The sequence below is a fragment of the Magnetospirillum molischianum DSM 120 genome (assembly GCF_000294655.1).
GTDB lineage: Bacteria > Pseudomonadota > Alphaproteobacteria > Rhodospirillales > Magnetospirillaceae > Phaeospirillum > Phaeospirillum molischianum.
Genome location: NZ_CAHP01000028.1, coordinates 112,160 through 159,840, shown reverse-complemented (window position 1 = coordinate 159,840; position 47,681 = coordinate 112,160). Strand labels below are relative to the sequence as shown.

The following is a 47,681-nucleotide window of genomic DNA, read 5'->3' as shown; positions in this document are numbered from 1 at the left end:
TCCCCCCTGGAAATAAGGGGATGCGGACGTAGAATTTTCTCGGTTTTGCGAACGAGGAGATTCGGATGAAGAAGAGTCGGTTCACGGACGCCCAGATCATGGGGATCCTGCGTCAGGCGGAGGAGGGTATCCCGGTCCTGACGCTGTGCCGCGAGCACCAGATGAGCAGCGCGACGTTCTACAAATGGCGGGCGAAATACGGCGGCATGGACGCCTCGATGATCTCGGAGATGAAGGGGCTGGAGGACGAGAACCGGCGGCTGAAGAAGATGTTCGCCGAGCTCAGCATGCAAAACGAATTGCTGAAGGAGGCTCTCGGAAAAAATAACCCGGCCATCCCAGCGCCGGGAGATGGCCGAGACAGCTGTGGCGCGACGAGGGATCAGTATTGCGTTGGCGTGCCGGACGTTTGGGCTCAGCGAGACGTGCTATCGCTATAGCCCGAGGCTCTCCGACGAGAACGAGCAGATCGCCGACCTTTTGATCGGGCTGACCCAGGCCAGAAAGACCTGGGGGTTCGGCCTCTGCTTCCTGTATCTGCGCAATATCCAGGGGCATGACTGGAACCACAAACGGGTCTATCGGATTTATCGCGCGTTGGAACTGAACCTGCGCATCAAGCCCCGGAAGCGGCTCAAACGCGACAAGCCCGACGAACTGGTGGTACCAGACGCCCCCAACCAGGTCTGGTCGATGGATTTCATGGCGGATCGTCTGGAGGATGGCAGGGCTTTCCGGCTTCTCAACGTGCTGGATGATTTCAATCGGGAGGGGCTCGGCATTGAAGTCGATTTTTCGCTGCCCGCAGAACGGGTTGTCCGGATGCTGAACCAAATTATCGAATGGCGCGGCAAGCCAGCGACAATTCGGGTCGACAACGGTCCCGAATATATCAGCGGCACGCTGATGAAATGGGCCGAGACGCGCGGCATCGGCCTCCAACACATCCAGCCCGGCAAGCCGCAGCAGAACGCCTATGTCGAGCGTTACAACCGGACGGTCCGGCATGAATGGCTGGGCCAGTTCCTCTTCGAAACCATCGCGGAGGTGCAGGATCAAGCGACAGAATGGCTCTGGACCTACAACAACGACCGCCCCAATATGGGCATCGGCGGCATCACACCCGCCCAGAAACTGAAATTGGCCGCCTGAGTTCTATGTCCAACCCCCGCTAAAAATGGGGGGATTACCGGATTACCACGCCTAGAAGGGAGGATAGTTCAGACTTCTCAACCACTCTCGATCTTGGTTTGCTGGGGGGAGGCATTGGGACGTCAACGCAGGGCGAGGGGAAATCAATCAACATTTCCCGCCTAGCCCATCTATATAGACGATGGATAATTTGGAGCTCATCACGGCAGGTAGTAGGAGATACCTGACCTAACCTCATGAGACGATAGCGGTTGATGTCAAATTTCGTTATCGCCGTCACATCTTCGGGTAGATGAGGGGTGATACGTTCAATTCGATAAAGGGTGATAGACCTAGAAGGTCGCCCCTTCAATATCGTATCGCAGTAGAGCGTTCCCAGGGAGAGGAACGTTAACGCAGGGGCTTGAGGATGAGGGGGCTTTCCCTCTAACTGAACCTCTTGTTCCCTCCCCCAACGTTCCGCCTCCTCCTTCGTATCGAACGAACGAGAAAGGGGCTTCTCATTTTTCCTCCTGATTTGGACGTTGAAACGACCGGACGGAAGTTGCCTCAGGCTTGCCATTCACACCACCTATTTGTGAATGGTGAAATCAAACCTTTGATAAGACGAAGCTTTTCCTCACGTTGACATCGTAGGGGTCACTGGTTCAATCCCAGTACCGCCCACCATGAAAGCCTCAAGGGAAACCTTGAGGCTTTCGCCATTTCAGACCCCCTTCGGATTTTTACGCGAAACCGGCTTTTGCGCTAAACTCAAAATCCGCTCCGTGCGCAGCCTTTCGACGTGACTGCGCACATGGCGCCATTCAAAACAGCAATGCGACCGCCCGATTTCGGTCCGGGGCGGACAGAGACCGGTTCCCGGCCAGGTAATGCAGCGCAGTCAATCCTCGCCCATCCGCGCGCAGAGGGTCAGAACCGCTCATCAAAGCCGCCTCGATCTCGGCAAGGCTACCGCTCGCAGCAGCCTTGATGAGTGGCGTCGATAGCCCTCCGGGCCGGAGCGGCGTTACTCTTGTCACTGTAGCCATGCCCCGCACGGGATCGCGGGCAAAACGTTCTAACGTCGCGAAATCAGCAGCACGGGCGGCGGGAACGGGGCAATCCGTCAACGGCCCGGCCAATTGTCGCAACGATTTCGCCGCAGCCTCTAATCGGGAACGCTGAGTCGCCGCCAGCCGACAGGGGAACCGCAGCCCTCGCCCATCGAACGCCGATGGCCCCACCGCAGCGCGACGCGCCACCAGATCGTAGCCGGTCAGATGCGGCAGCATCCCAGCCAGTAGAACGGCGTCCACCTTGCGCAGCACCGATGCCAGACGCACGAAGGCGGCGGTAACGGCGGCATCGCCGCTTTTACGGGGTGAAACCGGCAAAAGTTCGAAGTAACTAACCAGCCATTCCTGCAACTCCACCTGGGCCGGGTCAGCCGCCATTTTCGCCTCGGAAGGAACCCGCGCCGCAACCGCTGCCTCGACGACATCAAGAGCACGGTTGGCGGCGACGGCATCGCCGGCAAGGATCAGACGTAGCGCGTCGGCAACCTTTTCCAGCCGATCCGTGGTTGGGTCGGAAACGGCTGGCTCCCGTCCGGCGGCCGCGCGGTTCAGTTCAGTCTGGATACGGGCAAAGATCGCTTGCGGAGAGTTAGACGGCGGCAGATCCGGCACAGCTTCAACAAGGGGAGAGTCCTGCGGCGCCTCGGCCTCCACCGGAACGGGTGGGGATTCGGGTTCGACCACCGCCGAAATTGGTGGTGGTGGTGGCTCTGTCTCCGACTTGGAAAACAACAGCCAGCCACCACCAAACCCGGCGATTGTCACCAGCAGGCCCAGACCAATTCGTACCAACCAAGGAGCCAAAAGACGCCCTCCCCCTTCCTCACTCGACAGATGGCGGAACAGCCTTTGGTGGATCACGACGGCGCAGAAAACGGCGCAACATATTCAGAATCTCGGTCGGGCTTTGGAACAACAGCGGGAGACGCGGCCGATCAACCGATGTCGGCTCAACCGCCAGACCGATTTCGGCGATGGTATCATCCCAATCGAGCGAGCGGACAATCAGTTCAACCTCGCCTAACGCCACTCGATCACCGACTCCGGGGGTGTGGCCCAATTGGCGGATCATCCATTCCGCCGCTGTCTGGTTCTGTACTTCGGGAGGAATGGTCAGGCCATAGGACACCGCAAGTTCCTTCATCTGTATCCTCGGTGCCAGCCCGAAATCGCCGAAGAAGCGGTGATCGGCCTCGGCCGCCGGAGCGGCGCTGGCAAACATTCGATCGAGATGGGGAACCCGTTCAGGGCGGGCAAACAGGTAGGCGGTATCGCCGGGACGCAACGCGCCAACCGCGAACGCACCGAACGAACGGCCATCGCGCAGAACCAGCGAAGGCTCAGCCCAGCGGGGCAGACGTTGCCCGCGCGCCACCAGAGAATCCGCGACGACACGATAGGCGACCAATTCGTGACGAGCGCCGGGAATCTCCAGTTCCATGCGCTCGACCGGACCGATCCGGCGCGGCACCACCTGACCGAGAAACCGCGCCACGGGAGCAATGGTCCAGCCCTGCAACGTCAGACTGACCAGGACGACCAGAAAGGTAACGATGAAATAATCGCGACCATGGTTCAGACCGGCAACCATCGGAACGATCGAGAGCAGGACCGACACCGAGCCGCGCAATCCAACCCAGGCAATGAACGAGGTGTCGTTGCGTTTAAACCCGAACGGCAGCAAGCATAGCCATGCTGCAAACGGACGGGCAATGAACATCAGCACCACAGCAACCGACAGCGCCCCCAGAATGTAAGGCGGAAATTGCGAGGGGGTCGCCAAAAGCCCCAACGTCAGGAACATCACGATCTGGGCCAGCCAGGTCAGTCCTTCCTGGAACCGCCGCATTGTCTCGGGGGCAGCGATGTGGGCATTCCCCGCGATCAGCCCGGCGATATAGACCGCCAGAAAACCACTGCCCTGCATTACGCCGGTAGCGGCAAACACTACCATCGCCAAACTGATCGCGGCCAGAGGTTGCAGTCCGCGCTCAAACCCCATTCGGTTCACCGCGAAGACGATCAGGCCACCTCCGGCCATTCCGGCAAGGGCACCGACGCCGAACTGGGTGAAGAACTCCGACAGGATACTGAAACCGGCGACGGCTCCCGCCTCGCCATGATGTCCAGCCAATAGCCCGACCAGGGATAGGGTAAGGAAGATCGCCATCGGATCATTGCTGCCCGATTCGACTTCCAGAGTCGAGCGGACGCGATCGCGCAGGTTCAACCCGCCTACCCGCAGCAAGAAGAAAACCGCCGCCGCGTCGGTCGAGCTGACGATGGATCCCAACAGAGCCGATTCGATCCAGCCCATTCCCAACACGTAATGGACTGGAACAGCCACTATTGAGGTGGTGATCAAAACTCCCAGACTGGCAAGGGTCAGAGCGGGAAAGGCAGCGGAACGGAATGCCTTGATGCCGGTATGAAACCCGGAATCGAACAAAATCACGGCCAGGGCGACGCTGCCGATCAGATAGGCGGCACGAACATCGTCAAAACGAAGGTGGCCGAGGCCATCTTCACCGGCCAGCAGGCCGACCGTCAGAAACACCAGCAGTAAAGGAGCCCCGATGCGGGTACTGAGAAGGCTAGAGAAGATGCTGAGCGACACCAGCCCCGCAACAATGAGGATGGCGACGTTCATAGACTCGATCATTGGGGGGCGCGCCCTTCGGATGGGGGGTCGAGGGGAGCCGAGGCTGGGTATGGGCGGCATCGCCCAAACCCGAATTCCCCTGCACATCCAAACTTATGCCATGCACCGTTGTGGCTGCAATGGTCAAGACCACACCCATTGTCTCTTTTCTGTACGCCCGGTCACTCTATTGTCACGGTACGATGCCAAAACCGATCAACACTTGCTCGCCAAACGCCCGACGAGGCAGAGCAGCGGGAAACAGCCGGGCCAGTCCGGGCGGCACCAAAACCGCCATCCGTCGTTGGGATAAAAAGGTTTCAAGGCTAACGGGAATATTGATTACAGGGCGGTCGTTTCCGAGCCGCACCAGCCCCACCGGCTCGGACGATAAGGATTCGCCTCGGCCAAGAGTATGGACCAGTTCAACGATCACCGCCTCACGCAGGGCAGCCTCGCGCTCCAGATCGGGATCGGCCGAAACAAATCTGGGCGGAGCCAGGAACGGCGACTTCCCCGCAGCAAAATTGGCGGCAGAATGAACCTCCAACGCTCCAGGCAACGCCGCCGCCTTCAGATCAACCACCTGATACGCCAAGTTGTCGTACAGCGCCACCAGGGGGAAATCCGGTAGCGGAGCCAGTGCTTCCCAAGCGGCCCAGGTAGATTCGTTCGCGAAAACTCCAGCGCTCCACCTGGAGGAATGACCGAAAGCAATCCGGTCGATCCAAACCGGCGACGCCAATTCGGTGCCGCTACGGACCAACAGCATAAGAAGAAGAACCGGAACAAGGGTCGAAGCCGGAGCCAGTCGGACCCCGATCCCACACCCCAGCTTCTCGCGGACCAGCAGCAGAAAACGGGCGAACAGCGCCAGCGCGACCGCAAATCCAACCGCGACCGGACTAGGGGTCAATACCAGCAAAGCGGTGAATAAAAGCAGCTTCTCCAGCCCGGCCAGCCGGGTTGACACCGCAATCCGCGCAACTGCTACGGTAAGAATCAACCATGTCGGATAGGCGCTGGCAAGCGGAAGCGACAACACGGACACCAGCGGTATCGGAGGCAGCGATGGAATGAACGACAAAACCAACAGCACAGTACCGGCGACCAGGGTCAACCCGGCAAGCACCCAGAACCAAGCGCGCAGGGTGGGATCTCCATCGGGCTTTCGCCCCTGGCGAATCACCCAGACACAAGCCAAAATCAGCAGGATCGCGGCTAGAGGCGTCTGACCCGCCATCGCCACTCCTCCGCCGAATCCCTGGGGCGGCAACGCGGCGACAACACGCAGCATCAGCGCAACCGCTCCCAACGGCAGCAGCCCCCACAGCACGGAATAACGCGGCAACGAACGGTCAAGCGCCAACCAAAGCGGAGCGGCCAGAGCGATCAGAATATTGCCCTCGGGCGAGGCTGTGACGCACAGGGCGGCGGCCAAGGCGGCCAAGGCAGGACGGCGATCGAGACCAGCCAGAAGCGCGGCCATCCCGAACAGATGGGCAATCCCTTCTGGCGTCGGTGCGTGGAGCGGAATCGGCGCGGCATGCACCCCGGCAAGCAGTTTGGCGGAAAAAAAGCAGCCGATCAGAACTGTCAGCAGCGCGGCGGCATCGTCGCCGCCGGTCAAGCGCCGTCGCACCACCACGACTGCCGCGGACAAAATCAAGGCTCCGGCCGTCAGGTGCAGAGTCAGACCGAAAATATCGTTGCCGAGTGGCAGCCCAATCAGACGGACGAGCGGATAAAACAGCGAGGGGCCAAAGGCCCCCGGATCGTTTAGGAACGGATCGGCAGGAAACAGGTTGGGATCGCGCGCCTTGGCCAGCAATTCAAAGACATGGTGATACGGCGGCGCGAAGCCGAAATACGTGAACGCAACAAACAGGCAGAGCCCCCCAATCATCAGTATCCGCCCGAGATCCGAAGACCGGTTCATGCCATTTCCTTCCATCCGACCATGAAAAAAACGCGGCAAGGCGGGGGTTGCGAAGGCTGCCTGCCGCGATCGAATCGTCGCGTATATCTCATTTTATGTATATCAGCAGGGTTTGAATCGTACCAACCCAAACATCCGCTGGATGTGGCGCAATTCCCCCCTTTGGGCCGCCCCACCCGCACGCTATACTCGATCTGTTGCGTTGCAACATCGTCCAAAAAAGGGAGGCACAACCATGAGCGCTGAATCCTTGCACGGTCTGTATTTCGAGGATCTCTCGGTCGGACAGACGGCCAGCTTTGCGAAAACCGTCACCGAGGCCGATGTCGTCGCGTTCGCTGGAATTTCGGGCGATTTCAACCCCGTCCATATCAATGAAGAATTCGCCCAAAGCACCCCGTTCAAGGGTCGCATCGCCCATGGCATGTTATCGGCGGCGTTCATCTCGACGGTATTCGGAACACGGCTGCCGGGACCGGGCAGCATTTATGTCGCCCAGTCTCTGAAATTCAAGGCGCCGGTGCGGATTGGCGACACCGTGACCGCTCAGGTTGAACTGATCGCCTTGGTACCGGAACGAAAGTTCGCGACTTTCAAGACCACGGCCACTGTCGACGGCAAGGTCGTGTTGGAAGGCGAAGCCACCTTGCGGGTCGAACGGCGGGAATAAAGACGGAAAAGGATACCGGGAGGCACCCGAAACGGGATTTGGGGCGGATGCCCCAAATCCCGGTGGAAGACACAGCCTCCCAATACGAACAGAACTTACTTATCAGTCTGCGCCACCTTGCGCTTGCCCCGTCGTCCTGTAGCCGACCCGCCTGTACGCAAAGGCGGTTCGACCAGGGCACTCCCCCGCCCCGACAACGACGGATTGGTCATGAAGTAATCGTGGGCGCTGAATGGCGTTTCACCGGGATCGACCCGATGATAAAGCCCCTCGGCGTCAAGCATCCAGCATTGGGCCGTATCACGCAGATTAGCGACCATGATTTCGTCAAGGATCTGGGCGTGGACCGTCGGGTTCTCGATCGGAACAAAGGTCTCCACCCGTCGGTCCATGTTGCGCCCCATCCAATCCGCCGACGAAATAAACACCTTGGCCTCACGTGACGGCAACGGCTTGCCGTTTCCGAAGCAGACGATACGGGCGTGTTCGAGGAAACGACCAACAATGCTGCGGACCCGAATCGTTTCGGACAGACCGGGAATGCCGGGACGCAGGCAGCAGATGCCACGAATCACCAACTCGATCGTCACCCCTGCCTGCGAAGCCCGATACAGAGCGTCAATCAATTGCGGATCGACAAGCGAATTGAGCTTCGCCCAAATCGTTGCGGGACGACCGGCACGGGCATGGACGTTTTCCGCTTCGATCAGGTCCAACAAGCGCGACCGCAGAAACAGCGGGGCGATCGCCAGCTTCTCCAGACCATCGGGCACGGCATAGCCGGTCATGAAGTTGAACGCCTGCGCCGCATCGCGACAGAGCAGCGGATCGCAGGTGAAGAATGACAAATCGGTGTAAATCTTCGCGGTGATCGGATGATAGTTGCCGGTACCGAAATGGACATAGGAGACCAACCGCCCCTCTTCGCGCCGCACCACCAGCGACATTTTGGCGTGGGTTTTCAATTCCATGAAGCCAAACACCACCTGGGCTCCGGCCCGTTCCAAGCTACGAGCAAGGTGGATGTTGGCCTCTTCATCAAAACGGGCCTTCAATTCGACCATGCAGGTCACCGACTTGCCCGCCTCGGCCGCCTCGACCAGCGCCTTGACGATCGGACTATCAGCGCTGGTGCGATATAGCGTCTGTTTGATCGCGACGACCTGGGGATCGCGCGCCGCCTGACGGATGAACTGAACCACCACGTCGAAGCTTTCAAACGGATGGTGGACCACGATATCCTTCTGACGGATCGCGGCAAAGCAATCGCCGCCGAAATCGCGCACTCGTTCGGGAAAACGAGCGTTATAGGGCAGGAACAGCAAATCGTGCCGCTGATCGGTGATGATCTGACGAGCATCAACCAGCCCCAGACGCCCCTCGAACTCGAATACATCGTGTTCATCGACGTTCATTTCGGCGACGATCAGCGATTTCAAAGATTCGGGAATACCGAGCTTGAAGGTCAACAGAATCACCCGACCCAGACGCCGCCGTTTCAGCGCGGATTCGAACACCCGGACCAGATCTTCTGCCTCTTCATCGATTTCCATTTCGGAATCGCGAATGACCCGAAACATCCCGGCGCTCTCGACCTGAAAACCAGGGAACAAACGGTCAAGGAATAGGGTGATCGCGTCTTCGAGAGGATAGAAGCGAATCCCCTCCCCCGGCAGCCGGAGGAAGCGACGCAATTGCGGCGGCACTGGAACTAACGCCCGCAGCGCCTCACCGTCCGAACGACGAGTCAACAGCACCACCAGCGCTATACCGAGATTGGGGATAAACGGAAATGGATGGGCTGGATCGATCGCCAGCGGAGTCAGCGCCGGAAATATCTGCTCGTCGAAGGTCTGTCCCATCCAGACAGTGTCTTCGATGGTCAGATGATCGGTCTTGACCACGGTAATACCGACCGCCTGAAGCTCGCTTTTCAATTCGCGCCAGCCGCGATATTGGGTCGCCATCAATTCGGCGGCATAGCGGCTGATCGCTTCCAACTGCTCGGCAGGGGTCAGCCCGTCCTGACTGGGCGCAGAGACTCCGGCCTCGACCTGCCCTTTCAGACCGGCGACTCGAACCATATAGAACTCGTCGAGATTGGACGCCGAGATCGACAGAAAGCGCAATCGCTCCAGCAGTGGATGACGGGGGTTGAACGCCTCCTCAATCACCCTCGTATTGAACGCCAACCACGATAATTCGCGATTAAAAAAACGGTCAACGGGCAATGTCGCCACCGTCTCGGTCATCGCGGTCATTCCCGTCCTCCATCATCCGAACAATTATCGCGTCGCATCTGTCCAACACGCCCGTACCGCCCGAAGGAAATCCCGTACCGCAATATCAGCGCGGTCAGAACGGCCGTCACGGCGATCAGCACGCTGGCCAGCAGGGTTCCGTAGGGATTTTCCAAACCAAATGGTAAACCACCGGTATTCATCCCAAAATAGCCAGCGATAAATGTCATCGGCAGCATGATGACCGTTACCACCGAGAGAGTATAAAGGTTACTGTTGGTCTGTTCCGCAACGACGGCTGCCAACTCTTCCTGAAGAATAGAGGCGCGTTGACGGATCTCATCCAGATCTTCGAGATGACGGATTAGCCGGTCGCTGATCTCGCGCAGATGTGTTTTCGCCATATCGGTCAACCACGTCGCATCGTCGGAGCGCAACCGATACAGCGCATCGCGCTGCGGTGCCAGATAGCGCCGAACCTGCACCACGCTGCGGCGACTGTCGGCTATCGCGGCGCGCAGATCGGGACCGGCATCGGCATCGCTCAGACGATCCTCCAGCAACGAGACGTTCTCTTCCAACTCGTCAACCAGATCGCCAACATGATCGGTAACTTTCTCGGCGATTCGGGCCATCAGCCCACCAGCGGAGCGCGGCCCCTTGCCGTTCAGCATCGAAAGACGAAGATCACGCAAGGCGTTCAGACTGTGATCCTTATCGCGCAAGGATATACAGCGGCCAGCTTCCATCCAGATATGAATCGGCACCAGTTCGGAATCGACGGTTCCGGGACGGTCTTCACCGGGGCGGGGTTTGTTGACGCCACGCAGCACCACCAGCAGAGCGTCGTCCACATCCTCGACCCGAGGGCGGGATTCGTCGGCGAGCAAAGCCATTGCCACCAAAGGATCGAGTCCAGCGCGGGTCCGCACCCATTCCTGAGCAACGGGGTCGTCTCGTTCCAGATGGATCCACAGGAATCCGTCGATAGGAGTCCAGGCCTCGACCCCGGCCCAGGTCAGATCCACAAAACCGCCGCTGGCGGTGGCGAGCATGGCAAAGCGAAGACCGGGCTCAAGCCCGGCGGCCAATTCCTTGTCGACTCCCATAACACCTCATCCTCGTCACATCGAACCAGGATAACCGAACCAGGAGGATCGGGAAGTGACAAAAGGAAGATCGAGGTTTGGTTGCCGAGATTGAGGCGATTTACCCCGAAGGGAAGCCGGTCAGGCCCCCTTATCGGCGTAAGGATTGCGCCCGCCGCGCACGAACAACCGGATCGGCACCCCTTTGAGATCGAATGCTTCGCGCAGGCCGTTAACCAGATAGCGGACATAGGATTCGGGCAATTCGTCCGGCTTGGTGGCAAAGAGTGCAAAAGTCGGCGGACGAGCCTTGACCTGGGTGATATAGCGGATCTTGTAGCGACGACCGCCCGGCAGCGCGGGCGGCGGATGCCGTTCGATCACCTCGGCCAGCCAGCGATTGAGCTGCGCGGTCGGAATACGGCGGTTCCACACCGTCCAACTGTCGATCACCGCATCCATCAACTGAGGGATGCCGCGCCCGTTCAGTGCCGACATCGTTACCGTGCGCACGCCCTTAACCTGGGGAGCCGATGTCTCCAGCCGGTCGCGGAGGCGTCCCAACGCCACCTGGGGATTCTCAACAACGTCCCATTTGTTGACGGCGACGACCAGCGCCCGGCCTTCGTCGGCGATCAGGCGCAGGATGGTCAGATCCTGTTTGTCGAGAATCTGAGCGGCATCCATCACCAGCACCACCACTTCGGCACGGCGGATCGATTCCAGGGTATTGGCGACAGACAGCTTCTCTACCGCGTCATAAATATTGGCCTTGCGGCGCAGGCCGGCGGTATCGACCAGCTTGACCGCCCGCCCCCCATGGATCCACTCGACACCGATGGCATCGCGGGTCAGGCCCGCTTCCGGGCCGGTCAGCAACCGTTCTTCGCCCAGCAACTGGTTGCCCAGCGTCGATTTACCGACGTTGGGACGGCCGACGATCACCATCGTCAAGGGACGACCGGGATCAGACTCGACCTCGGCCTCGGCCGCCTCGGCGGTTTCATCGGGGAATGGCGGGAATTCGTCCTCGTCCTCGTCGTCGAGCACCACGCCAGCCTTCTGGGCATGCGGCATCAGCGCCTCGAACAGCTCGTACATTCCTTCGCCATGCTCGGCCGATACCGGCACCGGCTCGCCCATACCCAGGCCATAAGCTTCGTAAAGACCGGGGGCGCCGGCCTTGCCTTCGCACTTGTTAGCGACCAGAATCACCGGGGTCTTCGCCTTGCGCAGATGGTCGGCGAAGTGGCGGTCGAGCGGAGTTACTCCGGCACGGGCATCGATCAGCAACAGCGCAACGTCGGCTTCTTCAACCGCACGGTCCGTTTGAAAGCGCATCCGCGCCTCGATGCTGTCGCCGCCCAGTTCCTCAAAACCGGCGGTATCGACAACCTGGAAATCGACCCCCATCAGGCTGGCGCGACCTTCGCGGCGGTCACGGGTGATGCCAGGCAGATCGTGCACGATCGCCAGCTTGCGCCCGACGAGGCGGTTGAACAGGGTGGACTTGCCGACATTAGGGCGTCCGACAATGGCGACGGTGAAGGGCATGCGCTCTCAGTTTTCAGCGATAGGCGACGAGATCGGCCTCGTCGGTGAGGAAATACAAGGTGCCGTTGGCCACGACCGGAGCAATACTAACCCCATCGGGGGCTTTCTCCCAGCCGAGCATGTCGCCGGTATAGGGCGACAGCGACACCAGCTTGCCGTCGGAACTGCCGAGGATCAGGCGATCCGAGACCAGAACTGGTCCCGACCACAAGATACGGCCTTCCTTTGCCTTAGGGTCTTCCCAGCTTTGCATCTGGGTAACCCAAACAATGCGGCCGGTTTTGGCTTCGACCGCGACTGCTTCGTTGTTGTTGGTCAACAGAAAAAGGAAATCGCCAGCGACCCATGGGCTTTCGACCCCGCCGATTTCCTTTTCCCACAGACGGCGACCAGTCTTCTGATCGAGACAGACCAGCATATCGCCGTTGCTGATGGCATAGACCCGGCCGCGATCGATCGCCGGACGGCCGCGAATATCCATCAACGCACCGATGATTTCGGTGCGGCGGATCGTCACCAGCGAATCCTGCCAGATCGGCACCCCGGTATCGACCCGGAGCGCGAACAACTCGCCCGAAGAATAGGGGACCAGAACCATATTGCCATCAACCGCCGGGCTGTTGCCCGCCAGCAGGCCGGTGGCTTCGGTGATGCCGGAATGAGTCCACAGCACAGTACCATCTTCGGCAGCCAGAGCATGAGTCTGGTTATCGACGGTCACCGCGAAAACACGCCCGCCCCGTACCGTGGGTGCACCGCGCATCGGCCCGGATACCGTCTGACGCCAAACGATTTGCCCCGAGGCGGCATCGAGCGCCACCACCTGGGCAAAGCCGGTGGCGACGAATATCCGCCCCTCGTCATAGGCAACGCCGCCGCTGGTGTAGACGTTCGACGTGTCACTGGGAGTCGTATCCGCTTGCCACAACCGCTTGCCGGTCTTCGCGTTGAAGGCGCAGACCTGCGAAGACGCATCGACAGTAAACACCGTGCCATTGGCGACCACGGGCTGACCGAGCAGACGGCGCCGCTTACTCGACCCGCTCCCCGCGTTGGCCGACCACAGTTCCTGAAGATCGCCGTCTGCCACCATGTGCTGCATCGCATGGTTGGAATACCCCCCGGCCTGGGGCCAATCCTCGTTCGGCTCGGGCGGCGGCAGGATAACGCGGGAGACCGGACCCGCAATTTCCGGTTCGATCTGCTTTTCACGCGACAGCACCGAGATGCGCTTGCCCGGCAAAGGCGGCGCCGCCTTTTCTCCCAACCAGCCGGTATCGCAGCCGGACAGGGCGACCGAAGCCGCAAGGGCTCCGGCAAAGACAAGACGCGGGGCGCGGGGCGCGGTCATCGCTGTCAGCCCCGGTCAGCCTGGCCAGTGACGGCCAGCATTTCGGCGGCGCGGGTGCGCATTCCCTCGGGAGCGGCGGCATCCTCGGCCAAGCGCGAGAACAATTCGGCCGCGCGCACCTTGTCGCCGCGCCGCAATGCCGTCAACGCCTGGATTTCGCGGGCAGAATGGCGCCAGGAGCTGGATTCGACCGCCAGCGGCTCCATTGCCTTGTCCAACTGAGCGGGATCGGTGACATCAAGAGTCAGGTATGCGGCCCGGATCGATGCCATATCGCGATAGACCGCCGCAACCGAACCATCGGCGGCCACAGCGCGATAGATCGAGGCCGCGGCGGCCGGATCACCCTGCTGCTGGCGCAGATCCGCAAGACGCAGATTGGCGAGCAGGCGGTAGCCGCTGGCACCCTCGCTGGCCAGACGGGTCAGATCGTCAACCGCCTCATCGCGCTTCCCCTGTTCGAGCAGAGAAGCGATCTCGTGGAAGCGTTGCGAAGAATCTTTGCGCTGCTGTCCGTCCCAAGCCCGCCAGCCTTGCCAGCCAGCAACGGCAAGAATGGCGGCAACGCCAAATCCAACGACCAGAATTCCATGGCGTTTCCATAGATTCGCCAGTTGCTCGTGCCTCAGATCCTCGTCAACCTCCTTGATAAGAAGGTCGGCGGCGGCATCATGCTGCTGCTTCTCGTTCAAGAAAGACTCTCCATGGGGGGAAGGCGGCGCACGGATAGGCCGCGCCGTAACATAGTCCGCACCGGCGGTCTTGGCAAACCCCGGTTAACATGTTTATGGCCTTAATCGCCAGAGTTCGTTCCGCGTCTCGTCGTCGGGGGCCTACTCCGCCCGCCATTTGATCGAGCAACCGATGCTGGGGATCTGCCCGTCTGGAGTTTTGCCGGTATCGGCGATCTCGCGCATCGCTTCGACCAGTTCCCGGCGCGCATCAGCCGGCCCCGGTTGCCGCTCCGAAGCATCAAGGCGGCCACGATAACGCAGCACCCCCTCGGCGTCGAAGCCGAAAAAGTCCGGCGTACACACCGCGCCATAGGCACGAGCGATCTGTTGCGATTCGTCGTGCAGGTAAGGAAAACCCAACTCATGCCGCTGGGCAAACGTAACCATGTTGTCGAATGAATCGTCGGGATAGGTTTCGGCATCGTTGGCGTTGATCCCCACCACCCCGATCCCCAGCCGTTTCAGTTCGGCGGCGTCGCGGTTCAGACGGTCGATGATCGCCAGGACATAGGGGCAATGGTTACACATGAACACGACCAGAGTGCCACGTGGACCAGAGATATCGGCCAAAGACCAGACTCGTCCGTCAGTACCGGGCAACGTGAAATCCGTAGCCACCGCCCCCAGGCTGCCTGTCGGAGTTTCTACCGCCATCGTTCTGCCCTCCTGTCGTTTCCGTGTCGGGTCCGGCCGCCGCCATCGGCAGAAACTGCCCATTGATTCGGCACCGATCCGCCATCACAATACACGGGATTATTTTGGATGGGATCAGGGAAATGGTGTCAAGAAGCGTTCCCCTGGCGATGCTGGCTTTGCTCCTCCCTTTGGGGGGGTGTTATTACTTGACTCCAACCGGAATAGGAACGGCACCAAAACCTCTCCCCAATGTCTTCACCATCATGCATTTCGAAGCGCTCAGCCTGATGGGAACGCACAAATCCATTGTCGATCACATCTATGGCTGGATCACCGACAAAGATTGCTCAAGCCCGCGGGCCGAACGCGGAGAGGTTTATTGTCGCGACTGGATCGGCAAGCCGCCTCCGCCGCCGCAAATCTATTGCTACAGCTCACTGGCCCGCCCGACCTGCTATGCGCAACCCTACAACGAGGGTAACGACCGTCTGATCGGCTTCGTCCCCCCCTCGACGCCGATCCGCTGAACACGGGTAATATAGGGGTGGGTGGGGATCCGCTCCCGTCTCCATCGCCTTGCGGCATTGAGGTCGATCACATCGGCTTGATATCGTTCCGCCTGCGAGACGGATGAGTCGCCGCAGGCAGGGTAAAGCCGAAGGTTGTTCCCTCCTGCCCCGGAACCAGATCGACCCAGATCTTGCCGCCCATTCCTTCGACCAGACGCCGCACCGCCGACAGCCCCGCGCCAATGGTTTCTCCACTTACCCCGGATTGGCGGAAGATTTCGAACAGTCGGGCGGCCCGAGCGGGTTCAATGCCCAAACCGTTATCACGAATACGAAAGGCAATCATCGCTCCGTCACGAAGGGCGGAGATATGAACCACCGGACGCCTGGACGGCACACGAAAGCGCACGGCATTTCCGATCAAACGACTGAAAATCTCGGTCAGCGCCTCCGGCTCGGCGATGATGTCCGGCAACGGATCGATGATCAGGGCGACATCGGCTTCGCCCATAACATCCGAAAGACGATGGCGCGCACTCCCAATAGCTTGTAACGGCGATGTGGGCACGACACGACCGGACATCGCACTATTCAACCGGCGCACCCCATTTATCGCTTGAGCAAGACGGAAACGATCATCATCGTCTAGTCCGCTAAGATCGACGGCGCGATGGTGCGGATGCCCTGCCCCTAACTCGTACTCCCGGCCTCGCAACAATGTTTCCAGGCGGTGCTGACGACAACGCAGACTGGTCACGACCATTCCCATTCCTGCTATGCCGACAATAAGCACCGTGATCGAAAGCACATGCGAGAAATCGGCCTGGTTCATCAACGGCCCCATTACAGAAAACAGCCGGAACAGGCCGTCAGCACGGGCCAATCCGTCGTCGCCACCGTACCAGACCAGCACGACCGTAAGCGCACCCACAATAGGAAACAGCCGCACCAGGGTTTGTCTGCTTGCATGTCCCGATGAATGAGTGTTCATGATATCACCGCTAACAATCAATGGTTGTAGACTCGGTTTAGCCCTGCCTTCCAGCGATTAGATATCAACCGTTATATGACATCATTCTTAATGAAATTAGGTCAAGGATTGAATTAATCGGCAATAGCATGTAAATGAGTCGTGAATGCTTTTGAGGGAGACTTAAGCCGTGCAGGCCAAAGCTCACGTCCTGATCGTCGAAGACGACCCGGTAACCCGAAGCAAGCTGGCGGCCTATATGCAAGCCGAAGGTTTTCAGGTCAGCGAAGCCAGTGATGCGCGCGACATGAAGGCAATGGTCGCCCGCGCAATTCCCGATGTGGTGCTGCTCGATATCAATCTGCCAGATGAAAGCGGGCTGATCCTGGCCCGAGAATTACGAGCAAAATCGTCGGTCGGAATCATCCTCGTCACCTCGCGCCAGGACGAAACCGACCGGATCGTCGGGCTGGAGATCGGTGCCGACGACTACATTACCAAGCCGTTCAACCCGCGTGAACTGGCCGTGCGGGTGCGCAACCTGCAACGCCGCGTTGCGCCGTCGATGGCTGCCGAACGATCCGCCTCGGGCGTTTATTCTTTTTCCGGCTGGAAGCTCGATTGCGATTCCCGCCAGTTGTTTTGCCCGAAAGGAGAGAACGTCCGCCTGACACGGGGGGAATTCGACGTGATGGCCGCCCTGGCTCGCAATGCCGGTCGGGCGCTGACTCGCGACCAGCTCCTTGATCTTACCCAGCACGATGGCGAAGCGGTGATCGACCGCACTATCGACGTCCTGGTCGGACGATTGCGGCGCAAGATCGAAGCGGACTCGCGCCATCCGGCGATCATCCTCACCGTCCACGGCGTCGGCTATCGACTGGTCGGGAACTGACCCGCTTCCCACCGGCATCGCTCCGCATCAGCTGCCGACCATGGAGAAGGCTGACCAGATGTACGGATTGCTCCATTGAGACGTTCCGAGCATTTCCAACTGAGCCTCGTGGAGCGCGTCATGGGGAGTTTTGCCAGCAAGCAGCCGTTTATAAAGAGCCGTCATCAGAGTCTGAGTCCCAGCATCGCTGACGTCCCACAGCGAGGACACAACCGACTGGACTCCGGCCTCCTGAAAGGCACGGCGCAGGCCATACACCCCCTCGCCCTCGTGCACCTCTCCCAAACCGGTTTCGCACGCCGACAGGATGGCAAGGCGGGTACCGCTAAGGTCCAGTCCCAGCACCTCCAGCGCGGTCAGAATCCCGTCATTGTCCGTGTCGATCTCGCCCAGCACCTGGGCGTTGGAATTGATTCCGGCAAAGGCTAAACCGGACCGTAACAAAGGATTATCGCCAGGCGGCGGCACCTGAAAATCACTGGAGCGCTGGAGCTTGAGTAGACGTTTACGTAAAGAATCGTCTGGCTTCAGGAAAAAGCCGTGGGTCGCGATGTGCAACACCTCGGGCGGTTGTTCCAGTCCGCGCAGAGTCTTTTCCTGAGCATCGGCACCGGAATAAACCGTGGCTGGCTTGCCCTGCCCCTCGACGGCTCGCTGGATCAGTTTTCCCTCGCGCTCGGCCCCTGGTAGTGGATCGAAACGGAGGTTGCGCAGGCCCGACAGCCCCCGTACCGACGCCTGAAGATCGGCAGCGCCAGTTGAACGCGAGCGAGCCTGATCGAGGATGTCGCGCCCCACCACAGCGTCGGTGTTGTAATCGGGACCGGCATCGATCAGATACCCCTTCGTCGTTCCGGTGGGCATCGGCAACAGATCGCGGCTGGAGGTCAGCATATGCAGATCGACCGATTCGATCAGATATTTCCGGTTCTTCTGAACCAGGGCGGTGAAAGGAAGGATATTGAGAAGCCCGTCCGGCACCACGTAAACCTGTTTGCGCCCGCCCAACGCAGATTCAAGCGGTTGCCAAACTAGACGTGCAACGGCCTCGCCCGCGTCCTGAAGGTCGTCGATCTCGGCATCCTCGTCCTGGATCACGGCACGGTATTTGGTCACCGCCGCATCGATGAGAACGGGATCCTCGAAACGAACCAGCGTGAAAACCGGGCTATCCCCCTCTTTGCGTAGGACAGCAGCCGCCATCTTCTGCCGTCCCGCTTCGCCGTAGATCACAAAATCCACCAGCGCAGCGTCGTTGGGCAGCGCCTGTCTCAGATCTTCGGACGAAATCTCCGCGACGGAACGACGAAATTTCTGGCTGGCTCGGCCCAGCGCGCCCTGGAGTTGATTGACGCGATTTTCCAAACCATTGACGATCTCGATATGATTCTCGCGGGTCTCAGCCGTTGGGCCAGACAAGGTTAGCGCCGCCAGACGCTTGCGCACGTCCGTTAGCTCGGCCGCCAGACGGGTCAATTCCGGATCGCGGGCCAGCCGGGCGATCTGCTGGCTTTCCGACGCGACCTTCAGCAGCAGTCCTTTGCGGTTCAGGCTGGCTTCCAGCAGCAACCGGGCCGCAGCGGCATCGTTCTGCCGAGCCAGCAACGCGACATAGGCAGAATATTCCGGGGCATGCAGACGGACATACCCCTCACGTGCATTGTCTCCGGTAACGGGTAACACCCGGCCGAAGAATTCGGTTCGGCGCAGAAAGGTCAGATGGCGCGTCTCAACCGCCGCAGCCTTCTCGTCGCGATCCTCCTGCACCATCGCCAAAGTATTCATTGTCTCAAAGGTATAGGGATGATTTGGCCCCAGCGCTGCCTCGTCACCGGCCAAGGTCTTCTTCAGCAGGATCTCGGCCTCGGACAACCGCTGGGTCGTGCGGTAAAGCGCGGCCAAGTCGTGCATCGAACGCAACGTGTCGATATGTCGGTCGCCCAAGGTGGCACGCCGCCCGGCCAGAGCCTTGTCAAAGGTGGCCTCGGCTTCCTTCAGTTTGCCCTGGGCGTGTTGAGCGCGGGCCAGATTGTTCAGCGCCTTCAGGGTGTTTTGGTGGCGAGGACCATAGGTATCTGCCCAGGACTCGTAAACCTCACGAAACATCGCCGCCGCCCGCTCAGGCTCGCCCTTCAGCATGTACAGATAGGCAAGATTGTTGATGCTGGCGATAGTGTCGGGATGTTTGGGGCCAATCGTGCGGGAAAACACCGCGATCACACCCTGATAAAGCGGCTCGGCCTTATCGAACACCCCCTGACTTTCATAAAGCAGAGCCAGATTGTTCATCGTCGCCATCGTGGTGGGATGGTTCTCGCCGAACGCCAGACGACTAGACTCAAGCGCTGTGCGCAAAACTGGCTCGGCGCGGTCGTAATGCCCTTCCTTTTCAAGGATCTCGCCAAGATTATTAACAGCAACCACCGTCGCGGGATGGTCATCACCCAGCGTATTGCGATAACGCTGCAAAACGCTGTCGAACAACATTTCCGCTTCGAGAAGATGCCCCTGACGACGCAGAATGCTGGCCAACGACGATAGCGCGGCCAGGGTAGAGGGATGGCCTGGACCCAGCCGCACCGTCTGCCGATCAAGCACCTCACGGGCGGTCGCCTCGGCGGCGGCGTATTCGCCCAGATCGTTGAGGATATCGGCCAGATCGCCCTTTGCCGCGAGCAGGCTCTCCAGATCTCCGGCGGCACTATCGCGGATCACGCTTTCCTGGGACGTCCGCGCATCGGACAACCGCCCCTGACGGTGATACGCCGCAGCAGCCTGGAGCCTCGTCGCCAGCGCTAGAGGGTCGGATACGGGAAGAGCCGCCGCCTGTATCGCAATCGCCCGCTCGAACAACGTGCTGGCAGCGGCAAACTCGCCCCGCCGATATTTCACAGCCCCCTGCAAGGCCAGACAATGGGCGAAATTGGGGTGGACATCGCCGTAAGTGCGGGCGGCAACGACGCAAAGCTCGTCAAGCCCAGCCCCGGCCTCGGTCGTTTTGCCCCGGTCGATCCGGGCGTTGGCCAAAGCAAAGGCCAGCGATAGAGTCTGCGGATGGCCAGCTCCCAGTGCTTCGGTCGAGGCGGCGACTGCCTCGGTCAAAAGTGAAGCCACCGATTCCAGGCGAAGCTGATCGCGGTATAGACGGGACAGCCCTAGATACAGCTTCAGTGTCTCTGGATGGCCAGCCCCCAACGATGCCCGCGACAAAACAATCGCCTGACGATAAGACGTCTCAGCAGCTTCGACTTCACCCCCCAAATGCTGCAACGCGGCCAGATCGCTCAGACTGACGATCGTGGCGAAATGGCCGTCGCCCAGATTGTCGCGGGACAGCGATACAGCCTGACGCGCAGCCTCAACCGCGTTGGCCAGATCGCCCGCGCCAGCCGCAATGATCGCTTTCTGGTGAACCCGTTTCCACAGCGCCGCCGCCCGCTGCTTGGCCGCCGGAACCTCCGAGACCGCCGCCTGCGTCTCGGCGACCCAGGCGGGAAAAACCTCGCGCAGGCGGGAAATCTCGTCGTCCAGCCTTACCACGTCGGCGACGCGACCGGCTGCAAACGCCTGCCGAGCCTCGACAATCGCCTCATCCACCCCAACAGCCCAAGCCGACGCGGCCCACAGAACAGACGCCAGGACAGCGCCCCCCCAAGCCGAACCGATCGCACCACGCCGCATCGCGGTCTTCCCTCCCCCGACCCTACTTCTCTTGATGGGTATACACCCCATCCCACCCATCCGCGGGAGGGGTGTGTTTGAAATAGGCAATGCGGTCGAGATGAATGCGATAAATCAGCCGTCCCGGTTCGAGCGCGGCCAGCCTCTCGAAAGCCGACTCCGCCGCATCCCACTTCCCGGCGCGATACAGGGCCAATGCATCGAGATGGCGCGACAGCCGGTCTCGGGTCTCGTCGTCGATGTCCTCTTCAAAGCCCAACGGCTCGAACAGCCGCACCGGCATGTCCTTCCCCTTGACCCGAACCAAGTCGATCTCGCGACTAATCAGACCGGGAACCGCGTTCTGGGTGTATTCCGTGACCATCAGATCGACGCCGTATTTCTTGGTCAGGCTTTCAACGCGCGAACCAAGATTTACCGCATCCCCCAGCACGGTATAGGCCACACGGAAATCCGATCCCATGTTGCCCACATTCATCGTCCCGGTGTTCAGGCCGATCCCGACTTTGATCGGCCTCCAACCGCGAGCGACGAAATCGTCGCGCAGCGCCTCCACCTTGCGCACCATCGCCAACGCAGCTTCGACGGCATGACGGGCATGATCGGAATCGTGCAGCGGCGCCCCCCAAAACGCCATGACTGCATCACCCATATATTTATCAATTGTCCCGCGATGTTCGTGGATCACGCTGGTCATCGGGCTAAGGAACGCATTCATCAGCATCACCAGATCTTGTGGTGCCAACCCTTCCGAGATCGTGGTGAAGCCGCGTACGTCAGAGAACAGCACCGTCATCTCGCGGCTTTCGCCACCGATCTCGACATCGAGGTCGCTGCGGCTCATCTCCGCAACCAGTTCGGGCGGAATATACTGACCGAAGGTGCGGGCGATCCTCTGCCTTTGCGCCCGTTCGACCGCATACTGGCGGAACTCAATCAGCAGATAACTAAGAACGATTGCCACGACGACATAGGAAACCGGCAACACCATCCCCTGGCGGACATACAGCACCGTCGCGAGCACGACATAGCCAGATCCCAACCCCACCACACAGAGTCCACGCCCCAGCGGTCGGGGCAGCAGCGACAGAGCGATCATCGCCAGCAGCAAGACGACGGGAATGATGGCGGCGATTTCGGGCGATACCGCCTGTAATCGCCCCCCCTTCAAGATGGTGCTGAGGGTATCGGCAATGATCTCGACCCCGTAGACCATGCCAACCGGCGTATCGAACCAGTCATGCGACACTTCTGAGGTATCGCCGATCAGAACGACCCGATCCTTGACCCAGGCTTCCAGTTCAGCCCGTTCGGATTCGTCCAAGGCCGAAATATCTAGGAATTCAAGCGCACTGATCCCCGCTGATTGACTGAGAAAGCGGATTCCGGTTGGCAGGGGGGGGAAATCGATCAGCAGATTGTTGCGGTGATCAAGCGGCACCCGCAACTCGCCCAGGCTGAGAATCCGGTTCTCCAACTTAGGTTCGACACCCAGATACATCGCCGCCGCCGCCACCGCGAACGGCCAGCCACCACGTTCGCCGGTCAATTCGGGATGAACCGTCAGCCGGGACAGGGTGGTAACAAGCCGATTGGTTGACTGGATATTGGTGTAGCCACTGACAGAAGCTTCGTCGAGTAACGACGTCGGCAAGTTTATCCCGGAAAAACGGCCGTTCTTGAACTCGGCTTGGGCGACCAGCAGGGTGTTTCCGGCCGCGTCTAGCGCCTTGGCCAGGATCGTATCCTCGCCATATGAACTGGGGAAATCCATCAGCATATCGACCGCGATCACTCGCGCGCCCAACGCCTTAAGATTGGTGACAATGGCGGCGATATCGCTGCGACGCAGAGGGAAGCTCTTGTAAGCCTTGAAGAAGGTTTCATCGACATTCACCAGAACGATATCGTGCGACAAAACCTGTCCACGGCCCTCGCCATAGACCAGTCGAATCTGGTGGCGGAAAGAGAGAGTCTGATCCTCCAGCAGGGCAAACCATTCATGATATTGGGCTGGAATGGCGAGCAGAAATAACAGCGCCGTCAAAAGGATATCGTACCGCCGCGTAATTCTGCCCATCACAGCCCTCCGCCCCGGACCCCATACTCTGAAGGTATGTTAACCCGAGAGGTCTCTTCACCCCAGTGAAGAAAAAAGCGCACACCAACGCGTGGCCGACGTGCGCTTCGCGGAATCAGTTGGCCGGGAGACGGTCGTTATAAACCTGTGCCTCGCGCTGCTTCAGATCGATCAGCTTCAGTTCGTTATAGGCTCGGATCAACAACGGTCGCATCTCGTTGTCGTCCTTGTTCTCGTCGAAATACTTGCGGTACAGGTCCATCGCCGCGACGATCACCCCTTTCTCGTCCAACTGATTGGCGACAGAAAAATCGTCCTTGGGGTTGATGGCACGGATGCGGGCGATCTGATCGGCCAGCACCTTGTCCTCGGCCGCCGACAACCAGACGATTCCACCATCCTTGTCAGACTCGGCGATTTTCTGTCCGCCATCCAGCACCGCGACCGAAAAAACGTGATGACCGGGGGACAGATCGGGAACGCGGAACCGAACCATTTCGTCATCGGCACCGGGAACGGGGTGCACGACGCCATCAATGGTAGCGACATAACTATATTGCCGTCCGAAGCTCTGCCAAGCCAGCTCGGGATAAGTCGCGCTAAGGGTTATCTGCTGCACAACTCGCAATTTGATGGCCTGAACGTCCTTTTGGACGCTACGGCGCACGGCGGTATAGCGCTGGGCCTCGGCAAAGCGATTGCCCAGCCCGGCAACCAGATCGCCTGATGCCGGCTCGGGTACCGACAGCTTGCCCGCGACCACCCTCAGCGCCGCTCCAGCCACCTCGATCTGACTGTTGGCGGAAATAGACTGGGCGGTATTGCTCGCCTGATCGACCAGCTTGGCCGATCCATCGGCACCTGTACGAATGATGTCGCCAGCAAAAAGGTATTTATTGCGGGTCACCGGCTTCCAGGTGGTGCCGTCTCGACTGTGCTCAACCGAACCAGAAACCTGCATCAGCAAGGACACTGGCGGATCGGCGGCAAGCAGTGGCATCGGCAAACAGGCAAGAGCGAGCCCGACGGCCAAAGCCAGGGCTGCGAATAGTCTGGACTTCATCGAACCCTCCAAACACCCCTCGCAGATAAATCTATCACAGATGACACTGCGGTATAATCGGGCAGGAACATTAGTTTCCGCACGTTCTGTGCATCAGACGAAATCCGGCGGAATTAGATCTTTACTGGAAACTCCACGATTGCCGGAGAGAGTCGCACCGAAAACACACGGATCTCGGTATCCACATGCGTTGATGCTGAAGGGGTTATTGCCATGAAATCGTGTCGTCCGCATCCACACTGGCTACGGATTGACCAGAGACCTTAAGGTCCAGAGCCATTCTGTCGCGTGATCCTGCACCTCCGCGATGGCTTCAAAGAGGATTTACCCCAGCCATTCATGCCGCCGGATCGTCCGGTTGTAACGCTCGACATAGGCGTTCTGCTGCGGCTTGCCGGGCTGGATGTGTTGGAGGCCGATGCCGTGCATCTCGGCCCATTTCATCAGCGTGCCGCTGATATATTCGGGGCCGTTATCGACCCGAATAGCCCCCGGCTTGCCGCACCATTCGATGATCTGGTACCCATCCCTCCAGGACCCAAGGAGAGCCTTTTGACGGCGATCAGGGAAGGCGGTAGCGACACTTTCATCCAGGATGAGTGCGTCACAACTCTTTCGTCACAGCCGGATGCAACTCCGATTAATCGAAAAATCACGGCTTTGTTTGATTTTATCGAAAAATACGGTCTACCTACAGCAGCTTTACACGCCCCGTAGGTAGACCAGAACAGAAACGTCTAACGTGACTGAGCGTAGTCGTAGGCGTCTTCAGCGGCGCGAACCAAAGCGCGAGCTTTGTTCATGCATTCCTCATGCTCGGTCAGGGGCACCGAGTCGGCAACAATCCCAGCTCCAGCCTGAACATACATCGTGCCATCCTTGATCAGGGTGGTGCGCAGGGCGATGCAGGTGTCCATATTCCCGTTGCAATCAAAATAGCCGATGGTTCCGGCATAGAACGAGCGCCGCTCGCTTTCCAGTTCATCAATGATCGACATCGCCCGAATTTTGGGCGCGCCTGACGTCGTTCCCGCAGGGAAGCCAGCCATCAATGCGTCCATTGCATCACAACCGTCGCGCAACTGCCCTTCGACATTGGAAACAATGTGCATGACATGGGAATAGTATTCGACGACCATCTTGCGGGTAACGGTGACCGAACCGATCGAGGCAACACGACCAACATCATTGCGGCCAAGATCGAGCAACATCAGATGCTCGGCCAATTCTTTGGGATCGGCCAGTAGATCGGAGGCCAGGGCTTCGTCCTCAACCAAGGTCGCGCCACGCCGACGGGTTCCGGCCAGCGGGCGGATAGTGACCTTGCCATCGCGCAAACGAACCAAAATTTCGGGGCTGGACCCTACCAGTTGGAAATCGCCGAAATTGAGGAAAAACAAGAATGGGCTGGGATTGAGCCGCCGCAACGAACGGTATAGCGAGAATGGCGGAAGATGGAAAGGAACAGCCAAACGCTGCGACAGAACCACCTGGAATATATCACCAGCAGCGATATATTCCTTTGCCTTCTCGACCATAGAACAATATTGGTCAGGAGTAATACGAGGCTCGGGAATCGGCTGATGTTCCTCCCGTCCCCCAACGGTATACGCCAGTGGCAGAGGCCGTTCCAGCGCCTCGACCACATTGGAAAGGCGTTCGCAGGCGAGATCCCAGGCGGCCTGGGCATCGACCCCTGAGCGCGGCCATACCGGCGCGACGGCTGTCAGGGTACCATTGACGTTATCGAACACCGCCATCATCGACGGACGCATGTAAATACCGTCGGGAATCCCGATCGGATCGGGGTTGGTATCGGGCAGGCGCTCGGCCAACCGAACCATGTCGTAGCTCATATACCCAAACAGCCCCGCCGACATCGGCGGCAGATGAGGCGGAATGTCGATACGGCTCTCGGCGACCAAAGCTCGCAAGCTATCGAGCGCACCCGATTTCTCCGCAACAGGACAGGGCAGAAACCCGTCCTGGCCCGAACGGACATTGCGGTTGATCCAGGCGCGATTGCCCTCGCAACGCCAGAGTAAATCGGGCTTCATCCCCAGGAACGAGTAACGCCCCTTAATCGCCCCTCCCTCAACCGATTCAAGCAGAAAGGCGTTAGGCTGACCGTTGGCTAGCTTGAGAAAGGCGGAAACGGGTGTTTCGAGATCGGCGACCAAGACCCGCCAAACCACCTGCGGCCGACCGGAATTATAGGTCTGAGCAAAGGCGGAAAAGGCGGGCTGGATCGTCATGATTACTCTTCGTTGCTGAGTTGCTGCTTATCCACCTTGACGCCAATCGAAGCATTCAAGGAGGCGATGAACTGGTCGGCGATATCGTTGGCAACGCCTTGTGAGACACGGCGGCGACCGGACTCGACAACCGGGGAAGAAGGATCGGCGGTAAAAGGAATCACCTCGGCAAGACGGGCGACCAGAGTGGCACCAGGCAGATCGCCGGTAACCACCTCGCCAGACTTTGCAGCGAACAGGCCGGTGATCAAAGCGGGGGGCAACGTCACACCCTCACTGTTTTCCCGCAGAAACGGCTTGGTCTTTTCGGCGCGTAGACCTGAGGACTGAGCCACCGTAGCGATGCTCTCGCCGGATTTCAGCCGTTCAACCAGACGCTGGGCCTTGTCACGAGCTGCCTCGTGACGGCGTTCTGCCTGCCAACGTGACACGACTTCGGCCTTGATGTCGGCCAGCGGACGCGGCGCGGGCGGAGTGGCCTGATCGACGCGAAGCAGGAAATACCCATTCTCCGGCACTTCGGTCAGCGGGCTTTCCGTCCCGATATCGGTATGGAAGCCAACGTCGAGGAACTGGTCCGATTTGGGTAAATCGGCAACAGGCTTGCCGTTGGGGCCACGCCCCTGGGCATCGACGGCCGCAATCTTGACCACTTTCAGGGAGAAACGGGACGCAGCTTCCTCAAGAGTGGCACCGCCACCCAAGGCATCCTCAACTTTGTTCGACAGTTCAGAAAGTCCGTCGAGAGATTTCTCGCGCCGCAAATCCTGCTCGACCTTGGCACGGACATCGGCGAAAGGCTGGACCCGACCGGGCTGAACCGCACCGACGCGAACGACATGCCACCCCAGGGCAGTCTTTACGGGCTGTCCGGTTGCCCCCGCATCAAGACGGAACACCGCTTCAGCAAGCCCCTCGGGGAGATCACGACGCTCGACCCAACCGAGGTCGATGATGTCGCGACCCAACGCCTTGGCGATGGCGGGCAGATCCCTGCCCTGCCCCTGCAATTCATATGCACGCGCCACATCGGACTGGCCATCGACAACGATCTGAGTGACCTGACGGCGTTCGGGGGTCGAGAATTCTTCAGAGCGCTGCTGATAGGACTCGCGGACCATCATCTCGTCGATATCGATTCCGGCGGCGATATCGGCCGGACGCAACAGCAGGACGGTCAAAGCACGGAATTCGGGAGCCATGAACCGGGTCGCGTTAGCATGGTAATAAGCGTCAAGCGTGGCCGCGTCAGGAGCGGCGGGCAAAGGCACGCTCTCGTCGGCGACCTGAATGGTCTCTGCCACACGACGCTCTTCGCGCCAACGCAGGAGCGGATCGGCCATAGACACGGGGGCCTGGATACCGCCAGCCAGGGACTCGGCCATCTGATTGCGGATCATGTTGCCGCGTTCGGCCCGGAGGAACATCTCTTCGCTCATGCTGGCGCGAGACAGACGCGAGCGGAACAGATCGCGGTCGAACTGCCCGGTGGGACCACGAAAAGCAGGGTTAGCGGTAACCCGGCGCAGGATCACATCGTCAACGGCGACAAGCCCCAGACCGCGCCCGGCTTCATCGATCAGCGAACGGGTAATGACGGTATCGATGGTGCGATCCATGATACCGAGCTTGCGGGCTTCCTCGGCCGTCAGTTTTCCACCGAACAGGGGCTGGAGACGCTCGACCTCGCGCTTGAACTCGGATTGAACTTCGGTCACCGATACGGCGGTGTGGCCGACCTCGATCGCGGGACCGCGGCTGGCACCGCCGCGAATGACATCGCCAACCCCCCAGACCACGAAACTGAGAGCAAGCAGGGCGAACAGCAGCCTGACCACCCATGTCTTCGAGAATTTGCGAAAAACGTCGAGCATCGGCGTTGAATGTGTCCCGGTTGGGGGGAAAGGGACGGCGGCGCGACCCGTTCGGGAGGCGTCATTCGCCAGGGAAACCGCATCATAAGGAGAGGAAAGAGCCCCCGCAACATGGAATTGACGCGGGAGGTTTGCCCTACCCCAGAGGGAATAAGGCCGGAGAGGTTACCCTCTCCGGCCCCGTTCTCTTGGGAATTAACGGCGGCGGATCGCCGTTCCGGCGAAGCGGGCGGCGGTTCCCAGCTGTTCCTCGATGCGGATAAGCTGGTTGTACTTCGCGATACGGTCGGAGCGCGACAACGAACCGGTCTTGATCTGGCCACAATTGGTGGCGACGGCAAGATCGGCGATGGTCGAATCCTCGGTCTCGCCCGAACGATGGCTCATCACCGCAGTGTAACCGGCCTTGTGCGCCAGTTCGACCGCTTCCAGGGTCTCGGACAAGGTGCCGATCTGGTTGACCTTGATCAGAATCGAGTTGGCCAGTCCCTTCTCAATGCCCATCGCAAGGCGTTCGGGATTGGTGACGAACAGATCGTCGCCGACCAGCTGAACCTTCTCGCCCAGAGCCTCGGTCAGGAGCGCCCAGCCCTCAAGGTCGTCCTCGGCACAGCCATCTTCAATCGAGATGATCGGATAGGCGTTGACCAATTTGCTATAGAACTTCACCAACCCTTTTTGATCGAAGGTCTTCTTCGCGCCTTCCATCACATAAGCGCCGTCCTTGTAAAACTCAGACGAAGCCGCGTCCAGCGCCAGCATCACGTCCTCGCCCGCCTTGAAACCGGCAGCCTCGATCGCGCTCATGATGAAGTCGAGGGCCTGCTCGGCGCTCTTCAGGTTGGGAGCAAAACCGCCCTCGTCACCGACATTGGTGTTGTGCCCCGCCGCCTTCAGAGTCTTCTTCAGGGCGTGGAACACCTCGGAACCGATCCGGATCGACTCGGCGGCGCTGGCGGCACCAACCGGCATGATCATGAATTCCTGAATGTCGATCGCGTTGTCGGCATGAGCACCGCCGTTGATGATGTTCATCATCGGCACCGGCAGAGTCGAGGCAAACGCACCGCCGACATAGCGATAGAGCGGCAGGCCGGATTCGTCAGCGGCGGCCTTAGCGGCAGCCAGCGACACGCCGAGGATAGCGTTGGCGCCCAGCCGGGCCTTATTCGGGGTGCCGTCCAAATCGATCATGGTATTGTCGAGCAACAACTGCTCTTCGACATCCATGCCAGCCAGGGCGTCATAGATTTCGCCATTGACTGACTCGACGGCTTTTTGCACCCCTTTGCCGAGATAACGGGACTTATCGCCGTCGCGCAGCTCAACCGCTTCGTGAACTCCGGTCGAGGCTCCCGAGGGCACGGCGGCGCGGCCCAAAATGCCGGATTCGAGAACAACGTCAACTTCGACAGTAGGATTGCCACGCGAATCGAGAATTTCACGAGCATGAATATCGACAATGGCGGTCATCAGACCTCTCCCCCTTGCAGATTTAATCGATGGAAAGCGGATGGCACTTGGCCGTGGCGTCGAGCATCATCAACATCTCGATCAACGCGGGCATCGCCGACAACGGAATCATGTTCGGCCCGTCCGAGGGCGCTCGGTCGGGATCGGGATGCGTCTCAATAAACAGGCCAGCGACACCGACGGCGACAGCGGCACGGGCCAGAACCGGCGCGAAACGGCGGTCGCCACCCGAAGATCCCCCCTGCCCGCCCGGAGCCTGCACCGCATGGGTCGCATCCATAATCACCGGCCACCCAGTACGGGCCATGATCGGTAAAGCCCGCATGTCTGTGACCAGGGTGTTGTAGCCGAACGAGACACCCCGCTCAGTCAACATGACCCGCGAATTACCGGTACTTTCGATCTTGGCGGCAACATTGCCCATGTCCCACGGAGCCAGAAACTGGCCTTTTTTGACATTGACCACCACACCGGAACGACCGGCCGCGATCAACAGATCAGTCTGACGGCACAGAAACGCGGGAATTTGAATCACATCGACCGCGGGAGCAACGGCCAGAACCTGCTCTTCGGTATGGACGTCGGTTAGAACCGGCAAGCCCAACCGCCCACGAATCTCGGCGAAAATCGGTAAGGCTTTGTCCAGCCCGATTCCGCGCTGCCCGGCCAAGCTGGTGCGGTTGGCCTTGTCGAACGAGGATTTGTAGACAAGGCCAATCCCGGCAGCGGCGGCGATCTCCTTCAGCGCCTCGGCGCATTCAATCGCATGGTCTCGGCTTTCGATCTGACACGGCCCCGCGATGAGGACCAGTGGCAGATCGTTACCGAAAACGATAGAGGGCGTAACGGCAACGTGATGGCAGCTCATACGCCCCAACCCCTTATGCTAGACCAAACGCGACTGCCGCACCGCCGCGGCGATGAAGCTGGTGAACAGCGGATGCGGATCGAACGGCTTCGACTTCAATTCCGGGTGGAACTGAACGCCGACGAACCAGGGATGATCCGGCAGTTCGACGATTTCCGGCAAGATACCGTCGGGCGACAGGCCGCTAAACGACAGTCCGGTCTTTTCGAGATCGGCCTGATAGTCAAGATTGACCTCGTAGCGGTGACGATGCCGCTCACTGATCCGGTCAGCCCCATAGATCTCGCGGACACGCGATCCTGGCTTCAACTGGCACTCATACGCCCCAAGGCGCATTGAACCGCCGAGATCGCCGCCATGATCACGCTTTTCGACGCTGTTGCCCCGTGTCCATTCCGTCATCAGACCGACAACCGGAATCTGACAGGGACCAAACTCTGTCGAACTGGCGTCGGTCATTCCGGCCAAGTGGCGGGCGACTTCGATCACTGCCATTTGCATGCCAAAACAAATGCCGAAATAGGGAACGCGCCGTTCGCGAGCGAACCGCACCGCCTCGACCTTGCCCTCGGCCCCACGCTCGCCGAATCCACCCGGCACCAAGATGCCGTGACAGGGTTCGAGGTGACTGACAACATCCTCGCGCTCAAAAATCTGGCTGTCGATCCAGTTGAGACGGACCCGGACATTGTTGGCGATGCCGCCGTGATACAGCGCTTCCGCCAGCGACTTATAGCTGTCGAGCAGGCTGATATACTTACCGACGACGGCAATGGTGACTTCGCCTTCGGGCTGACGGATCCGCTCGGCGATGGTGCTCCATCGCTTCAAATCGGGCAACGGGGCGTCAACACCGAAATGACGGCACACCACATCGTCCATTCCCTGCTGGTGATAGCTGATCGGAACCTGATAGATCGAATCGACATCAAGCGCCGGGATCACCGCATCGGTGGGGACGTTACAGAACAGAGCGATCTTGCGCCGTTCGCTTTCGGGAATTTCCCGGTCGCAGCGGCACATCAGCATGTCGGGCTGAATACCGACCGACAACAATTCCTTCACCGAATGCTGGGTCGGCTTAGTCTTCAATTCGCCCGCCGACGGGATGTAGGGCACCAGGGTCAGGTGCACGAACATCACCTGCTGACCGCCCAGCTCGTTGGCCATCTGACGAATCGCTTCAAGGAACGGCAAGCTTTCAATGTCGCCGACCGTGCCGCCAATCTCGCACAGACAGAAATCCTCGTCGGTGAGATCGCTGCGGATGAATTCTTTGATTGCGTCAGTAACGTGAGGAATCACCTGGACCGTCGCGCCCAGATAATCGCCCCGCCGCTCCCGCGCAATAACGTTAGAGTAGATTCGACCAGTGGTGATGTTATCGCTTTTACGCGACGCCACACCGGTAAAGCGCTCGTAATGGCCCAAATCGAGATCGGTCTCGCCACCGTCGTCGGTGACATAGACTTCGCCATGCTGATAGGGGCTCATCGTGCCGGGATCGACGTTGAGATAAGGATCGAGCTTGCGCAGCCGAACCTTGAATCCACGTGCCTGCAACAACGCACCCAGCGCCGCCGAGGCCAATCCCTTGCCGAGCGAGGAGACCACGCCACCGGTGATGAAGATGAAACGGGTCATCGGCCTTCCGTCCTCGCATTACCCAAGTCAAGAATCGCCCTGGCAACGGCCTCTAGAGCCGAAACGTTCACTCAGAACGCCGGAAATAAGTCCGACCAAAGACGTTTCACACATCGAACGACCCCGTGGACGCTCCGCGCCCTCGGGACCACAGCCACGGTCAGCGTGCCAAAGGCGCGCTGGGAACGGCAGGTTCGGCGGGAGCCGCCGGAGCAACCGGAGCCTGAACCTGCACCTTATCGAAAGGCGACCCTTCGCCGGAACGATGGCTGGCGATCAGCGCAAGAATCATGCTGGTCGAAAAGAACAGAGCGGCGATGATCGCGGTGGTCCGGGTCAGCAGATTGCCAGCAGACCGGCCGGACATCAGTCCGCCGCCACTGCTGCCGCCGATACCCAACGCGCCCCCCTCGCTCCGCTGAAGCAGGATCACCCCAACCAGGGCGAGCGCGAGGAGGATGTGGATGACCAGAATGATCGGAAAAAAGTCCATGTATCGACCACCAGGGAATTTGCACCGGGAATCCGTCCGACCGGGAGCCGGGTCCATTCGAACACTGCTCCCGGTCGGGGATGGAATTGCATCGGGCGTTTTTAGACCCGGTCGCAAAGGAAGGCTAGTGCAAAGTTATCCCCAGCGCCATTCAGCAGGCGGCGGCGATCGCCCAAAAATCCGCAGCCTTCAAGCTGGCCCCGCCGATCAGCCCCCCATCGACATCGGCGAGGGACAGAAGTTCGGCGGCATTATCAGGCTTCATCGAACCGCCATAGAGAATGCGAGTGGCGGCGGCCAGCTCTTCACCCAGCAGCAAAGCCAGTTCAGTTCGCAGCACGGCGTGAACTTCCTGGGCCTGGGCGGGCGTGGCGACCCGGCCGGTACCGATCGCCCAAACCGGTTCATAGGCAATCACGATATTGGCGGCAGTTGCCCCGACAGGCAGGGACCCGCGCAATTGGCTGCGGTTGACCTCTAACGTGCGGCCAGCCTCGCGCTGCTCCAGCGTCTCGCCAACGCAGACAATCGCAATCAGGCCAGCGGACAGCGCGGCCTCGGCCTTCGCCTTGACTATCGCGTCGGTCTCGCCATGGTCGGCGCGGCGCTCGGAATGACCAACGATCACCGCACGGCAGCCGAGATCGCTCAATAACGGTGCGGCTACATCGCCAGTATGAGCCCCAGCCGGTTTAGCATGGCAATCCTGAGCTCCAACCGCGACCTCGGTTCCGGCCAGGGCAGCGACAACCGGCACAATCAGAGGAAACGGCGGACAGACCAGCAGATCGCAGTCCGGGCGAGGGCCTTTCATCCATCGGTCCGCGAGAGCGCCCGCCAAATCGGCAGAATCAGCCATCGTGCCGTTCATCTTCCAATTCCCGGCAATCAGCTTGCGACGGATACTCATCTAATGATCTCCTCCCCTTTCTTCGGGATATACCATCCCAACAGACCCGCCCCAAACAAAACCACAAAACTCGCATGGACTTGGGTCACTGTCCCTGCCTTTCTTTCGTTTCAGCCAGCCGGAGCTTCAGGTCGCTGACGTCTTGTTGGCGTCGCCACATCTGAGCATAACGGCCATCGGCGGCCACCAATACGTCGTGGCGGCCGCGTTCGACCACCAATCCACGGTCGAGCACCAAAATTTCGTCAGCATCGACCACGGTCGAGAGACGATGCGCGATGATCAAGGTGGTTCGGTTACGTGAGACCTCACGCAGCGACACCTGAATTTCCTTTTCGGTCTGAGTGTCGAGCGCGCTGGTCGCTTCGTCAAAAATCAGGATCGCCGGACGTTTCAGGATCGTGCGGGCAATAGCGACACGCTGCTTCTCGCCACCGGACAGCTTCAATCCGCGTTCACCGACCCTGGTATCGTATCCCTGAGGCAACGAAACGACGAAATCGTGAATACGAGCTAGGCGCGCCGCCTCCTCAATCTCGTCGGGACCGGCGGCGGGACGGCCATAGGCGATGTTGTAACGGATGGTGTCGTTGAACAGCACTGTGTCCTGAGGCACGATTCCGATCGAGGCACGCAGAGAATCCTGGGTTACCTCGCGAATATCCTGACCATCGATACGAATTGCGCCGGAACCGACCTCATAGAAGCGGAACAGCAGCCGCGAAATCGTGCTTTTTCCCGCCCCCGATGCGCCGACGATGGCAACGGTACGCCCGGCGGGAACAACGAAGCTCACCCCGCCCAGAATTTGGCGATCCGCGTCGTATCCGAAACGAACGTCTTCGAAGCGGATTTCGCCGCCATAGACCTCCAACTCTTGGGCATCTGAAGCGTCCTTGATCTCGGCAGGCTCTCGCAGCAGACGGAACATCGATTCCAGATCGGTCAGCGACTGGCGTATTTCTCGATAGACCGCGCCCAGGAAGTTCAGCGGCAAATACAACTGAACCAGATAGGAATTCACCAGAACGAAATCGCCGACCGTCATCCGTCCCTCGGCAACACCCTGCGCCGCCTGAATCATCACCAGCGTCAGGCCGACAGCAATGATCGCGCCCTGACCTATATTGAGCAGCGACAGCGAGACCTTGGATTTTATGGCTGCGGCTTCGTAGATATGCAGCGATGAATCGTAACGCCCAGCCTCGTGCTTTTCGTTGCAGAAATACTTGACCGTCTCAAAGTTCAGCAGCGAATCAATGGCCTTGGCTGCCGCCTCCGACTCCGTTTCATTCATCCGGCGGCGGAATTTGGTGCGCCATTCCGTCACGGCGAAGGTAAACGCGATATAGACGGCGATGGTGCCGACCGTGATCAAGGCGAAACCGGAATCGTAAAGCCCCCAGAGAACCGCCGTCACCATCGCGATTTCCAGCAGCGTCGGCAGGATACTGAACAACAGGAAGTGAAGCAGGAACTCGATCGCTTTTGTGCCGCGCTCGATCGCCCGCGTGACACCGCCGGTCTGACGGTCGAGGTGAAAGCGCAGGCCCAATTGGTGAAGGTGCCGGAAGACATCAAGCCCAGTGGTCCGAATCGCCCTTTGAGCAACTTTGACAAAGACGATATCGCGTAACTCGCCAAACGTGCCCGCCAGCACGCGCGCCACACCATAAGCCAGCAGCAACCCCAGCGGCACAGCCACCACCGCGCCACTGCCGGGATGCTGCGACAGAGCATCGACCGCGTGTTTATAGATCAGCGGAACCGTCACGGTGACCCCCTTGGCTAACGCCAGGAGGAACATCGCCACCACCACCCGTAGACGGAGGCCGGGTTCGCCCTCGGGCCAGAGACTGGGGAGCAGGGCGCGGATGGTGGACCAATCGGCGGCGGCACCATGCCCGCGCGCCCGGTCCCAGGTCGAGGGAGATCGCTTGCTTCGCATCGCTGCATCATGGCGACCCATCCCGCGCGCCGCAACAGGACAAGGTGGCGCACCAGACATTTGATCCAGACAATTGCAGTTCGACGAAAGTATGCCTATCTGTACGCACAGGCAGAAGAAAGGCGCTCGATCATGCGACATCCCAGCCACGCCGATGGCGGGCGCCGTACCGATTGGAAAAACGTTCGCCTTATGGTGTTCAGCACGGATGAACAATTCCGTTTCCTGGTACGCCAGACATTTAAGAAGCTCGCTACACGCGAGATCATCGCCTATGGCGGCGTCGCCGAGACGATTGATCTGTTCCAGCGCGGTGCCGATCTGGCGATCGTCGATCTGACCGGGACGCCCGACGACGGGCTTACGGTGATTGAGCGCTTGCGCAGTCACGCCACAGGCCCACTCCCCATTCTGGCGGTCGCATCCTCGGCCCTGAAAGGCACGGTCGATCACGCCCGCGCCCTGGGGATCGAGGGAATGGTGCCAAAGCCAGTATCGGGCCACGAACTGACGCTACGGGTCGCCGATACCCTGGCCGATCCCATCCGGATGCCCGCCCCCACGGCCAGCCATGACCGGGCGAGACCAAGCCACGTCCGCGCCGTTCCCGCGTCCTCCGTGACCACTGTCGCCGATGCCGCCCCGCCCCCGGCTCCTCCGTCCCCCTCCGCTCCAACGACGTTTTCACCCCAGGCAGAGCCTGCCCCAATCCGACGGATTTCCGGTGGAACCCTGGGCGACGACGATCTGGCCGCGCTATCCGTCCGTCCGACGAGCCGTCTTGGCGACGACGACCTTGCCCCGCCCCCGTTCGATGCCGAGGCCGAAAGAAAACGGCGTAAGCAGGCTTGGCTGGACGCCATGGCCGCATCTGGACACGTCGCCCGTATTGGTGGCGATGTCGCTCGTTTCGATTTGTCGGCGATTATTGCCGAGCACGGCAAATGGCTTGAGACCAGCGCAGCAGAGGGGCAACGCGCCAACGTCGCCAGCCGCGATCTGGCCGGAGCTGATCTGACCGAAGCGGTTTTGCCTCAGGCATCGTTTCGCGAGGCGGACCTGTCCGACGCCTGTCTGGCCCGCGCCCGGCTGGATGGATCGGATTTCCGCCGCGCCATCCTGTCCGCCGCCGATCTGGGCGGAGCCGATCTGGGCGTCGCGACGCTACGCCATGCCCGTCTTGACCTTAGTAATCTGGAAGGCGCGGCCCTGCGCGGCTGCGACCTGTCCGGCGCGGTCCTGTCGCGCGCCCGACTGGCTGGAGCCGATATGAAAGGCGCTATCCTGGTCGGGGCCGACCTGCGCGCCGCCGATCTGTCGAAGGTCGAGAATCTGACTCAGACCCAGGTCGAGAAAACTCTGTGCGATCTCGACACCCGCCTCCCTCCCGGCCTCAACCGTCCGCCGGGGCAGGAGTAACCTCCTCCCCGGATGGCTCTGCGGTGGAAGGAGACTTTGCCGCCCGTGCCAACGCATCGAGCACCGTCTGCTCGCTTAGTAATTCAGGCAACGCGATCCCTTCCGGCGCGCCTGGACCATAGACCGCATTAAAGGGAATCCCGTAGCGCCCAAACGATGCGAGATAGTCTGTCACGACCACATCTGGACGGGTCCAGTCGGCACGCATCGCGACATAACCCGGCGCGGACAATCGGCGAGCAGTCTCTCCCCGACCCAAAACGGCAAACGCGTTAACCTTGCAGGTAATGCACCAGTCGGCTGTTACATCGACGAAGACGATCTTGCCCTCGGCCACCAAGCCGGGAATCGCGCCGGGATCGAACCGACTCCAGGGAATCGCGCCGGTCGATACCGCTTTATCTTGCGGCGGCGAAGGCATCTGAATCTGCTCAATCAAAACCAGCAGCAGCCACAACGCCGTCCCGGCCAGGGCCATTCCCATCACCACACGAACACGGATCATCCACCGCCCTGGCCGAGGCAGACGCAAAACCGCATCGGGCCAGACCGCCACCAGCAGGAACGGCGCGGCCATGCCGAGTCCCAGCGCGGCAAAAATCAAGACAATCTCAACCGGCCCCCGTGCCAGGGCGAAACCGATCGCAGTGCCTAAAAACGGAGCGGAACAGGGAGTCGCCAGCAGAGTAGCTAACGCTCCCGACAGAAAGTGTCCACGTAGAGAGGGCTGCGACTCGCCTGCTGGAGTACGATCAAGCAGCCAGCGAGGCAGGCCAATCTCGAATCCACCCCACAGATTGGCAGCGAACAGCAGCAGGACCAGCACCATCACTGCCAGGAACCCTGGTTGCTGGAACTGGATTCCCCAGCCAACCGACAGCCCGGCCTGACGCAGGGCGATGGCGAGACCGGCCAGGGCTAGAAACGAAGCGACGATTCCAGCGGCCGAGGCGAGAAAGCTCAACCGTGCATGGGCGCGTTCGCCACCGCCATGGCCGAGAATTCCAAGCAGCTTGATCGATAGCACCGGCAGAACGCAGGGCATCAGGTTGAGGATCAGCCCCCCCAACAGCGCGATCAATAACATCCCAACCAGTGGAGTAGCATCGGCGGCGGCGGCAACCGGCTGAACCGTCGCTTCGAGCGAACGCTGGCCATCTACGACGGTGACGGTCAGCGAGGCCCCGATCAAGGAGCGCGATGGAGGAGACGATGGCGCGATCTCGAACGTCGCCTCATGGCGGTCGGGCGACAGGATCACCAGTGGCTGCGCGAAAGCGGGGATATCGGCGGACTCGACAAACAGATCAGGATCGGTGAACGGCTCGTCCGCATTCACCACCAGCCGCAAACGGCCAGACTCCCCCGTCCCTGCGGCTTCTGCCCGATTCAGGAACAGACCGTGGCGCTCTCCCTCGCCGGGAACCAGCGAGTCGAAACGGGCAATATTGTGGGCATAGATCGAGGCAACGCCATCTCCCGCCGCCAGATCGAGCGACAGATCAGCCTGTTGCGGCACGCACAATTGGGCGCAGGCAAGGAATTCGACCTTGGCTTTCAGCGATACCGCCCGGCCAGGAGCCGACAGGATGGCGTCGATCGGCAGCACCACTTCGCCCTGGTAGCCATAATTTTGCAATCCGGCGAGAACAAAGCGATGCGGCGCAGGCCAGCGGATCACGACATCGCCCAACCCGCGCGAACCAGACCAATCGATCCGGGGGGGGTAGCCGGCATCGCCGGGCGTCCGCCAATAAATCTTCCAGTTTGGAGCTAGATCGAATTGAAGACCGAGACGCACTGTTTTCGAATCGGACAGCGAGGCGCGAGCGGCGACCAGCCGCACCCGTCCCGCCTCGGACAGCGCCCAATCCGACGCTCCAGGCTCGGGCGCAGCGGCGGCCAACGGTACAGCGGAAAAGAACAGCACTACCGCCAGAATCATCGACGCCCACCGGAACCCGACCATCCTGCTCTCCCCTTGTGTTGCACACCATCCGAACAACAACACTGGCGGCCAGCCGGAGTCAACGTCCGGCCCCGCTCGGCCACACCGCCGCATGGACAACATTTAATGTTGTGTTAAATGTTTCAATATGACAAATTGATATTGTTATTTTTTAAGGAGCCATTGCCATGAGTTCATCAACCGCCAGCTCCCTGACCTATGCTGGCGAAATCTCTCCGACCGAGGCTTGGCAGCGCTTGGCCCAAAACCCCCGAGCCTGGCTGGTAGATGTCCGTACCCAGGCGGAATGGGCCTTCGTCGGTCAGCCCGATTTGTCCTCGTTGGGGCGGAGTCTGGTGCGGGTGTCGTGGCAGATTTTCCCCAGCATGACCCACAATGACGATTTCGCGGCATTGCTTGAGTCCGAGGGAGTCGGCCGCAACGATCCGATATTCCTGCTATGCCGCTCCGGTGCGCGCTCGCGAGCCGCGGCCGAGTATCTGACCGAGATCGGATTCAGCGATTGCTGGAACGTAACCGACGGATTCGAAGGCGGTTTCGACGACAAAAAACATCGCGGCACTGTGTCGGGATGGAAGGCCAGCGCGCTACCTTGGCAACAGGGTTAGAGAAACAGACTCTTTAGACGTGACGAATAGCGGTTGGGCGTTGACACTCCCGCCGATTGGATCGATATCGAGTCGGATAACCCGTCGATCCTCGGCGGGAGTCCCGTTTCGTCCGTCAGCGCTCCGCTACCGGGGCCAGAGGTCGCACTTGTCATTCGCCCGCCCCTTTTACGTTTCGCTTACCCTCGGCCTTGCCACACTGGGGGGTAACACACTGGCTTGGGCCGAATCGGCACCGACGATGCAGCGGCGGATCGATACCGTGATCGCCTCGGTTCCGTCCGCCGACCCCGACAGAAATGGTCGGACCTTGCGCGAATTTTATCGCGCCAGAGGCTACCATCTGGCATGGACAGGGCCGAAGGCTGCGGCCGGAGCCCGCTTGCTTGATGAAATGCCGGGGCGAGCCATCGCCGAAGGACTTGACCGGTCGCCCTATGCCCTTCCGGCTTCCCCCTCCACCGAGATCGAAGCCGACGTCCTGCAAAGCAGCGCGCTGCTACGCCTTGGCCGCGACATCGCCATCGGTCGGCTAGACCCGGACCGATCGTTCGGCGGGTTCGGCGGCAAAAATCGCAACGGATTCGACGGAGTTCGCTTCCTGCGCGGCCTAGCCGATGGAAAACCGCTGGCGGATCAGGCGGCCGCATACCAACCACCCTTCGTCGGCTATCTGCGTCTGAAGGAAGGGCTGGAAAAAACCCAGGCAATCGCTCGTGCCGGTGGTTGGCCCACGATTCCCGACGGGCCGAAACTGATCCCGCTCGAGTCGATCGACGACCGCCTGCCAATCCTGCGCCGCCGTCTGATCGCGACCGGCGATCTCGATCCGGCCCTGGCCGACGGCACCACCTACGATTCCCAAGTGGTCGAAGCGGTCAAGCGCTTTCAGCGGCGCCACGGATTGGACCCGGACGGCACCATCGGTGCCCGCAGTCTAGCCGCCCTCAACGTCCCGGTTGAGGCACGGTTGCGCCAAATCGCCGCCAATCTCGAACGCTGGCGCTGGATGCCGCACCAGCTCGGACGACTACATGTCAGCGTCAATATCCCAGCCGCATCCCTCGATCTGGTCGAAGATGGGGCGGTGGCGATCTCAATGCGTGTCGTGGTCGGTGACACCCGCCACCCCACGCCCAGCATGGACACCTCGATGAGTTCAGTGGTTCTGAACCCACCGTGGTCGGTGCCGACCAGCATCGTCAACAACGAGATTCTACCCAAATTACGGCGTGACCCCAATTATCTCGCCAACCGCAACCTCCAGATCGCCGATTATCCCGAAGACAGTCCCGAAGCCGCCGGCGATGGGATCGACTGGAACGCAATCGGCAAGAAATTCCCTTATCGGCTGCGCCAAGCCCCTGGGCCGGACAATGCGCTGGGGCAGTTGAAGTTCAACCTGCGCAACGCAGACGATATCTATCTGCACGACACCCCCAATCATCGGGCGTTCTCGCGTGCGTACCGCGCCCTGTCGCATGGCTGCATCCGGCTGGAAGAACCCGTCGAGTTGGGAGAGATCCTGCTGGGCAAAAGTTGGCGCGGTCGCTTGGGCGAAAACCTGAATGCGGATAAGAGAACCCGCACATTGAAGCTGGAACGCAATATTCCAGTCTATCTCGTTTACTTCACTGCCTGGGTCGATCCTGCGGGCGAGATCAATTTCCGCGAAGACATTTACGGTCATGATCGCCGCCTCGGTCAGGCATTGCGTCAGTCACGCGCCCCGTCCCGTCCACGTCCTGCTCCCCCTCCAACCTGAATTTCGAACAAAACCGCTATGTAAGAGAGGTTCTATTTTCCCCCTCAACTATACGCAAATGGGCAATTTTCTTCCCTTATCCGGCTGACGTCGAATCAGGAAAGCACCGTTAGGGTTGACACCCGGCCCGCCGTGGGTGCTAAGAAAGGTCCGCGCCCATCCAAGGGCGATCCGTAAGGAGGGGGGGATGATCGACGAGGTTAAGAACCGGCGAGGCTTCCTAACCTTGGGTCTGAGTGCCGCCGCCGCGATGGTGGTGGCATCTCCGGTCGAGGCTGCTGTTCGTCGCTTACCCGAGCGTTCGCTCAATTTGTACAACACCCATACGGGCGAATCTCTGAGAACCGTCTATTGGGGCGAGGGCCGCTATCAGGCGCGTGCGATCGCCCAGATTTCCAGATTTCTACGCGATCACCGCACTGGGGCGATCCACCCAATCGATCCACACCTGCTCGATCTGCTGGTTTCCGTCCAACGCAAGCTCGGAACCAAGGAATCGGTCCATGTCGTCAGCGGCTATCGCTCGCCCGCGACCAATGCGATCCTGGCCAGCTATAGCGATGGCGTCGCCACCCACAGCTTGCACACCGAAGGCAAGGCGATCGACATCCGCGTTCCCGGACACGCCACCAGGATGATCGGACGCGCCGCCCGCTCGCTTCGTGCCGGAGGTGTCGGCACCTATCCCGAATCCGACTTCGTTCACATCGACACCGGGCGGGTCCGGGTCTGGTAAACCGCCTGCGTCAGTGAGAACCGCGCTTATCCAGCATCGGCTTCATTCCCTCGATCGCCTGAACGACCCGGTCTGCTGGCAATTTACGCAGATCAAGGCTGAACCAGCCTTCGGGAACCTCCAGCATCTGCGGATCAACCGTCCCCACTTTCAACCGCGACAAGGTCATTTCAACCGGCGAACGATTCCCGCCCGGAGCGGCAACGGTCCCCACCGCCTTGAGCACGATACCGTCCCGGCTGGTCCATATCTCGCCCTCGAAGCCGCCTTTCGGGCCGGTTGCCTGAGCGTTCCAGCGCGTGGCCCGCACCCCGGCAACATTTTCTTCGCCGATGCGGGTCCGCGTAATCTCCCACGACTGAAGCCCGCCGATCAGTGTGCTGGCCGCCTCCATCGACAAGCTGACATACCACTTGCCGCCAATTCCCAGGAAATAAGCGGTTCCTGTGTCGCGGTGAATCAGCACCCCCTGCCCGCCCCCTTGGGTCGCAACCTCGCGGCGTTCGCTCCCGGGAGCATGCCAGACACGGCCGGTATAAGCCCCGCGAGGCCCTGTCATGGTGAAATCGGCGCTATAGGACACCTGAGCATCGAGCACATCGAGCGCCTGTTCAGCCGCACGGGCGTCAGATCCCCCCACCAGCGCACAGATCAGGATCAAGGCCCCAAGCAATCTCGGCATCGTTTTACGTCCTCGTTCAACCGTGGTACCGATCCGAGAAGATCATGAGAACGGGATAGGCTCAAGCTCTGGACGCTTTTATCCATAGGAAATATATGGAACCGGTCTGATTCAGAACCTATCATCCTCTCTGGACAATCCCGCTTAAGGAATTGTGATGATGGCTGCGTCATCCGATAGCGACGACATAGTATCGCCCGAATCTGACGAAGATGATTCTCGCCTGCTGATCGATCTCATTCCCGATGCCGTGATCGTTACCACAAAGGCAAGCATTGTCTTCGCCAACCCGGCGGCCCTGAATCTCTTCGAAGCTGGGACAGAGCACGAACTGATTGAGCGCCACATTCTTAATCTGGTCGATGACAGTTCGCTTGGTCTGGCGATGATCCGTCTGGCCGACCCTCCAGCTATCGAACACGTGTTTCCGTACCGCCTTCGCCGCCGCAACGGCGATCCTTTCGATGCCGAATTGACTGGTCGCAACATCGTTTTTCGCGGCCGGCCATCACGACTTCTGGTCATTCGCGATATCACAGAACGTAACCGTTTGCACGAACACGCGCTTCAGGCCAGCCGACGGGATGCCCTGAGTGAAATGACGACAGAGCTGATGCACGACCTGTCACAGCCTCTCAATGTGATCCGCCTCGCCGCGGAAGGTGCCGTGCTGATGATCGAACGGGGCAAGCCCTCGATCGAATGGCTAGAAAGCCAGTTCGCCTTGATCGCCGAGCAATCCGAACGGACGGCTCAGAGTCTCGAAGACATAAGGATGCTCATTCACCGCGAGACAGACACGGCTCTACCAACCGCAGATCCCGCACCGATCGCCGATCGCCATGCAGAGGCTCACATCCTGGTCGTCGAGAGCGACTCGGCCGCCACCGCCACTCTAGTGGATTATCTCGATGGATTGGGGTGCCGGGTCAGCATCGCCAGAAGCGGGAAAGACGCCTGGAACCGCTTCCATCACGATCCCGCCGATGTGGTTATCATCGATCCGCACACGACCGCAGACGATGGCGAGGATCTGGTCTCTTGCCTCCGCGATTTCGACCCTTTGCTGCCGATCATTGTCACCTCCAATCAGTTTTATGGGCGAGAATGGGTGAGTGATCGCTACCATGACGGACGTTATATTTTATTAAACAAACCGTTGGACTTACCTGAAATCGGCAGATTGATCGCCGCGTTTCTACTCCCTCCCCCGGAAGACCCCCTCACCTCAATCTGATATGCCTTATTTCCCAATGATTAAGCGACCGGGTTGTCGGCGCGGGCGGGGGCGCTTATACTTTCGGGCGGGGCGGTTTTAGCCCACGCTGTTTCTGGGAGTAACCGAAGTGCGTATTCTTGTGGCCGATGACCACAAGCTGGTGCGGGACGGATTACGACCGTTCCTCAGAGAGCTTGATTCCGAGGCCGAAATCATCGACGCGGCCTCGTTGGAAGAGGCGGTTGCTGCCATCGAAGGTGCGCCCCGGCCCGATTTGGTTCTGCTTGACCTGATGATGCCGGGCATGACCGGCCTTGATGGACTGACCCGGATCAAGACCCTGGCACCTGGGATTCCGGTGGTGATTGTGTCGGGCTATTCCTCTCGCGACCATGTTCAGGCTGCGGTCCAGGCTGGTGCAGCTGGCTTCATCCCCAAGACCGTTGGCGGCAATGCCATGGTCAACGCTCTGCGATTGGTTCTGTCCGGCGAGACCTATTTGCCCTCCAGCAGTTTTTTCGAGACGACAGGCAGCGCTCCTGCCGCCGTCCGTCAAACAGGGGCTCCGCCACCATTCGACCGGCTATCGCGGCGTGAGGGCGAGATTCTGGCTCAACTGATCGAAGGGCGCACAAATAAGGAAATAGCCCAAGCGCTCAACCTTCAGGAAATCACCATCAAGGTTCATCTGCGCAACGTCTACCGCAAGATCGGCGCTGCCAATCGAGCCCAGGCGGTCAGGATCGCGCTGCAATCCGGCTGGGACATTCCGCCGATCGCACCGTCCCTGCCCCGTCCGGTCGGGTGACCCGTTAGGGCGTGCGTGATATCTTGGGACTCTTCGTTTGTCCCTGGGGAGTTCGACTTTGGCCTATAGACGCGACGGCATCACCGCCTTTCATCCCGTAACTGTGATCGCCACTTGGTTCGGCGTCGGCTTGCTGCCGAAAGCCCCCGGCACATGGGGATCTCTGGTGGCGCTTCCCCTCGGCTGGGGACTGGCCCAAGCCGGCGGTGGTCGGTTGCTCCTGGTCGCCGCAACAATCTGTTTCGTTGTCGGCTGGTGGGCGGCCCGCGAATATGTCTGGCGGACTGGAGTTAAGGACCCCTCCGAGGTCGTAATCGACGAAGTCGCCGGGCAGTGGCTGGTTCTGGCGGCAACGCCGCTCGATCCAGTCTCATATGGCGTCGCCTTCCTTCTGTTCCGCCTGTTTGACATCTGGAAACCCGGACCGATCCGCCAGGCCGACCGCTCGATTGGCGGTGGGTTGGGCGTTATGCTCGACGACATCCTGGCCGCTTTTTTTGCGCTTATCGGAATGGTTATCTTCCGTCACGTCTGGCCTCTGTTCGGATGACACAGAGCGACCCGTTAAGAGAGTCCGCACGCCGGACTCTCGAATCGCTCAAGGAACGCGGCTTGATGCTTGCCACCGCCGAATCCTGCACGGGAGGAATGGTGGCGGCGACATTGACTGCGTTTTCCGGAGCATCGGCAGTGGTCGAACGTGGGTTCGTTACCTACTCGAACGAAGCCAAAACCGAAATGCTGGGTGTACCCGCCGACCTGATTCGCACTCACGGCGCGGTCAGCGCAGAGGTTGCGCGAGCTATGGCCGAAGGGGCACTGGCCCACTCCCATGCCGACCGTGCGATCTCAATCACCGGAATAGCTGGCCCCAACTCGGACGGGACCACCAAACCAGTTGGACTGGTCTATTTCGCCCTCGCCATCCGGGGCGCGCGCACTCGCGATCATGTCGATACCTTTGACGGCGATCGCGATACGGTTAGATTGAAGGCTGCGCTGACAGCATTGGAGATGGCGGCGAGTTAAGTACCTTCGACTCTAACGCCGTCAAAGTGAAAAACGCGGCAAGCCCGCATGATGCGTGAGCCGCCTCAGCGCGGCGGTAATTCCTCGACAGTGACGCCGCCACCGGAACGAGACGGTGCCGTATAGACGGGTGCCGGAGCAGGAGGCGGAGGTGCCTCTTCAGCTCGATTATGAGCCGAATCCACGACGGCGGCGGAAGGCGCGGGAGATACGGCCGATCCCGAGGTCGAGGGCGCAGTATCCCGCTGGCTTCTTTGGATTGCCTTGACCGTATGGGCGGTCAGATCAGGAATACCACACCCCGCCAGCAGTGGTGCCAGCGCACAAACCAAAACAACCGCACGCACGTCGTCACCCATCCTTTCGCAGCAGCGTCAGACCGGATCGAAAGCTTCGACCCGGACCAAGTCTCCGGCCTCGACCGCAGACAGAGCAGTCAGATCGTCGGTGGTGCGCCCCCACAAATTAGCTCGGGCCGCCAGACGGATTTCAGCGCCTTCCGAGCACGGGGTCGGACCGTAGCCGATAATGATCGATTCGCCCTCGGAACGGAATACGATCTCGCCGGACTGAACGACCTCAAGAGCGTTTTGTTCCAACGGAGCACGAACCGGAGCCTGAAAATAAACCTCGCCAGGCCATGTGGTTGCCCGAGAATCGAACGGAACCGCCGCCAAAATGGCTTCGGCGGTCGGCGTATCGAGCAAGTCCACATGAAGGGCGACCCGCCCGACGCTGATTTTCACTTTCGCCATATTACCGGGTCCCCGACCGTTTGCGATAAGAAGGAGTGTGCCTTGTCCGATGCGACTTGGCTAGAACCAGTTCAAACCGAGCCGCCCTGACTGCGCAAGGCTCGCAAAACCTCACGGGTATGCTTGGCGATCATCATCTCCTCGTCGGTGGGAATCACCCAGACAGACACTTTGCTGTCGAGTGCGCTGATCAGGGGAGCTGCCTGCTCGTTCGCTTCCGTATCCATCCGTACCCCCAGCCATTCGGCCAAAGCACAGACACGCGAACGGATGGCAACTGCGTTTTCACCAATACCGCCGGTAAAAACAAAAGCGTCCAGCCCTCCCATTGCCGCCGCCAGAGACCCTAATTCGCGAGCGATGCGATAGACGAACAGATCGACCGCTTCGGCAGCACGTGGCTCAAGACTATCGAGCAGCACCCGCATGTCGCTGCTGACTCCCGAAACACCGAGTAAACCGGACTGACGATAGAGAAGATCCTCGATCTCCTTGGCATTCATTCCTTTTTGCTGCAACAGATACAGCACCACCCCGGCATCGATGGTGCCGCTGCGAGTACCCATCGGCAGACCATCAAGCGCAGTAAAGCCTAAGGTGCTGGCAACACTTTTGCCTTCGGCGATAGCGCACATCGACGCGCCATTGCCCAAATGCGCGACCACCACCTTGGACCGGGCGGTCGCCGGAGCATAAGACTTCAACGTACGCGAAATATATTCGTAGGACAGGCCATGGAAGCCATACCGCCGCACCCCTTCGATCGTGATCTTGCGCGGCAGAGCGAAGCTTTGCGCCTGCCAGGGGTTGGAACGGTGAAAGGCCGTGTCAAAACACGCCACCTGTATCAGTTCGGGATGGACAAGACGAAGCGCCCGGATTGGAGCCAGATTATGGGGCTGATGCAGCGGTGCCAACGGCACCAATTCGTCCAACTCGTCCAACAATTGATCGGTAACCGGCAT

At 60.1% G+C, this 47,681-nt stretch carries 38 protein-coding genes and 1 pseudogene (1 of these 39 cut by a window edge); 12 read left to right on the top strand and 27 right to left on the bottom strand.

Going from position 1 to position 47,681, the window contains the following annotated elements; translation table 11 throughout:
* Nucleotides 1-65: 65 nt before the first annotated feature.
* A protein-coding gene (locus PHAMO_RS12925) for an IS3 family transposase (protein ID WP_155801790.1) occupies nucleotides 66-1,152 on the top strand; the annotation gives its coding sequence in 2 pieces (ribosomal slippage) (nucleotides 66-322 and nucleotides 321-1,152; 1,089 coding nt in all).
* Between the two features lie 806 nt (nucleotides 1,153-1,958).
* Here PHAMO_RS12925 and PHAMO_RS12920 read toward each other — a convergent pair.
* The 3 genes from PHAMO_RS12920 to PHAMO_RS12910 form a co-directional block, all read right to left on the bottom strand.
* Nucleotides 1,959-3,014 carry an ankyrin repeat domain-containing protein gene (locus PHAMO_RS12920; protein WP_155801789.1) on the bottom strand — a complete coding sequence of 352 codons (1,056 nt, stop codon included), beginning with the start codon at nucleotides 3,012-3,014 and terminating at the stop codon, nucleotides 1,959-1,961.
* Nucleotides 3,015-3,033: 19 nt separating this feature from the next.
* Nucleotides 3,034-4,872, bottom strand: a complete 1,839-nt coding sequence (locus PHAMO_RS12915) for a potassium/proton antiporter (protein WP_002729949.1) — start codon at nucleotides 4,870-4,872, stop codon at nucleotides 3,034-3,036.
* 172 nt (nucleotides 4,873-5,044) lie between these two features.
* Entirely contained in the window at nucleotides 5,045-6,790 is a 1,746-nt protein-coding gene (locus PHAMO_RS12910) for a hypothetical protein (protein ID WP_002729947.1), read from the bottom strand.
* Nucleotides 6,791-7,025: 235 nt separating this feature from the next.
* Between PHAMO_RS12910 and PHAMO_RS12905 the strand changes: the two genes are divergently transcribed.
* Nucleotides 7,026-7,460, top strand: a complete 435-nt coding sequence (locus PHAMO_RS12905) for a MaoC family dehydratase (RefSeq protein WP_002729945.1) — start codon at nucleotides 7,026-7,028, stop codon at nucleotides 7,458-7,460.
* A 95-nt stretch (nucleotides 7,461-7,555) separates the two neighbouring features.
* On the opposite strand, the gene PHAMO_RS12900 is transcribed toward PHAMO_RS12905, so the two are convergent.
* From PHAMO_RS12900 to PHAMO_RS12875, 6 genes are all read right to left on the bottom strand, one after another.
* The gene (locus PHAMO_RS12900; protein ID WP_002729944.1) at nucleotides 7,556-9,721 is read right to left on the bottom strand and encodes an RNA degradosome polyphosphate kinase; all 2,166 of its coding nucleotides are present in this window, start codon (nucleotides 9,719-9,721) and stop codon (nucleotides 7,556-7,558) included.
* Complete coding sequence (locus PHAMO_RS12895; protein ID WP_002729943.1) at nucleotides 9,718-10,809, bottom strand: zinc transporter ZntB; 1,092 nt, start codon at nucleotides 10,807-10,809, stop codon at nucleotides 9,718-9,720. Before PHAMO_RS12895 ends, PHAMO_RS12900 begins: the two co-directional genes overlap by 4 nt.
* Nucleotides 10,810-10,929: 120 nt before the next feature.
* Complete coding sequence (gene der / locus PHAMO_RS12890) at nucleotides 10,930-12,342, bottom strand: ribosome biogenesis GTPase Der (RefSeq protein ID WP_002729942.1); 1,413 nt, start codon at nucleotides 12,340-12,342, stop codon at nucleotides 10,930-10,932.
* 13 nt (nucleotides 12,343-12,355) lie between these two features.
* On the bottom strand, nucleotides 12,356-13,693 hold the full coding sequence (locus tag PHAMO_RS12885; protein ID WP_002729941.1) for an outer membrane protein assembly factor BamB family protein: 1,338 nt from the start codon (nucleotides 13,691-13,693) through the stop codon (nucleotides 12,356-12,358).
* A 5-nt stretch (nucleotides 13,694-13,698) separates the two neighbouring features.
* Complete coding sequence (locus PHAMO_RS12880; RefSeq protein WP_002729940.1) at nucleotides 13,699-14,385, bottom strand: tetratricopeptide repeat protein; 687 nt, start codon at nucleotides 14,383-14,385, stop codon at nucleotides 13,699-13,701.
* A 141-nt stretch (nucleotides 14,386-14,526) separates the two neighbouring features.
* Nucleotides 14,527-15,081 carry a thioredoxin family protein gene (locus tag PHAMO_RS12875; protein WP_002729939.1) on the bottom strand — a complete coding sequence of 185 codons (555 nt, stop codon included), beginning with the start codon at nucleotides 15,079-15,081 and terminating at the stop codon, nucleotides 14,527-14,529.
* 122 nt (nucleotides 15,082-15,203) lie between these two features.
* Here PHAMO_RS12875 and PHAMO_RS12870 point away from each other — a divergent pair, with 122 nt between their 5' ends.
* Nucleotides 15,204-15,590 carry a hypothetical protein gene (locus tag PHAMO_RS12870; RefSeq protein ID WP_002729938.1) on the top strand — a complete coding sequence of 129 codons (387 nt, stop codon included), beginning with the start codon at nucleotides 15,204-15,206 and terminating at the stop codon, nucleotides 15,588-15,590.
* Between the two features lie 67 nt (nucleotides 15,591-15,657).
* Here PHAMO_RS12870 and PHAMO_RS18595 read toward each other — a convergent pair whose 3' ends face one another.
* Entirely contained in the window at nucleotides 15,658-16,563 is a 906-nt protein-coding gene (locus tag PHAMO_RS18595) for a sensor histidine kinase (RefSeq protein ID WP_051002425.1), read from the bottom strand.
* Between the two features lie 169 nt (nucleotides 16,564-16,732).
* Between PHAMO_RS18595 and PHAMO_RS12860 the strand changes: the two genes are divergently transcribed.
* Entirely contained in the window at nucleotides 16,733-17,437 is a 705-nt protein-coding gene (locus tag PHAMO_RS12860) for a response regulator (RefSeq protein WP_002729936.1), read from the top strand.
* A gap of 27 nt (nucleotides 17,438-17,464) precedes the next feature.
* On the opposite strand, the gene PHAMO_RS12855 is transcribed toward PHAMO_RS12860, so the two are convergent.
* From PHAMO_RS12855 to PHAMO_RS12800, 12 genes and pseudogenes are all read right to left on the bottom strand, one after another.
* Complete coding sequence (locus PHAMO_RS12855; RefSeq protein WP_002729935.1) at nucleotides 17,465-21,118, bottom strand: CHAT domain-containing tetratricopeptide repeat protein; 3,654 nt, start codon at nucleotides 21,116-21,118, stop codon at nucleotides 17,465-17,467.
* 22 nt (nucleotides 21,119-21,140) lie between these two features.
* Entirely contained in the window at nucleotides 21,141-23,198 is a 2,058-nt protein-coding gene (locus tag PHAMO_RS12850) for an adenylate/guanylate cyclase domain-containing protein (protein WP_002729934.1), read from the bottom strand.
* A gap of 115 nt (nucleotides 23,199-23,313) precedes the next feature.
* Nucleotides 23,314-24,261: a DUF7354 domain-containing protein gene (locus PHAMO_RS12845; RefSeq protein WP_002729933.1), complete on the bottom strand. Its 948-nt coding sequence runs from the start codon at nucleotides 24,259-24,261 to the stop codon at nucleotides 23,314-23,316.
* 327 nt (nucleotides 24,262-24,588) lie between these two features.
* Nucleotides 24,589-24,780: pseudogene (locus PHAMO_RS19060) on the bottom strand (integrase core domain-containing protein); the annotation flags it as partial.
* 218 nt (nucleotides 24,781-24,998) lie between these two features.
* On the bottom strand, nucleotides 24,999-26,516 hold the full coding sequence (gene trpE, locus PHAMO_RS12835) for an anthranilate synthase component I (protein ID WP_002729931.1): 1,518 nt from the start codon (nucleotides 26,514-26,516) through the stop codon (nucleotides 24,999-25,001).
* A 2-nt stretch (nucleotides 26,517-26,518) separates the two neighbouring features.
* Nucleotides 26,519-28,390: a peptidyl-prolyl cis-trans isomerase gene (locus tag PHAMO_RS12830; RefSeq protein WP_002729930.1), complete on the bottom strand. Its 1,872-nt coding sequence runs from the start codon at nucleotides 28,388-28,390 to the stop codon at nucleotides 26,519-26,521.
* Nucleotides 28,391-28,585: 195 nt separating this feature from the next.
* Nucleotides 28,586-29,863, bottom strand: coding sequence for a phosphopyruvate hydratase (gene eno, locus PHAMO_RS12825; protein WP_002729929.1), 1,278 nt, complete (start codon nucleotides 29,861-29,863; stop codon nucleotides 28,586-28,588).
* A gap of 22 nt (nucleotides 29,864-29,885) precedes the next feature.
* Complete coding sequence (gene kdsA, locus PHAMO_RS12820; RefSeq protein ID WP_002729928.1) at nucleotides 29,886-30,731, bottom strand: 3-deoxy-8-phosphooctulonate synthase; 846 nt, start codon at nucleotides 30,729-30,731, stop codon at nucleotides 29,886-29,888.
* An 18-nt stretch (nucleotides 30,732-30,749) separates the two neighbouring features.
* The gene (locus PHAMO_RS12815; RefSeq protein ID WP_002729927.1) at nucleotides 30,750-32,375 is read right to left on the bottom strand and encodes a CTP synthase; all 1,626 of its coding nucleotides are present in this window, start codon (nucleotides 32,373-32,375) and stop codon (nucleotides 30,750-30,752) included.
* 160 nt (nucleotides 32,376-32,535) lie between these two features.
* Nucleotides 32,536-32,868, bottom strand: coding sequence for a preprotein translocase subunit SecG (gene secG, locus PHAMO_RS12810; protein ID WP_040567095.1), 333 nt, complete (start codon nucleotides 32,866-32,868; stop codon nucleotides 32,536-32,538).
* A gap of 151 nt (nucleotides 32,869-33,019) precedes the next feature.
* Nucleotides 33,020-33,778, bottom strand: coding sequence for a triose-phosphate isomerase (gene tpiA / locus PHAMO_RS12805; RefSeq protein WP_002729925.1), 759 nt, complete (start codon nucleotides 33,776-33,778; stop codon nucleotides 33,020-33,022).
* An 85-nt stretch (nucleotides 33,779-33,863) separates the two neighbouring features.
* A complete protein-coding gene (locus PHAMO_RS12800; protein ID WP_040567093.1) occupies nucleotides 33,864-35,726 on the bottom strand; it encodes an ABCB family ABC transporter ATP-binding protein/permease in 1,863 nt (620 codons plus the stop codon).
* A 132-nt stretch (nucleotides 35,727-35,858) separates the two neighbouring features.
* On the opposite strand from PHAMO_RS12800, the gene PHAMO_RS12795 reads away from it, so the two are divergent.
* A complete protein-coding gene (locus tag PHAMO_RS12795) occupies nucleotides 35,859-37,145 on the top strand; it encodes a pentapeptide repeat-containing protein (protein WP_002729922.1) in 1,287 nt (428 codons plus the stop codon).
* Here the strand turns inward: PHAMO_RS12795 and PHAMO_RS12790 are convergent.
* Nucleotides 37,120-39,114: a protein-disulfide reductase DsbD family protein gene (locus PHAMO_RS12790; RefSeq protein WP_002729921.1), complete on the bottom strand. Its 1,995-nt coding sequence runs from the start codon at nucleotides 39,112-39,114 to the stop codon at nucleotides 37,120-37,122. The genes PHAMO_RS12795 and PHAMO_RS12790 overlap by 26 nt on opposite strands.
* Nucleotides 39,115-39,281: 167 nt before the next feature.
* Here PHAMO_RS12790 and PHAMO_RS12785 point away from each other — a divergent pair, with 167 nt between their 5' ends.
* The 3 genes from PHAMO_RS12785 (at nucleotide 39,282) to PHAMO_RS12775 (ending at nucleotide 42,223) form a co-directional block, all read left to right on the top strand.
* Entirely contained in the window at nucleotides 39,282-39,722 is a 441-nt protein-coding gene (locus PHAMO_RS12785; protein ID WP_002729919.1) for a rhodanese-like domain-containing protein, read from the top strand.
* A 148-nt stretch (nucleotides 39,723-39,870) separates the two neighbouring features.
* Nucleotides 39,871-41,487: a L,D-transpeptidase family protein gene (locus PHAMO_RS12780; protein WP_002729917.1), complete on the top strand. Its 1,617-nt coding sequence runs from the start codon at nucleotides 39,871-39,873 to the stop codon at nucleotides 41,485-41,487.
* A gap of 187 nt (nucleotides 41,488-41,674) precedes the next feature.
* On the top strand, nucleotides 41,675-42,223 hold the full coding sequence (locus PHAMO_RS12775; RefSeq protein WP_002729915.1) for a YcbK family protein: 549 nt from the start codon (nucleotides 41,675-41,677) through the stop codon (nucleotides 42,221-42,223).
* Between the two features lie 10 nt (nucleotides 42,224-42,233).
* Here PHAMO_RS12775 and PHAMO_RS12770 read toward each other — a convergent pair whose 3' ends face one another.
* Entirely contained in the window at nucleotides 42,234-42,905 is a 672-nt protein-coding gene (locus PHAMO_RS12770; protein ID WP_002729914.1) for a LolA family protein, read from the bottom strand.
* A 157-nt stretch (nucleotides 42,906-43,062) separates the two neighbouring features.
* On the opposite strand from PHAMO_RS12770, the gene PHAMO_RS12765 reads away from it, so the two are divergent.
* The 4 genes from PHAMO_RS12765 to PHAMO_RS12750 all read left to right on the top strand — a co-directional run bounded on the left by PHAMO_RS12765 (nucleotide 43,063) and on the right by PHAMO_RS12750 (nucleotide 45,961).
* The gene (locus PHAMO_RS12765; protein WP_002729913.1) at nucleotides 43,063-44,142 is read left to right on the top strand and encodes a PAS domain-containing protein; all 1,080 of its coding nucleotides are present in this window, start codon (nucleotides 43,063-43,065) and stop codon (nucleotides 44,140-44,142) included.
* A gap of 109 nt (nucleotides 44,143-44,251) precedes the next feature.
* A complete protein-coding gene (locus tag PHAMO_RS12760; RefSeq protein ID WP_002729911.1) occupies nucleotides 44,252-44,932 on the top strand; it encodes a response regulator transcription factor in 681 nt (226 codons plus the stop codon).
* Nucleotides 44,933-44,990: 58 nt separating this feature from the next.
* Complete coding sequence (locus PHAMO_RS12755) at nucleotides 44,991-45,482, top strand: phosphatidylglycerophosphatase A family protein (RefSeq protein ID WP_002729910.1); 492 nt, start codon at nucleotides 44,991-44,993, stop codon at nucleotides 45,480-45,482.
* Nucleotides 45,479-45,961, top strand: coding sequence for a CinA family protein (locus tag PHAMO_RS12750; RefSeq protein ID WP_002729908.1), 483 nt, complete (start codon nucleotides 45,479-45,481; stop codon nucleotides 45,959-45,961). Before PHAMO_RS12755 ends, PHAMO_RS12750 begins: the two co-directional genes overlap by 4 nt.
* A gap of 65 nt (nucleotides 45,962-46,026) precedes the next feature.
* Here the strand turns inward: PHAMO_RS12750 and PHAMO_RS19515 are convergent, their stop codons facing one another.
* The 3 genes from PHAMO_RS19515 to PHAMO_RS12740 form a co-directional block, all read right to left on the bottom strand.
* Complete coding sequence (locus PHAMO_RS19515; protein WP_155801788.1) at nucleotides 46,027-46,308, bottom strand: hypothetical protein; 282 nt, start codon at nucleotides 46,306-46,308, stop codon at nucleotides 46,027-46,029.
* Between the two features lie 27 nt (nucleotides 46,309-46,335).
* Nucleotides 46,336-46,716, bottom strand: a complete 381-nt coding sequence (locus PHAMO_RS12745; RefSeq protein WP_002729906.1) for a cyclophilin-like family protein — start codon at nucleotides 46,714-46,716, stop codon at nucleotides 46,336-46,338.
* 71 nt (nucleotides 46,717-46,787) lie between these two features.
* A protein-coding gene (locus PHAMO_RS12740) for an acetate/propionate family kinase (RefSeq protein ID WP_002729905.1) crosses the window boundary here: on the bottom strand, nucleotides 46,788-47,681 show its 3' portion. 315 nt of this gene lie beyond the right edge of the window; the window shows 894 of its 1,209 coding nt (coding positions 316-1,209); its start codon lies beyond the right edge, outside the window; it ends in the stop codon at nucleotides 46,788-46,790.

Excerpts from the sequence above, each read along its gene's own strand:
- PHAMO_RS12915 (WP_002729949.1), bottom strand. The coding sequence starts at position 4,872 with ATGATCGAGTCTATGAACGTCGCCATCCTCATTGTTGCGGGGCTGGTG.
- PHAMO_RS12910 (WP_002729947.1), bottom strand. The coding sequence starts at position 6,790 with ATGAACCGGTCTTCGGATCTCGGGCGGATACTGATGATTGGGGGGCTC.
- PHAMO_RS12905 (WP_002729945.1), top strand. The coding sequence starts at position 7,026 with ATGAGCGCTGAATCCTTGCACGGTCTGTATTTCGAGGATCTCTCGGTC.
- PHAMO_RS12900 (WP_002729944.1), bottom strand. The coding sequence starts at position 9,721 with ATGACCGCGATGACCGAGACGGTGGCGACATTGCCCGTTGACCGTTTT.
- PHAMO_RS12895 (WP_002729943.1), bottom strand. The coding sequence starts at position 10,809 with ATGGGAGTCGACAAGGAATTGGCCGCCGGGCTTGAGCCCGGTCTTCGC.
- der (WP_002729942.1), bottom strand. The coding sequence starts at position 12,342 with ATGCCCTTCACCGTCGCCATTGTCGGACGCCCTAATGTCGGCAAGTCC.
- PHAMO_RS12885 (WP_002729941.1), bottom strand. The coding sequence starts at position 13,693 with ATGACCGCGCCCCGCGCCCCGCGTCTTGTCTTTGCCGGAGCCCTTGCG.
- PHAMO_RS12875 (WP_002729939.1), bottom strand. The coding sequence starts at position 15,081 with ATGGCGGTAGAAACTCCGACAGGCAGCCTGGGGGCGGTGGCTACGGAT.
- PHAMO_RS12870 (WP_002729938.1), top strand. The coding sequence starts at position 15,204 with ATGGTGTCAAGAAGCGTTCCCCTGGCGATGCTGGCTTTGCTCCTCCCT.
- PHAMO_RS18595 (WP_051002425.1), bottom strand. The coding sequence starts at position 16,563 with ATGAACACTCATTCATCGGGACATGCAAGCAGACAAACCCTGGTGCGG.
- PHAMO_RS12855 (WP_002729935.1), bottom strand. The coding sequence starts at position 21,118 with ATGCGGCGTGGTGCGATCGGTTCGGCTTGGGGGGGCGCTGTCCTGGCG.
- PHAMO_RS12850 (WP_002729934.1), bottom strand. The coding sequence starts at position 23,198 with ATGGGCAGAATTACGCGGCGGTACGATATCCTTTTGACGGCGCTGTTA.
- PHAMO_RS12845 (WP_002729933.1), bottom strand. The coding sequence starts at position 24,261 with ATGAAGTCCAGACTATTCGCAGCCCTGGCTTTGGCCGTCGGGCTCGCT.
- trpE (WP_002729931.1), bottom strand. The coding sequence starts at position 26,516 with ATGACGATCCAGCCCGCCTTTTCCGCCTTTGCTCAGACCTATAATTCC.
- PHAMO_RS12830 (WP_002729930.1), bottom strand. The coding sequence starts at position 28,390 with ATGCTCGACGTTTTTCGCAAATTCTCGAAGACATGGGTGGTCAGGCTG.
- eno (WP_002729929.1), bottom strand. The coding sequence starts at position 29,863 with ATGACCGCCATTGTCGATATTCATGCTCGTGAAATTCTCGATTCGCGT.
- kdsA (WP_002729928.1), bottom strand. The coding sequence starts at position 30,731 with ATGAGCTGCCATCACGTTGCCGTTACGCCCTCTATCGTTTTCGGTAAC.
- PHAMO_RS12815 (WP_002729927.1), bottom strand. The coding sequence starts at position 32,375 with ATGACCCGTTTCATCTTCATCACCGGTGGCGTGGTCTCCTCGCTCGGC.
- secG (WP_040567095.1), bottom strand. The coding sequence starts at position 32,868 with ATGGACTTTTTTCCGATCATTCTGGTCATCCACATCCTCCTCGCGCTC.
- tpiA (WP_002729925.1), bottom strand. The coding sequence starts at position 33,778 with ATGAGTATCCGTCGCAAGCTGATTGCCGGGAATTGGAAGATGAACGGC.
- PHAMO_RS12800 (WP_040567093.1), bottom strand. The coding sequence starts at position 35,726 with ATGCGAAGCAAGCGATCTCCCTCGACCTGGGACCGGGCGCGCGGGCAT.
- PHAMO_RS12795 (WP_002729922.1), top strand. The coding sequence starts at position 35,859 with ATGCGACATCCCAGCCACGCCGATGGCGGGCGCCGTACCGATTGGAAA.
- PHAMO_RS12790 (WP_002729921.1), bottom strand. The coding sequence starts at position 39,114 with ATGGTCGGGTTCCGGTGGGCGTCGATGATTCTGGCGGTAGTGCTGTTC.
- PHAMO_RS12785 (WP_002729919.1), top strand. The coding sequence starts at position 39,282 with ATGAGTTCATCAACCGCCAGCTCCCTGACCTATGCTGGCGAAATCTCT.
- PHAMO_RS12775 (WP_002729915.1), top strand. The coding sequence starts at position 41,675 with ATGATCGACGAGGTTAAGAACCGGCGAGGCTTCCTAACCTTGGGTCTG.
- PHAMO_RS12770 (WP_002729914.1), bottom strand. The coding sequence starts at position 42,905 with ATGCCGAGATTGCTTGGGGCCTTGATCCTGATCTGTGCGCTGGTGGGG.
- PHAMO_RS12765 (WP_002729913.1), top strand. The coding sequence starts at position 43,063 with ATGATGGCTGCGTCATCCGATAGCGACGACATAGTATCGCCCGAATCT.
- PHAMO_RS12750 (WP_002729908.1), top strand. The coding sequence starts at position 45,479 with ATGACACAGAGCGACCCGTTAAGAGAGTCCGCACGCCGGACTCTCGAA.
- PHAMO_RS12745 (WP_002729906.1), bottom strand. The coding sequence starts at position 46,716 with ATGGCGAAAGTGAAAATCAGCGTCGGGCGGGTCGCCCTTCATGTGGAC.